The 57,671-nt window shown below is 44.6% G+C and carries 44 protein-coding genes, 1 tRNA gene and 1 riboswitch (2 of these 46 only partly in view); of the genes, 25 read left to right on the top strand and 20 right to left on the bottom strand.

What is annotated here, in order from left to right; genetic code table 11:
- The 7 genes from rsxC to AC3CH3_RS10480 all read right to left on the bottom strand — a co-directional run.
- Positions 1 to 2,255, bottom strand: partial view of an electron transport complex subunit RsxC gene (gene rsxC, locus AC3CH3_RS10510; protein ID WP_488537111.1) — the 5' portion only. 394 nt of this gene lie to the left of the window's left edge; 2,255 of the gene's 2,649 nt are visible here — the first part of the coding sequence; its start codon is at positions 2,253 to 2,255; its stop codon lies off the left edge, out of view.
- Positions 2,256 to 2,262: 7 nt separating this feature from the next.
- A complete protein-coding gene (rsxB, locus tag AC3CH3_RS10505) occupies positions 2,263 to 2,856 on the bottom strand; it encodes an electron transport complex subunit RsxB (protein ID WP_017103577.1) in 594 nt (197 codons plus the stop codon).
- Between the two features lie 2 nt (positions 2,857 to 2,858).
- Positions 2,859 to 3,437 (bottom strand): electron transport complex subunit RsxA, encoded by a 579-nt coding sequence (gene rsxA / locus AC3CH3_RS10500; RefSeq protein ID WP_004734039.1) that lies wholly within the window; start codon positions 3,435 to 3,437, stop codon positions 2,859 to 2,861.
- Positions 3,438 to 3,706: 269 nt separating this feature from the next.
- On the bottom strand, positions 3,707 to 4,711 hold the full coding sequence (locus AC3CH3_RS10495) for a substrate-binding domain-containing protein (RefSeq protein WP_488537110.1): 1,005 nt from the start codon (positions 4,709 to 4,711) through the stop codon (positions 3,707 to 3,709).
- A gap of 314 nt (positions 4,712 to 5,025) precedes the next feature.
- Complete coding sequence (locus tag AC3CH3_RS10490; RefSeq protein ID WP_488537109.1) at positions 5,026 to 8,127, bottom strand: beta-galactosidase; 3,102 nt, start codon at positions 8,125 to 8,127, stop codon at positions 5,026 to 5,028.
- Positions 8,128 to 8,277: 150 nt separating this feature from the next.
- The gene (locus AC3CH3_RS10485) at positions 8,278 to 9,180 is read right to left on the bottom strand and encodes a MalM family protein (RefSeq protein WP_019820911.1); all 903 of its coding nucleotides are present in this window, start codon (positions 9,178 to 9,180) and stop codon (positions 8,278 to 8,280) included.
- A 107-nt stretch (positions 9,181 to 9,287) separates the two neighbouring features.
- Positions 9,288 to 10,532 (bottom strand): carbohydrate porin, encoded by a 1,245-nt coding sequence (locus tag AC3CH3_RS10480; RefSeq protein WP_019820912.1) that lies wholly within the window; start codon positions 10,530 to 10,532, stop codon positions 9,288 to 9,290.
- 846 nt (positions 10,533 to 11,378) lie between these two features.
- Between AC3CH3_RS10480 and AC3CH3_RS10475 the strand changes: the two genes are divergently transcribed.
- A complete protein-coding gene (locus tag AC3CH3_RS10475; RefSeq protein WP_488537108.1) occupies positions 11,379 to 13,496 on the top strand; it encodes an alpha-galactosidase in 2,118 nt (705 codons plus the stop codon).
- A 475-nt stretch (positions 13,497 to 13,971) separates the two neighbouring features.
- Complete coding sequence (gene melB / locus AC3CH3_RS10470; protein WP_102321132.1) at positions 13,972 to 15,345, top strand: melibiose:sodium transporter MelB; 1,374 nt, start codon at positions 13,972 to 13,974, stop codon at positions 15,343 to 15,345.
- A 289-nt stretch (positions 15,346 to 15,634) separates the two neighbouring features.
- Here melB and AC3CH3_RS10465 read toward each other — a convergent pair.
- Positions 15,635 to 15,710: transfer RNA gene (locus tag AC3CH3_RS10465), tRNA-Asn, on the bottom strand.
- Positions 15,711 to 16,219: 509 nt separating this feature from the next.
- Between AC3CH3_RS10465 and uvrB the strand changes: the two genes are divergently transcribed.
- The 3 genes from uvrB (at position 16,220) to luxU (ending at position 20,310) form a co-directional block, all read left to right on the top strand.
- The gene (gene uvrB, locus AC3CH3_RS10460) at positions 16,220 to 18,250 is read left to right on the top strand and encodes an excinuclease ABC subunit UvrB (RefSeq protein WP_017062180.1); all 2,031 of its coding nucleotides are present in this window, start codon (positions 16,220 to 16,222) and stop codon (positions 18,248 to 18,250) included.
- A gap of 302 nt (positions 18,251 to 18,552) precedes the next feature.
- The gene (luxO, locus tag AC3CH3_RS10455; protein ID WP_004734031.1) at positions 18,553 to 19,941 is read left to right on the top strand and encodes a quorum-sensing sigma-54 dependent transcriptional regulator LuxO; all 1,389 of its coding nucleotides are present in this window, start codon (positions 18,553 to 18,555) and stop codon (positions 19,939 to 19,941) included.
- Between the two features lie 24 nt (positions 19,942 to 19,965).
- Entirely contained in the window at positions 19,966 to 20,310 is a 345-nt protein-coding gene (luxU, locus tag AC3CH3_RS10450) for a quorum-sensing phosphorelay protein LuxU (protein WP_488537107.1), read from the top strand.
- A gap of 75 nt (positions 20,311 to 20,385) precedes the next feature.
- Here the strand turns inward: luxU and AC3CH3_RS10445 are convergent, their stop codons facing one another.
- Positions 20,386 to 21,273, bottom strand: a complete 888-nt coding sequence (locus AC3CH3_RS10445) for a YvcK family protein (protein WP_048611585.1) — start codon at positions 21,271 to 21,273, stop codon at positions 20,386 to 20,388.
- Between the two features lie 194 nt (positions 21,274 to 21,467).
- Positions 21,468 to 21,620: riboswitch (molybdenum cofactor riboswitch) on the top strand.
- Between AC3CH3_RS10445 and moaA the strand changes: the two genes are divergently transcribed.
- The 11 genes from moaA to AC3CH3_RS10390 all read left to right on the top strand — a co-directional run bounded on the left by moaA (position 21,609) and on the right by AC3CH3_RS10390 (position 31,745).
- Positions 21,609 to 22,598, top strand: coding sequence for a GTP 3',8-cyclase MoaA (gene moaA, locus AC3CH3_RS10440; protein WP_009848642.1), 990 nt, complete (start codon positions 21,609 to 21,611; stop codon positions 22,596 to 22,598). Its footprint overlaps the riboswitch before it by 12 nt.
- Positions 22,599 to 22,684: 86 nt before the next feature.
- Positions 22,685 to 23,197: a molybdenum cofactor biosynthesis protein B gene (gene moaB / locus AC3CH3_RS10435; RefSeq protein WP_010437177.1), complete on the top strand. Its 513-nt coding sequence runs from the start codon at positions 22,685 to 22,687 to the stop codon at positions 23,195 to 23,197.
- 12 nt (positions 23,198 to 23,209) lie between these two features.
- Complete coding sequence (gene moaC, locus AC3CH3_RS10430) at positions 23,210 to 23,689, top strand: cyclic pyranopterin monophosphate synthase MoaC (protein WP_004734026.1); 480 nt, start codon at positions 23,210 to 23,212, stop codon at positions 23,687 to 23,689.
- Entirely contained in the window at positions 23,686 to 23,931 is a 246-nt protein-coding gene (gene moaD, locus AC3CH3_RS10425) for a molybdopterin synthase sulfur carrier subunit (protein WP_019823606.1), read from the top strand. Before moaC ends, moaD begins: the two co-directional genes overlap by 4 nt.
- Positions 23,932 to 23,933: 2 nt before the next feature.
- On the top strand, positions 23,934 to 24,389 hold the full coding sequence (moaE, locus tag AC3CH3_RS10420; RefSeq protein ID WP_488537106.1) for a molybdopterin synthase catalytic subunit MoaE: 456 nt from the start codon (positions 23,934 to 23,936) through the stop codon (positions 24,387 to 24,389).
- 632 nt (positions 24,390 to 25,021) lie between these two features.
- A complete protein-coding gene (locus AC3CH3_RS10415; RefSeq protein ID WP_055319722.1) occupies positions 25,022 to 26,653 on the top strand; it encodes an ABC transporter substrate-binding protein in 1,632 nt (543 codons plus the stop codon).
- A 114-nt stretch (positions 26,654 to 26,767) separates the two neighbouring features.
- Positions 26,768 to 27,688: an oligopeptide ABC transporter permease OppB gene (gene oppB / locus AC3CH3_RS10410; protein WP_171366589.1), complete on the top strand. Its 921-nt coding sequence runs from the start codon at positions 26,768 to 26,770 to the stop codon at positions 27,686 to 27,688.
- 12 nt (positions 27,689 to 27,700) lie between these two features.
- Positions 27,701 to 28,603 (top strand): oligopeptide ABC transporter permease OppC, encoded by a 903-nt coding sequence (gene oppC / locus AC3CH3_RS10405; protein WP_048662067.1) that lies wholly within the window; start codon positions 27,701 to 27,703, stop codon positions 28,601 to 28,603.
- A 42-nt stretch (positions 28,604 to 28,645) separates the two neighbouring features.
- A complete protein-coding gene (gene oppD / locus AC3CH3_RS10400; RefSeq protein WP_012603544.1) occupies positions 28,646 to 29,617 on the top strand; it encodes an ABC transporter ATP-binding protein in 972 nt (323 codons plus the stop codon).
- Positions 29,614 to 30,600 (top strand): murein tripeptide/oligopeptide ABC transporter ATP binding protein OppF, encoded by a 987-nt coding sequence (gene oppF / locus AC3CH3_RS10395; RefSeq protein WP_009848634.1) that lies wholly within the window; start codon positions 29,614 to 29,616, stop codon positions 30,598 to 30,600. Before oppD ends, oppF begins: the two co-directional genes overlap by 4 nt.
- A 206-nt stretch (positions 30,601 to 30,806) precedes the next feature.
- A complete protein-coding gene (locus AC3CH3_RS10390; RefSeq protein WP_488537105.1) occupies positions 30,807 to 31,745 on the top strand; it encodes a glutathione S-transferase family protein in 939 nt (312 codons plus the stop codon).
- A gap of 83 nt (positions 31,746 to 31,828) precedes the next feature.
- On the opposite strand, the gene pta is transcribed toward AC3CH3_RS10390, so the two are convergent.
- Together pta and AC3CH3_RS10380 are read right to left on the bottom strand one after the other, a co-directional pair.
- A complete protein-coding gene (gene pta / locus AC3CH3_RS10385; protein ID WP_488537104.1) occupies positions 31,829 to 33,994 on the bottom strand; it encodes a phosphate acetyltransferase in 2,166 nt (721 codons plus the stop codon).
- A 147-nt stretch (positions 33,995 to 34,141) separates the two neighbouring features.
- On the bottom strand, positions 34,142 to 35,338 hold the full coding sequence (locus AC3CH3_RS10380; protein ID WP_010437209.1) for an acetate kinase: 1,197 nt from the start codon (positions 35,336 to 35,338) through the stop codon (positions 34,142 to 34,144).
- 341 nt (positions 35,339 to 35,679) lie between these two features.
- On the opposite strand from AC3CH3_RS10380, the gene yfbV reads away from it, so the two are divergent.
- The 3 genes from yfbV to AC3CH3_RS10365 all read left to right on the top strand — a co-directional run bounded on the left by yfbV (position 35,680) and on the right by AC3CH3_RS10365 (position 39,119).
- Positions 35,680 to 36,132 (top strand): terminus macrodomain insulation protein YfbV, encoded by a 453-nt coding sequence (yfbV, locus tag AC3CH3_RS10375; protein ID WP_488537103.1) that lies wholly within the window; start codon positions 35,680 to 35,682, stop codon positions 36,130 to 36,132.
- A gap of 302 nt (positions 36,133 to 36,434) precedes the next feature.
- The gene (locus AC3CH3_RS10370; protein WP_488537102.1) at positions 36,435 to 37,400 is read left to right on the top strand and encodes an ABC transporter substrate-binding protein; all 966 of its coding nucleotides are present in this window, start codon (positions 36,435 to 36,437) and stop codon (positions 37,398 to 37,400) included.
- A gap of 252 nt (positions 37,401 to 37,652) precedes the next feature.
- Positions 37,653 to 39,119, top strand: a complete 1,467-nt coding sequence (locus AC3CH3_RS10365) for a GGDEF domain-containing protein (RefSeq protein ID WP_488537101.1) — start codon at positions 37,653 to 37,655, stop codon at positions 39,117 to 39,119.
- Positions 39,120 to 39,245: 126 nt separating this feature from the next.
- Here the strand turns inward: AC3CH3_RS10365 and dusC are convergent, their stop codons facing one another.
- A complete protein-coding gene (gene dusC / locus AC3CH3_RS10360; RefSeq protein WP_017069187.1) occupies positions 39,246 to 40,202 on the bottom strand; it encodes a tRNA dihydrouridine(16) synthase DusC in 957 nt (318 codons plus the stop codon).
- Between the two features lie 71 nt (positions 40,203 to 40,273).
- Entirely contained in the window at positions 40,274 to 40,825 is a 552-nt protein-coding gene (locus tag AC3CH3_RS10355) for a prepilin-type N-terminal cleavage/methylation domain-containing protein (protein ID WP_488537100.1), read from the bottom strand.
- A gap of 211 nt (positions 40,826 to 41,036) precedes the next feature.
- Between AC3CH3_RS10355 and AC3CH3_RS10350 the strand changes: the two genes are divergently transcribed.
- Positions 41,037 to 41,657: an SEC-C metal-binding domain-containing protein gene (locus AC3CH3_RS10350; protein WP_019823577.1), complete on the top strand. Its 621-nt coding sequence runs from the start codon at positions 41,037 to 41,039 to the stop codon at positions 41,655 to 41,657.
- A 127-nt stretch (positions 41,658 to 41,784) separates the two neighbouring features.
- On the opposite strand, the gene dsbB is transcribed toward AC3CH3_RS10350, so the two are convergent.
- Both dsbB and nhaB read right to left on the bottom strand, forming a co-directional pair.
- Entirely contained in the window at positions 41,785 to 42,294 is a 510-nt protein-coding gene (gene dsbB / locus AC3CH3_RS10345; protein WP_026084412.1) for a disulfide bond formation protein DsbB, read from the bottom strand.
- Between the two features lie 146 nt (positions 42,295 to 42,440).
- Positions 42,441 to 44,033: a Na(+)/H(+) antiporter NhaB gene (gene nhaB / locus AC3CH3_RS10340; protein ID WP_019823574.1), complete on the bottom strand. Its 1,593-nt coding sequence runs from the start codon at positions 44,031 to 44,033 to the stop codon at positions 42,441 to 42,443.
- Between the two features lie 640 nt (positions 44,034 to 44,673).
- Here nhaB and fadR point away from each other — a divergent pair.
- On the top strand, positions 44,674 to 45,513 hold the full coding sequence (gene fadR, locus AC3CH3_RS10335; RefSeq protein WP_019823572.1) for a fatty acid metabolism transcriptional regulator FadR: 840 nt from the start codon (positions 44,674 to 44,676) through the stop codon (positions 45,511 to 45,513).
- A gap of 115 nt (positions 45,514 to 45,628) precedes the next feature.
- On the opposite strand, the gene AC3CH3_RS10330 is transcribed toward fadR, so the two are convergent.
- The gene (locus AC3CH3_RS10330; RefSeq protein WP_010437231.1) at positions 45,629 to 46,108 is read right to left on the bottom strand and encodes a YehS family protein; all 480 of its coding nucleotides are present in this window, start codon (positions 46,106 to 46,108) and stop codon (positions 45,629 to 45,631) included.
- A 220-nt stretch (positions 46,109 to 46,328) separates the two neighbouring features.
- A complete protein-coding gene (gene metG / locus AC3CH3_RS10325) occupies positions 46,329 to 48,389 on the bottom strand; it encodes a methionine--tRNA ligase (protein ID WP_017062160.1) in 2,061 nt (686 codons plus the stop codon).
- Positions 48,390 to 48,546: 157 nt separating this feature from the next.
- Here metG and apbC point away from each other — a divergent pair, with 157 nt between their 5' ends.
- From apbC to AC3CH3_RS10310, 3 genes are all read left to right on the top strand, one after another.
- Positions 48,547 to 49,623 (top strand): iron-sulfur cluster carrier protein ApbC, encoded by a 1,077-nt coding sequence (gene apbC, locus AC3CH3_RS10320; protein ID WP_016787172.1) that lies wholly within the window; start codon positions 48,547 to 48,549, stop codon positions 49,621 to 49,623.
- Positions 49,624 to 49,880: 257 nt separating this feature from the next.
- The gene (gene udk / locus AC3CH3_RS10315) at positions 49,881 to 50,522 is read left to right on the top strand and encodes a uridine kinase (protein WP_004734002.1); all 642 of its coding nucleotides are present in this window, start codon (positions 49,881 to 49,883) and stop codon (positions 50,520 to 50,522) included.
- A 106-nt stretch (positions 50,523 to 50,628) separates the two neighbouring features.
- Entirely contained in the window at positions 50,629 to 52,755 is a 2,127-nt protein-coding gene (locus AC3CH3_RS10310; protein WP_102363460.1) for an AsmA family protein, read from the top strand.
- 220 nt (positions 52,756 to 52,975) lie between these two features.
- Here the strand turns inward: AC3CH3_RS10310 and cobO are convergent, their stop codons facing one another.
- Positions 52,976 to 53,581 carry a cob(I)yrinic acid a,c-diamide adenosyltransferase gene (gene cobO, locus AC3CH3_RS10305; protein ID WP_048610567.1) on the bottom strand — a complete coding sequence of 202 codons (606 nt, stop codon included), beginning with the start codon at positions 53,579 to 53,581 and terminating at the stop codon, positions 52,976 to 52,978.
- Positions 53,582 to 53,665: 84 nt separating this feature from the next.
- On the opposite strand from cobO, the gene AC3CH3_RS10300 reads away from it, so the two are divergent.
- Positions 53,666 to 54,115, top strand: a complete 450-nt coding sequence (locus AC3CH3_RS10300) for a low molecular weight protein-tyrosine-phosphatase (protein WP_488537099.1) — start codon at positions 53,666 to 53,668, stop codon at positions 54,113 to 54,115.
- A gap of 113 nt (positions 54,116 to 54,228) precedes the next feature.
- Here AC3CH3_RS10300 and AC3CH3_RS10295 read toward each other — a convergent pair whose 3' ends face one another.
- Together AC3CH3_RS10295 and rne are read right to left on the bottom strand one after the other, a co-directional pair.
- Positions 54,229 to 55,776, bottom strand: a complete 1,548-nt coding sequence (locus tag AC3CH3_RS10295; RefSeq protein ID WP_019823563.1) for a SulP family inorganic anion transporter — start codon at positions 55,774 to 55,776, stop codon at positions 54,229 to 54,231.
- Between the two features lie 258 nt (positions 55,777 to 56,034).
- Positions 56,035 to 57,671, bottom strand: the 3' portion of a protein-coding gene (gene rne, locus AC3CH3_RS10290) for a ribonuclease E (RefSeq protein WP_488537098.1). Its footprint extends 1,519 nt past the window's final position; 1,637 of the gene's 3,156 nt are visible here — the last part of the coding sequence; the start codon falls outside the window, past its right edge — the gene reads right to left on this strand; the stop codon is at positions 56,035 to 56,037.

Below are 57,671 nucleotides of genomic sequence, written 5' to 3'. Positions count from 1 at the left end.
GTACTTTCAGCTGGACTATCAATCACAGATTCTGCTTGTTGAGCCTTCTTGGCTTTTGCGCGAGCGATTGCTGCAGCGACAGCATCTTTCTTGGCATCGCCAGTACTTTCAGCCGGAGCGTCAGAAGCCGATTCAGCTTGTTGAGCTTTCTTCGCTTTAGCACGAGCAATGGCCGCAGCAACAGCATCTTTCTTGGCATCACCAGTACTTTCAGTTGGTGCATCAGAAGCTGACTCTGCTTGCTGTGCTTTTTTCGCTTTAGCACGGGCAATGGCTGCAGCGACAGCGTCTTTCTTAGCGTCGCTTGATTTTTCAATCGGAGCTTCAGAAGCCGATTCCACTTGCTGGGCTTTCTTCGCTTTAGCGCGAGCTATAGCAGCAGCGACAGCATCTTTCTTGGCATCGCCAGTACTTTCAGCCGGAGCGTCAGAAGCTGACTCCGCTTGTTGAGCTTTCTTCGCTTTAGCGCGAGCAATAGCCGCAGCGACAGCATTTTTCTTGCCATCACCTGAGCTTTCTGCTGGAGTCTCGGTTGCTGCTTGTTGTGCCTTGCGCTCTCGAGCTTGTCGTTTACGTTCTTCACGCAGTTTCGACATTTCAGAATTGTCTGGTTCAGCGCTATCCGCTTTCTGAGCCGCAGCTTGTTTTGCTTTTGCCTTGGCAATCGCAGCCGCAACCGCAGGTTTCACCGCTGGTTCCGCATTAGGAGCTTGGTCTGCCGCGGCTTTTTGCGCTTTAACGCGAGCAATCGCAGCTGCAATCGCATCATCACCATCCGCAGATTTCATATCTTTACGACGGTTGTCAGCTGCTTTCTTGAAGCGGTTTTCACGTTCTGCTTTGTCACGCTCCATACGAGCGTTTTTCTCTTCGAAACGAATCTTGGCGCGCTCTGCGGCTGTCGCTTCGTCTTTTCTTGTTTTGATTTCGGCTTTCGCTTGGCGATAGTACTGAACAAGAGGAATTTCACTTGGGCAGACAAACGCACAAGCACCACATTCAATACAGTCTTTAATATTTAGCTCTTCGCACTTATCTAACTCGTTGGCTTTTGCATGCCATTGCAGTTGTTGAGGAAGAAGTGATGCGGGGCAAGCTTCAGCACATGCACTGCATCGAATACATTCCATCTCGTAAGTGCTTGGTGAAATCTCACGACGCGTTGGCGCTAAAATACAGTTCGACGTTTTAGTGATTGGCACATTGGCATGCGGCAAGGTAAAGCCCATCATCGGGCCGCCCAAAATCAAACGTGGCAGTTTTTTATCCGCTTTGTAGCCAAATTCCTCTAGTAACTCGTGTACTGGTGTACCTAATAGCGCCCAAACGTTACGAGGTTGCTTAAAGGTTTTACCGGTTAATGTCACAACGCGGTTAACCACAGGTTCGCCGTCAATTACCGCTCGCTTAATCGAGTAAAGAGAGCCGACGTTCTGAACCAAAACACCAATGTCTGCAGGGATGCCGCCAGCTGGAACCTCTTTGTTGGTGAGGATCTTGATAAGTTGCTTCTCACCACCAGAAGGGTATTTGGTTGGGATAACGCGAATGACGATATCTTTGTCTTTCGCAGCAATCTCCAGTGCTTTTATCGCATCTGGTTTGTTGTCTTCAATGCCGATAACCGTCAGCTTTGGTTGAAGGATGTGTTCAACCACTTCGATGCCTTTCAATACTTCTTCGGCATGCTCTTGCAGCAACTTGTCATCTGAGGTGATGTAAGGTTCACATTCCGCAGCGTTGATGATCAAAATATCAGTGCGACCTAGACCTGATTGAAGCTTCTTAGCCGCAGGGAAGCCTGCGCCTCCCATGCCTGAAATACCAGCTTGGCGAATCACATCAAGCAGTTCATCGGATGTCTTTGTAGAAAAATCTTCAACTGGATTTTTTTCAATCCAAGTGTCTAAGCCATCAGGTTTAATAACCACGCACATTTCGCTCAAGCCTGAAGGATGAGCGGTGGTTCGTGGTTCGATAGCGGTAATCACACCCGATGTTGGTGCGTGTACAGGTAACGTAAAACCTGTATCTAAGGCAGTAAGTTGCTGACCTTTTAGCACAGTGTCGCCAGCAGTAACCAATAGGTTACCCGGCTTACCGATGTGCTGTTTCACAGGAAGAACGATTTCTTCTGGAAGCCTTGCATGAACGATATCAGTAGTATTCGACTGTTTCTTGTTTTCAGCAGGGTGCACACCGCCTGGGAAGTTCCAAATAGAGCCCGTACGAATTTGTTCAATTAAAGAGATCATACTAACCCTATGCTTTAGGCTCTGACGCGGTCGCATCAGTTGCTTGGTTAGTGATATCAGTAACAGGAATGATGTTCATCTGCCATTTCCAATTTTCAGTCGTTGTTGCCACTGGAATCATTTCGATACAGTCAGTAGGGCACGGTGCGACACATAGATCACAACCTGTGCATTCATCTTTGATTACTGTGTGAAGTGCCTTGGTGCCACCAACAATGGCGTCGACAGGGCAGGCTTGAATACACTTGGTACAGCCAATACACATATCTTCATGAATGAAGGCAACGGTTTTTACTTTGTTATCTAAGTCATGAGCGGAGTCTTCAACTTCTACGCCCATCAAGTCTGCTAGCTTCTCAATGGTTGCTTGGCCACCGGGAGGACACTTGTTGATCTTGTCTCCGTTAGCGATCGCCTCTGCGTATGGGCGACAACCAGGGTAGCCACATTGGCCACATTGAGTTTGCGGTAAAATGGTATCGATTTGATCAACGATAGGATCAGCTTCTACTTTAAATCGGATAGAAGCAAAGCCCAAAATAGCGCCAAAAATAGCGGCTAAAACGGCTAGAGCAATGATCGCAATTAGAATGGTACTCATGCTTATTTCACCAACCCAGTAAAGCCCATAAATGCCAGAGACATTAGGCCTGCTGTGATCATCGCAATTGATGCGCCTTTGAATGGCATTGGCACATCAGCAACTGCAATACGCTCACGCATCGCAGCAAATAAGATCAGAACAAGAGAGAAACCCACCGCAGCGCCGAAACCATAGATGATCGACTGAATGAAGTTGTGGTTTTCATTGATGTTCAAAAGTGCCACACCTAATACCGCGCAGTTGGTGGTGATAAGAGGTAGGAAGATACCCAATAGGCGATAAAGAGTCGGGCTGGTTTTGTGAACGACCATTTCCGTAAATTGAACAACTACTGCGATAACCAAGATGAAGCTCATGGTACGCAGGTATTCAATACCCAGAGGAGTAAGGATGTAGGTTTCTACTAGGTATGCAGATACCGACGCTAACGTCAGAACGAAAGTCGTCGCGAGGCCCATGCCAATCGCAGTCTCCAGTTTCTTGGAGACTCCCATGAAAGGACATAGCCCTAAAAACTTCACTAGCACAAAGTTATTAACCAGCACTGTGCCAACCAACAACAAAAGGTATTCGGTCATAATGGATTAATTCTTGAGATTCCGATCCCGATATTATCCTGCTTTGCTCACCTAATAACAACCAAGGATCACTAGGGATTTAGACACTTGGTGAAAAAATCAACGAGTAAACGTTTGATTAAGATAGATCCGGTTAAGTATAGGTGGGTATTTGATGGGAATGAAAAATAAGATTAACCGAATGATAACTCATCAAATCAATCCTATTTTCTTTGTTGTAAAAAGTGTCGAGGAACGAAATGACTTAGTTTTTATTACCCTGAGCTTTCTCAATTAATGTTTCGAACAGAGGCTCTGCGCACCAAAATTGGCATAAATAGCTTATGTTCCGGGTGCTCTTTTGGCTCGTCACTTGCGAGTTGCAGAGAGAGCTTAACCGCTTGATTAGCCATGACTTGAATTGGGTAGCGAATGGTGGTCAATCTAGGGTAAATAAAGCGAGCAATGTGGCCGTCATCAAAACCAATAACTGACATATCTTCTGGAATACGAACGCCATTTTCTTGTAATAACGCCAAACAGCCTGCGGCCATGTAGTCGTTGTACGTGGCAATGGCAGTGATATCTGTGTTTTTTGCCATTAAGTTAACCATGGCTTGCTCACCGCCTAGTTCGTCAGGTTCACCATATTCGATGTGCTCATCGTTCGATTCAATACCGTGATCTTTTAATGCATCCAAATAGCCACCTAAGCGGTCGTGAGCATCTTCAATATCGTGACTCGAGCAGATGTAACCAATGTGTTTGTGGCCGTTTTTAATCAAATACTCGGTCGCGATGTAGGAGCCGCGGCGGTTGTCGAGAGCAATACAACGGTGTTCGATATCGGGAACAATTCGGTTGATGAGAACCAAGCCGGGTACTTCATTCGCTAGCTTAACCAATTCTTCGTCGCTAATGCCTTTGCTATGAACGACGAGTGATTCGCAGCGGCTGTTGATCAGCAGGTTAATCGCATTACGCTCTTTGGTGGCGTCATGGTAGCCACTGCCAATCAGTAACTGCTTTTCTTGCTCACTTGCCACGGTATCAATGGCTTTGATCATCGAACCGAAGAACGGGGCAGAAACATCATTAACCAGTACACCAATCGCGTTTGAAGATTTGCTGACCAATGCACGAGCGTTGGCATTTGGGCGATAGCCGAGTTTTTCCATAGCGGCTTTTACCGCCGCAATTGCGGTTTCACTGGTGTGAGGTGCATTGTTGATTACTCGAGAGGTGGTCGCGATTGATACGCCTGCTTCCTTCGCAACATCTTTAATGGTAGCCATTCCGCTCTCTTATTCTGAATATAATGCTGTGTGCTGGTGGTTGGACATTTAACAACGGATAGTTAGCCAATTCAAATACTAAACATCAAATATGACGAGGTTTGATGGTTTATTTTTAGTTGGCTGATTAGTTTGAAAATAAAAAGCCAAGCTCTAGATTTGAGCTTGGCTTTTGAGTCACATTGGCGTGTGGACTGTTGTCGTTTGAACTGCTGTCGTGTGAGCTGTTGTCGCGTGAAGTAAGGTAATCACAGGTAACCCAAAGTAATAGGGAACCAAGTGGCTTTAGAGTAAACCATTTGGTCCGAATCTACTTACGATGCGCTTGTTAGCGTAACCTGATAACGATATTGATTGTCGGTGAGTTGAAACTCTTGGTGAACACTTGGACTCCAAGAATCATCACCACCAACGCCCATATGTTGGTGATCAACGCGTACATAGATTTTCTCTTCACGAATCAGGTCATTGGTATGCTTAGCATCCGTTAATTGTTGCTGGCTGTACTGACTCACACTGAATGAAAAATCGCCTTCGATCCCGATATTTCCCACATTCAAGTTTTTGGTTCCGCAACGTAACCCGCTATCGGTTGGGAATATATACGGCGTGTGCATCTGATTCAGTGTTTGTTTGTGTAAACCGAATCGAGCAGCAGCCAAACGGTCTGGATAGTTTTCAAAAGGACCTAATCCCTGCCACGAAACTGGAGTTTCATTGGCTGTTTCGATGGGTAAAGGCAGCTCCATTTCAAGGCCAATGCGCGGCATCGGTGGTAAGTGATCGGCTAAGTTGACATCAACCGCGATAATCATTTCGCCTAGGTTATTTAAGGTGTATTGCCATTTTGTAATCGCTTGGATTTGGCCATTAAATTGGTAGGCGAATACTGACGTCACTTGTACTGAGTCTACGAGTGCTTGCACGGCACAACTTGTACACTGGTGTTCCCATTGACCAATGCCTGCAAGTTCCCAGCGACAAGCCCATGCATTTGGATCGATGTTGTCTATCTCACTGATACCAATATCGTTATCAAGTGGTGCGCGATAGAAGTTATCGACAGGTGCCTTGATAACTTGCGGTTGTCCATCAACGATCCAGTGGGTCAACAATCCACTCTCTGTATCCCATTGCCATTGATGTGTTTCATCTAGGCTAGACACGATGACTTTATTGTCTTGCTGATGTAACTGAGGAGCCAAAGCATTTGCCGTGCTAGGGAATTGCAAGCCAGCATGGTTACGTAAAGCAAACTGCTCCATTGCACACACATGGCCTTCTTCTGCCCACTTGGTTGAATGAGTCAGGGTAATATCGGTATTGAGATGATATTCGACTTGTGCTTTTGGCGTGAAAGCAAGGTCAATGACCAGCTCTTGTTTACTATCTTCAGCAACGGATAATACTTGTTGCCCCGATTGAATCACGATGCCATTTTCGAGCAATTGCCAGCGTAAGATTTCATTGTCAGTCGCTCGGAACAGGTTCTCATTGGTTACCGTTAGGCGGCATTGATCTTCAGTTTGCTCTGCTAACGTCACAGTGATCATTCTCTGGCAGTATTTCGCCTCTTCCAAGGTCGGGTGTACGCTGCGATCTGGGAATATCAAACCGTTGATACAGAACTGACGGTCGTTGATGATGTCGCCAAAGTCTCCACCGTAGGCCCAGAAGTGTTCACCGTTTTCATCCCACTGACTTAATCCTTGGTCAACCCAATCCCAAATGAAACCGCCTTGTAGGCGAGGGTATTCTCGGAATGCATTCCAGTAATCATTAAAGCTACCTAAACTGTTACCCATTGCGTGTGCGTATTCACAAAGAATAAGCGGGCGTTGCTCGTTAGGCAGAGAAACCCATTTCTTGATAGACCATTTTGGAACGGCATCGTCTTCGATAGTGCTGTTAACGCGTGCGTACATTGGCGCAATGATATCGGTCGCTGTGGTATTTGAACCACCGCCTTCATACTGTACCGGGCGAGAAGGGTCGTACTGTTTCGACCAAGCATACATCGCATTGTGGCTGCTGCCGTGCCCTGACTCGTTGCCCAAAGACCAGATGATGATAGAAGGGTGGTTCTTATCACGCATGACCATTTGCGTATAGCGACTCATATAAGCGTGTGCCCATTGCGGATCCGCAGACAAGCGGTTCATAGGCTGCATGCCATGGGTCTCGATGTTCGCTTCATCACACACGTATAAACCGTATTCGTCACACAGCTCGTACCATCGTGGGTGGTTAGGGTAGTGAGCGGTGCGCACAGCATTGAAGTTGTACTGCTTCATTAGACAGATATCGCGGATCATGTCTTCTTCTGTCATCACATGCCCCAACTCTGGGTGATGCTCATGACGGTTGACGCCGCGAATCAATAGCGGTTTGCCGTTTAGCTTTAGCTGACCGTCTGTCATTTCGACTTTACGGAATCCAACTTGATAAGCTTCACTTTCTATGTGGTTACCTTGCCTATCAAGCAATGACACGACAATTCGGTAAAGGTTAGGAACTTCTGCGCTCCATTTCTTCGGATCTCGAACATGAAGAGTTTGGAATACCACATCGTCGTAGGTGCCACGCTCGTCAATTCGTCGATTATGAGGGCGATCGATAAGCGGCTCAGTTACTGCGTTTTCACCGTCAAACAGTTGAACCTGAACTTGGTAAGTGTCTGGTGCCGTAATTTTGGTGACAATAGACAGTGAACCATCGCGATAGCATGCGTCTAAATTAGGCGTAACGAACACATCTTCAATGCACTGCTTTGGTTTGGCAAGTAAGGTCACATCACGGAAAATACCGCTTAGCCACCACATGTCTTGGTCTTCTAAATAGCTACCATCACACCAACGTATCACCATGACAGACAGTGTATTGTCGCCAACAGTTAGATACTGAGTTAAGTCGAACTCGGCAGGTAAGCGGCTATCTTGGCTGTACCCAACCCAATTGCCATTACACCAAAGATGAAAAGCGGAATTGACGCCATCAAAGATAATACGTTGGGTGTTCTTTAGGTCATTTTTAGTCAACGTAATTTGAGTGCGGTAACAACCTGTTGGGTTTTCTGCCGGTACAAACGGTGGGTTCACTTCAAATGGGTATTTTACGTTGGCGTAGATAGGTTTATCGTAGCCTTGCATTTGCCAGTTTGATGGTACGGTAATCTCGTCCCATTGTGAGTCATTGAAACTTGTTTCGATAAATTCACCGTCAACTTGTTCAGGTGCATCAAAGTATTTGAACTTCCATTGTCCATTAAGAGATTTGCGTTGTGACTCGATGCCGTCTCGAGCGTGCTTAAGGTTGCGGTAGCTTGATAATGGGCTGTGCGCATTAAGGCAGTGGATATTCACAGACTGTGGGTTTTCCCAATCGCGTCTTTGGATGATGTTTGAAAATGCCTTCATGGTATTCCTACTCTTAAAGTGTTCAATATTGGTAATAATTCTATTAAGTCATCGGTTTTTTTAAGCTGTGATGACCGTTATCAAATCGTTGGTTTTGCGTATTGTTCTGCGTATTGCTCTGTTGGCCTATTGAGCTATTGAGCTATTGAGCTATTCAGCGAGCTGTTTTAATAAATAATCTTTTGCTTCGGGCATACCCTGTTCGGCCGCTTGATTAGCAATAAATGCGGCTTGTTTGATGTCATTGTTGTTTAGGGCTTGGTCAATGTCCTTTTGGATATTCAGCCATTGCGCCTTTTGATTGGTTTCAACTGTCTGAGTTGATGGTTGAGAAACTTGCGTTGAACCTATGGTTTCGGGCTCATTGTTGGATGAAACGCCAAGCTCAGCCAATAGTGTCAAAACCGCACTGTTTGTTGATTTGCTTGCCGTAACATCAATGACACCTACGCTGCTCAACGTCGCAGTCAGCGGCAGTTGCTTATTGCCAATAATCTGCTGAGATTCTGAATACAGATCTTCAGGATGAATTCGATTGATGGCGCTATCTAACTTAGTGCTATCGGCGCTGACCACCATAAATTGCGCGTTGTCTCGTTGAGGTTCGAGTGCAATTGATGCTTCAATTCTTTCTAACCCTTGCATCGCTGTCGGGTAGTAAGTGAAGTCGTTAGTACTGTATTGACCAAGCAGTCGCCATTGTTTGTCAAAGACATAGATAGACGGTGCGAATAACGCATCATTTTTAATGTATGAACGAATGAGTAAGGACAGCGATTCTGTCGTGTCACTGATTTGGTACGCGATGGTCGGAAAGCGTTGGCTATCCGCTTGTGTATTGTCATTTAACAATGAAGAGGAAAGGGTCGGTAAATGACCGTCCATAATCACTTGTTGGTGGAAAGGAACAGACAATTGCGTCATGGGCAGCGCACTTAGCTGAGAACAGCATGCGCTGTCATTGAAATCAGTCTTAAGTTCCTTTTCAGGTATTCCGCTGCATGCGCTAACGGTGAGTGCCGCGACAATGATTACCAATGATTTTAATTTCATCTGATTGCTACCTTAGTAAAGGGGAAAACATCGGCTTTCCCCGTTAAATTGCTATTCCAGTGTTGAGCGTCAATTCGTTGATTGAACAGACGCTCGGCTGTGGTGGTTTACCACCAAGTTTCTACGTTGAAACCAAAGGTAATCTCGTCAACAGTCTCGGCGTTGATGCTTGTTGCCGTTCCATAAGTCTCGTTACCACGATCCCATTCGTTGTTGGATTCAGAGTAAGTCGCGAAGATACGGATAGATGGGCGAGCCCATACGCCTTTGCCAGCTTGGAACATTTGAGCGACAGTCACTTTGTACATATCATTGATGCCTGAGCCGTTTTGTGCTTCTACCGTTTCGTAACCGACTTCAAGTGCTGTCGAAATATAATCTGTCCAAGCATATTGAGGACGAGCACCCACACTGAACCATTTCTCACCATCGTTGTTATCTAGGTTGTTATCTTGATAAGCGATGGAGTACATGACTTGAACATCTTCACTGATATTTAAGTCACCGTGATTAAATAGACGCCAGCTGTAGCCATCATGTTCGACGCCAGTGCTGTACTTTTTGTTTGAACCACCTTCAGCACTCATTAATCCGCCAGCTAAGGCATCAGTACCGTATTGGAAGGCCAAGGTGTTTGAACCGTAGTTCCAAGCTTGACGGTAAAGAGCAGAGAGCATTGCGCCAGAAGTAGTAATGTCTTTATCGTCGTAGCTCGAGTTTTGCGTGGTCACGTAGTTCAAACCAAGAGTAAGATCCGCTGTGTCACTCAATTCAATCCCGCTTAAGCGAGCATCAATATTGTGAAGACTACGCCCATCGTCACTTGAAGAATTTGGCGCCATCCAGGCCAAATGTGCATCCGCAAACCCTAGATCCCAATCTTCAATACCTAAACCCGTACTGGATGTATCCCAGTACTTAACATCAATCATGTGGACTTCATGGCGACGATAAAAACGTTCTCCGGCCCATACTTTCGCGTTAGGTTGTCCTTCGATAAGGCCATGGCCTGCTGACCAAAGCTGAATCGTACTTACGTCTCCCCAGCTATCACCACTACCTAGATAAATCGTGGTATCAAAATAAGCGTCATTGTCACGCCATACATCGGCTTTCACACCCGCTTCCCACCAGTTCAGTTCATTACCTAAACGGTAGTTACCGTAACCTTGGCCTGCTCGAATAACGTCGTTTCGTTCTCCTTTGCCATCGTTATGTTGGTCATTGTCGGTGTAGATGTTGCCCCATTTCGCATAACCAAAATACGTTACGTTTTCCACTGCAGCGAAGCTGATTAATGGGGTGAGGGCCAGAGTGAATCCTAATGCTTTAACTAGCATTTTTTGTTTCATGAAGTGTCTCCATTATTTTTTATTTATGGATATTTTTATGTTTGAGTCCTAACTCGAGCGAGAGTGTAAATAAACAATGGAAACGTTTTCATGATGAGGTTGGCATTTTTACGCTATTGATGGGTTTGTGATTATTTTGTGTGATTTTGATCTGATTATTGAGCTTGTAGTGGCGGTTTTATAGAGGTTCCTGTGGGTTTTTAATGGAACCGTTTTCTATTTCAGAGGTGTTGAAGGGGTTGGTTGTGCGTTAGAACTGAAGTTGCTCGTTGTGTTCGAACATAGGTAATCGTGATGTAAGGCTAGAGATAGCAAGGGATTAGGGGGGGGTGAGGGGAAAAGCAGCCCAGTCAATGATAACTGGGCGTGTGAGACAAGGAAGCAAGTATCAAATTCAATGCCGAAGCCAGGCTACAGGCACTGCGTTCTATACCGTCAAGCTGGAATGTAAAAGTTAGGACCCAGGGAGACACTTCGTAGTTGTACTCTAAAGGTTAAGAATACGAGTGTGGTGTGGTGAGTTCAAGAGGAAATGTGTGTGAGCCAATTTTCTAATTACAGAGCTACCATAAAGTAATGAATTTTAGGGATTTAATTGTTGTTAAACTCCTTTTATTTTAACGTTATAGCGCTTTATTTGATGTGGAATATCCCTATTCATTGGGATCAGGAGTATATGCGTTGAGATGGTGGTTAGCATAAATCTTTGAATTAGGGGGCATTATTTTAATCTATTAATCTCAAAATATTTAATGGAAACGTTTTCATGATTTTGGGTTTGATCACAGAAACTCTCAGCTCAATAATTATGATACGGGGTAATTAAACGCGTTAAGGTTAAATAAAATGACGAATAAATCCCTAATAGAAATTACGGGTAAAGACTCGCAACTGATCGTTGAACTTGGTGATTTCGCCGAAATTCTGCATTGGGGAGTACCAGTTCGTGGCGATCTAACGAACTTTCGTGTTTCTCTTCAAAGGCCAGTTCCTTACGGTCGCCTTGATAATGATGTCGCTATGTCGCTGAGCCCAGAGCTCGGACGCGGTGTTTTCAGCAGTCCGGCATTAGAAGGGCACCGAGACGGATTGGACTGGGCGCCTGTTTTCTGTATTACGGATATTCAACAAACACCATCTAGCCTAATCATTGAGAGTGAAGATGCGCGTGCAGGCTTACGTTTAACAACTGAGTTATGCCTCGATAAACATGACGTTGTGAAATCTCGTCACACCTTAACCAACGTTAAAGCCGGCCTTTATCAGGTGAACCGTCTCGCTAATACTTTGCCATTACCAGCAAGAGCTAATGAGTTGATGACGTACTACGGCCGCTGGGTACATGAGTTCCAAACGGTGCGCCAGCCCTTACAACAAGGGGGCTATCAACAAGAAAATCGTCGCGGACGAACGTCTCATGAACATTATCCAGCGATGGTTGTCGGTACCGCTAACTTCAATGAAATGGCAGGTGATGTGTGGGGCGTTCACTTCGCTTGGAGTGGTAACCACAGATTGCGCGCTGATGTAAAAGCAGACGGTCGTCGCTACGTGCAAGCGGAAGTTATTTATCTACCGGGCGAGATTGCATTGGATGAAGGTGAAAGCTTAACGACACCTTGGTTGTATGCCAGTTTCAGTTCGGAAGGCTTAAATGGAATGAGCCATCAGTTCCACTCCCATGTGCGTGGTTCGATCTTGCCGGAGTCTTTCGCACAAAAGCCTCGACCTATCCATCTTAATACATGGGAAGGCATCTATTTTGATCATGATCCTGATTACATTATGTCGATGGCTAGCCAAGCCGCGAATATGGGAGTAGAGCGTTTTATCATTGACGATGGCTGGTTCAAAGGGCGCTGCGGAGACAAGGCTGCGCTAGGGGATTGGTTCTTAGATGAAGAAAAATACCCAAATGGTTTAGATCCGATAGTTGAGCACGTTAATCAGTTGGGTATGGAGTTTGGATTGTGGTTCGAACCTGAGATGATCAATAAGGATTCTGACTTATACCGAGCCCATCCAGACTGGTTGCTTGCGGTTGACGGCTATGACCAACCAACGGGTCGCAATCAATATGTTATCGATCTTCAGAATCAACAAGCATTCGACTTTTTGTTTGAGCGTCTTGACCACTTCTTAAGTAAGTACAACATTGCTTACATTAAGTGGGATATGAACCGAGAAGTTGTACAACCTGCGCATCTAGGCAGGGCTGCGGCCCATCAACAAACCGCTCGTTATTATGAGTTGGTCGACAAAGTCCGAGAGAAACACCCTATGGTTGATATTGAATCGTGTGCGGCTGGTGGTGGTCGTATCGATTTTGAGGTTCTTAAGCGTACGCAACGTTTTTGGGCTTCAGATAATAACGATGCCTTAGAAAGACAAACGATTCAGCGCGGGATGAGTTACTTCTTCCCTCCTGAGGTAATGGGAAGTCATATTGGTGCGAGCCACTGCCACAGCACTCGTCGTCGTCATAGTATTGAGTTTCGTGGCCTAACAGCACTGTTTGGTCATATGGGGATTGAACTAGACCCTGTGAAAGAAGTTCAAGAAGAGAAACAGGGCTTTGAACACTACATTAAGCTACATAAGATGCTGCGGCCGTTACTGCATAGCGGGAGAACTTGGCGAGTTCCAACGGATGATAGTGCCCATAAGATCCATGCGGTCGTTTCCGAAGATGTGTCAGAAGCGGTGGTGATGATTGCACAGCTGGCGATGCCAACCAATTCGTTGAGTGGTCATTTGCGCATACCTGGGCTAGATCCACAAAGCCTATACAAGGTCTCCGTGATTGATAAACCGTCAAATTACGATGATATTGTAAATTATCAACCGCCATGGACAGAGTCTGGCTGTGAATTATCAGGTGCTTGGTGTGCCGAGGTGGGGCTGACGATGCCAATACTTGACGCAGAAACAGCGATGCTGATTAAATTTGAACGTATCGAGTAAGTTTTAGCATAGACCTTATATTTGACGAACCGCGTAGGTGAAATTACGCGGTTTTTTATTGCCTTCAATAAGCCGTCATGAAGTATCTAATCAATTTGATGTGCCCTTATAGATTGGAGAACTGTAGGTATTCCCAGCGTGATACTGCACTTATGTAATCGTTCTCATGCGTTACTTCACACTACGAACTGTTTTGAGCACTTTAATTAGCGATATTCTCTATCAATTCGAGGGTTTTATTGTTCGATCTCTCACTTTAGATATTTGACTGAAAACGTTTCCATTGAGTGGTTATTGATCACAGTATCTGTGCGTTGGAATGGTTACATTAGCGTCGGACTTGATACTTGAGTGTTTTAAGAAGCGACCACAGAGTGGCTCTAAAACAGAACTTGAGTGGATAAATTATTATAAATAAAAGGTAAGCGTTTCAGCGTCTGTTAGGAGATGAAGTTACGCGCCTGAAGGAAATACTATGTCTGATCAAATTACTCTACAAACCAAATTATCGTATGGACTTGGGGCTTTAGGTAAAGACTTTGCCTGTGCTCCAATCTACATCTTTTTAATGTTTTACTTCACTGATGTTGCTGGGCTGTCAGCGGCATTTGTGGGTACTATCTTTTTGGCCGCGCGCATTGTCGACGCGGTGACCGACCCAATGATGGGTGTTATCGTTGATAACACGCGCTCTAAGTTTGGTAAATTCCGTCCTTGGATAGTGATTGGAACTCTGTTAAATGCTGTAGTGCTTGTTGGCCTTTTTAGTACGCATATGTTTGAAGGCACTACGTTATACATTTATGCAGCGGCTGCTTATATTCTGTGGGGCCTTACCTATACTATTATGGATATTCCATACTGGTCTTTGATTCCTGCACTATCGAGCTCTCGTCAAGAACGTGAAAAGCTGGTTGTTTGGCCACGATTGTTTGCTAGCTTGGCGTGGTTTATTACGGGTACTTACGGGTTACACATTGTCGGTAAACTGGGTGATGGCGACCAAGGACAAGGTTTCTTCAACGTTGCTATGTTGATTGCTGTGCTGTTCGTGATGAGTGCATTCTTGATTGCTCGCAACGTAAAAGAAAAATCTGCACCAGCAAATGCGAAACCAGCTGAGCGTTTCAGCTTTAAAGATGTAATGGTTATCATTGGTAAGAATGACCAACTAAAAGCACTTATTGGTACCGTATTGTCGTTCCAAATAGCAAACTTGCTGGTGGGTGGTTTTGCGATTTACTACTTCTCTTACGCTTTAGGCAACGCTGACTTGTTCCCCGTTTATATGATGGTGGCAGGTATCGCTGAAGTTGCAGGCGTATTCTTGTTCCCTCGTATTGCATCAGTGTTACCACGCAAGCACCTATGGGTTATCGCTTGTGGCTTCCCAGTGCTGTCTTGTATCACTCTACTTATCATGGGCTTTATCGCTCCAGGGAACGCGATTCTAATCGGTATCGCAGGTGCTGCAATCAAGTTTGGTGTGGGTATCGCTAATGCATTGCAAACTGTAATGCTTGCCGATGTTGTTGATTACGGTGAACACAAAACAGGTCGTCGCAGTGAGAGTGTTATCTTCTCTGTTCAAACGATGCTTGTTAAGTTTGCAGGCGCGGCTGGTGGTTTTATTGTTGGTATGGGCTTGTCTGTGGTGGGTTATGTACCAAACGTGGAACAGTCTGACAGCACTATCATGGGGCTGCAGTTTATGATGGTAGGTTTACCCGCGATTCTAATGACGGTAAGTGCTCTTGTTTACAAGCGCTACTACCACCTGCATGAAGGATTTGATCAAGACCAAGCCGGTAAAGAGACTCAGACTCATGTTGTTACAGCAGAAGCATAACCGCTAAAACGACGTCTCATCTAGAATAACGCTCAGTTTAGTCATTAAGCCCAAACGCCTCCTTGTGAGGCGTTTTTTATGGATGTTAGCTAATCAAAGCTGTGCCTGTAGAGCTTTTGTTTCGACTAAAACGCAAAAAGCCGCATCGAGTGATGCGGCTTCTTTAAATTTGGCCCCCTTGTCGAGACTTGAACGCGGGCGGCTAGGTTTGTGACATTAACTTGGAACAAGTTAGTCGCAGTTATATACGAAAAAAGCCCAATCTTTCGATTGAGCTTTTTTCTGAATTTGGCTCCCCTTGCAAGACTTGAACTTGCGACATACGGATTAACAGTCCGCCGTTCTACCAACTGAACTAAAGGGGAATTGCTTGTTAGCGACGCGAATTCTAATAATTGTCCGGATTTCTGTCAATAAAAAATATCAGAAAAAAGTAAGATAAAAAACTTTACTTTCTTGAACGCCTTATAGGATTTAGCTTTGCTTTAGTTATCCACCAAAATTGTGGATAAGTTTGTGTGTGAAACTTTAACAACAATAATTGGGATAAATCGAAAAATGTAAAAATCTTATCTAACGTAATGTATTTAAAAGATTTATAGCAAAAAATCGCAATTGTATAACTTTTGTAGATTATAAAGCGAACAGTAAAACAAGCGGTATTTTTAGGTTTTTTGGGGAAAAGTGGTGGATTAAAATTCGAGTAATTTAGCTGGGGAAACTTTGCAGGGGCACGGATAATACCAAGTTCTAAAAATAAAAGCTATAACTGATCTCTGATCTTAAGATGCATTTCTCTAGATAATTGTTGCAACGACACTCCTCCTAGAGTGACAATGACCTGATTAAAAAAACAGTATTGAAATGGCGACCTATGAGTAAACTCTTTGACTTGGTATCGGACTACAGCCCGTCCGGTGACCAGCCGACAGCGATAACCAAATTACTAGACGGATTAGATTCTGGTTTGGCACATCAAACTCTACTAGGGGTAACGGGCTCAGGTAAAACCTTTACACTTGCCAACGTCATTTCCCAATCTCAAAGACCAGCGATTCTGTTAGCGCCTAACAAGACACTGGCGGCTCAACTTTACGGTGAGATGAAATCTTTCTTTCCAAACAATGCCGTTGAGTATTTCGTTTCTTACTACGATTACTACCAACCTGAAGCCTACGTTCCAACCACGGACACGTTCATCGAGAAAGATGCGTCTGTGAACGCTCATATCGAACAAATGAGGCTTTCGGCAACCAAAGCCTTATTAGAACGAAAAGACGCCATCATTGTGGCTTCTGTGTCGGCTATCTACGGTCTGGGTGATCCTAAGTCTTATTTGAAGATGATGCTTCATTTGAGTCGTGGCGAGGTGATGGATCAGCGTGATATTTTGCGCCGCTTGGCTGAGCTGCAATATTCAAGAAACGATGTCGCCTTTGAACGTGGTCAGTTCCGTGTTCGTGGTGAGGTGATTGATATCTTTCCCGCTGAATCTGACCAAGATGCGGTTCGAATTGAAATGTTCGATGACGAAGTGGACTGCATTAGTATTTTTGATCCTCTGACTGGTGCGGTGAAACAAAGAGACTTACCGCGTTTTACAGTTTATCCAAAAACTCACTATGTAACGCCAAGAGAAAAAATCCTTGAGGCGATTGAGAATATCAAGGACGAACTGCGCGATCGTGCTCAATACTTAAAAGACAACAATAAGCTTTTGGAAGAGCAGCGTATCTCTCAAAGAACTCAGTTTGATATTGAGATGATGACTGAGCTTGGCTTCTGTTCCGGTATCGAAAACTATTCACGATACTTGAGCGGCCGTGCGGAAGGGGAAGCGCCGCCAACGTTATTTGACTACCTGCCTGATGATGGTTTGCTGATCATCGATGAGTCACACGTGACTGTGCCGCAAATTGGTGCGATGTATAAAGGTGACCGTTCTCGTAAAGAAACCTTGGTCGAGTTTGGTTTTAGACTGCCTTCTGCATTGGATAACCGCCCAATGAAGTTTGAAGAATTTGAGTCTATAGCCCCACAAACGATTTTTGTGTCGGCAACACCAGGTAATTACGAGATTGAAAAATCAGATGGCGAGATTGCTGATCAAGTGGTACGTCCTACTGGTCTGTTAGACCCAATCATCGAAGTAAGACCTGTCGCGACGCAGGTGGATGACTTGCTGTCTGAAATCAGAATCCGTTCAGTGAAAGAAGAGCGTGTTTTGGTTACCACGTTGACCAAGAGAATGGCAGAAGACTTAACCGAGTACCTAAGTGAGCACGGCGTTAAAGTGCGTTACTTGCACTCGGATATCGATACCGTTGAGCGTGTAGAGATCATCCGAGACCTACGTTTGGGCGAGTTCGACGTGTTAGTGGGCATTAACTTACTTCGTGAAGGTTTGGATATGCCTGAAGTGTCGCTGGTGGCGATTCTTGATGCAGACAAAGAGGGCTTCTTACGTTCTGAGCGTTCTCTGATCCAAACCATTGGTCGTGCTGCTCGTAACTTGGAAGGTCGAGCAATCCTTTATGGTGATTCGATTACTAAGTCGATGAGAAAAGCGATTGATGAAACCGATCGTCGTCGTGAGAAACAGCAAGCCTACAACGAAGAGCAAGGTATCACGCCGCAAGCGTTGAAACGCAATATTAAAGACATTATGGAACTGGGTGATCTAACCAAGTCGAAGCAGCAGCGCCAATCGAAGCAAGTTCCTTTATCTAAGGTAGCTGAGCCTTCTGAAAGTTATGCCGTACTTACGCCGCAACAGCTTGATAAAGAGATCAGTAAGCTAGAAGCTGCGATGTATCAGCATGCTCAGAATCTGGAATTTGAATTGGCGGCACAGAAGCGTGATGAAATTGAGCAGCTAAGAAAGCAGTTTATTACCAACAGCTAATCTCACTTTTCGCTCGAGAAGTGATCCCTCTCAGCACAAGAATTGAGAGTGTTTCAGACAAAAAAACAGCCAGTAGTAAATGTTCTACTGGCTTACGTTTGTGAACACTCGGTCCACTAACAACGTCAGTTGGCTAGGTGACCCGAAGGTCATTTATACCGTTGCATCGTTCGTGCCAGATAGATAAAACATTGATTGTTTGAAGTAAGTAAAAAAACACACTACAAATATTGTGGCTAATTTGCATAATGCAAAGCGGAATGCGACTATAATAAGAAATGCAAATTATAAATGGCTAGGATATGCAATCAAAAACGCTAGATAACAAATCGAAGTATTTGTTGATGGTAGAGGATACCGCTTCGGTAGCAGCTTTATATCGCTCGTATCTTACACCGCTCGAAATTGATATCAACATTGTTGGCACTGGCCGCGATGCAATCGAGAGTTTGAATCATCGAATCCCAGACCTTATTTTATTAGATCTACGTCTGCCTGATATGACGGGTATGGACGTGCTATTTGCTGTAAAACAAAAGTACCCTGAAGTTCCGGTTATCTTCATGACGGCTCACGGCTCTATCGATACCGCCGTAGAAGCGATGCGTCATGGTTCTCAAGATTTCCTTATTAAACCGTGTGAAGCCGACCGACTCCGTATTACGGTGAACAACGCGATCCGCAAAGCCACCAAGCTTAAAAATAGCTCGGAACACCCGGGAAACCAAAATTACCAAGGCTTTATCGGCAGTAGCCAAACCATGCAGCAGGTTTACCGAACGATTGATTCTGCTGCATCGAGTAAGGCAAGCATTTTCATTACTGGTGAAAGTGGTACCGGTAAAGAGGTATGTGCAGAAGCCATTCATGCGGCGAGTAAGCGTGGCGATAAGCCTTTCATCGCGATTAACTGTGCCGCTATCCCTAAAGATCTGATTGAAAGTGAATTGTTTGGTCACGTTAAAGGTGCCTTTACCGGTGCGGCGACCGATCGCCAAGGTGCTGCTGAGCTTGCTGATGGTGGAACACTGTTTCTTGATGAACTGTGCGAAATGGACTTAGAGCTGCAAACCAAGTTGCTGCGCTTTATCCAAACCGGTACTTTCCAAAAAGTCGGCTCTTCGAAGATGAAGAGTGTCGACGTTCGTTTTGTGTGTGCGACCAACCGTGACCCTTGGAAAGAAGTACAAGAAGGTCGCTTTAGAGAAGATTTATACTATCGTTTATACGTGATTCCACTGCACTTGCCGCCATTGCGCGAGCGTGGTGAAGATGTCATCGAGATTGCGTATTCTCTGCTAGGCTATATGTCGGTCGAGGAGGGGAAGGCGTTTGTACGTTTTGCTCAGGAAGTACTTGATCGCTTTAATCAATATGAGTGGCCGGGTAATGTTCGTCAGCTACAAAACGTGTTGCGAAACGTGGTGGTATTGAATAACGGCAAAGAGATTACTCTCAACATGCTTCCACCACCGTTGAACCAACCGATTGAAAACAGTCTGCGATTGAAAGAGAAGCAGAATGAAGACATCACGGTAAAAGATATTTTCCCATTGTGGATCACTGAGAAAACGGCTATCGAGCAGGCCATTAAAGCGTGTGATGGCAACATCCCTCGTGCGGCAGGTTTCTTAGATGTCAGTCCATCGACGATATACCGTAAGTTGCAAACGTGGAATGCGAAGCAGTAATCAACAAACAATAAGAAAATAATAATGACGAAAGTATTAAATCAGCAAAAAGTTGATGAGCTTGCCGGCGAAATAGGCCAAGAGAATGTTCCGGTTTTACTGGAAATCTTTTTAGGTGAGTTGAAAGGCTACTACGAACACCTCGAGATAAATAAAGAGTCGGATACCTCTAAGTACTTGGCTGATATCAGTCATGCACTTAAGAGCAGCGCAGCAAGCTTTGGTGCGGATTCTTTGTGTAGTTTTGCGATTAGCTTAGACGCAAAAGTGAAGCAAGCGTTGCCTGTAACCGAGATTGATTTTCAAGATATGCAAGACCTCCTGTTATCGACGTACACTGAATATCAGCAGTTGATGGCGGACCTCTAAAACGGCGAGTTATTACAGACAACAAAAAAGGAGCATGATGCTCCTTTTTTGTTGTCTGTCGCTTGAACCTATGGCTTAAGCCAACTGAGCTTCAATGGCTTGTTGAAGCTTGACACGGTCGTGTCGCCAATCTCGGTTTGCTGATGCAAGATCTGTGGTCACACAATTCCATTGCCCTTCTAATTCAGGGTGTGGTTCATTGCCCAACACTATGTCTATCTTTCTTGCCTTACAGGTACGTTCACACCACTCCAATTGCTCTTGAAGCGTCATTTTCCCTGCAGGGCCGTGCTCTGGTGAAAGGTTTTCAACGAAGATAACTTTTGCCTTGGTGTTTTCAGCTATGGCTTTCCCAATCTCTGGAAGGAGAAGAGGAGGCATCACACTGGTTAAAAAGCTTCCAGGGCCAAGGACAATGCAGTCTGCTTGCTCAACGGCAGCAACGGCTTCTTTGGTTGCTGGCACTTCTGGAGACAAGTCCATCATGCGCAGCTTTTCCGTCATGTCATCAACGTTGGTTTCGCCGGTTACCCAGCGGCCGTCCATTGATAGAGCGGTGAGGTCTGAAGGATGCTCTGTCATTGGGACGATATTGACATCGACCTTGAGCATATTTCGAATCAGGTTAATCGCTTCCAATGGGCGAACGGAAAGGTTGTCTAACGCCGTCAGCATTAGGTTACCTAAGTTATGACCGTCTAGCTCACCTTGGCCGCGAAAGCGGTATTCGAACATCATCGAACTGATTGAAGGTTCTGTAATTAATTGGTTGATACAGTTACGTGTATCTCCCCATGCGATGCCACCTTGGCAATCTCGAATACGTCCGGTGGAACCGCCGTTATCTGTCGTTGCAACAATGCCAGTTGCGTTGTTACCAAAGTCTTTTAATGCAGCTAACATGCGACCTAAGCCATGGCCACCGCCGATTGCTACGACTTTCTTTGAAGAGTAAATATTCATTTATTGTTCTTGTTAGGTTATTACCAACTATAATTTAGGTTAAATGCTTCTCGCTATATACTCAACAAGAGTTATTTTGAGCGTTTGATACGTTTTTTTTGCCGATGTGACCCGTTTTTTACCATCAGAGCTAGATTCACGTACAAATATTAAGTATTTTATTACTCAGCTACTGCGCGTGTGAATATAACGCTCAGTTGCCATAACTCCGAGCTCTCGCATGCTAAGTCGCACAGTGGTATTTGCTGTACCGATACGCATCAAGAGCCAGTGACATGTTGTCACAAGGGCTTAATTGGAAATGATTATGCCTCCCGTGTTTGGAAAGGTGTTCCGTGGCGCAACAATTCGAAGATAGATTCCATCGCAAGTTTTATTACTTGCGCTTGTCGGTTACAGACGTCTGTAACTTTAAATGTACTTACTGCTTGCCAGATGGTTATAAACCGTCAGGGCAAAAAAACTCGTCTTTTTTAAGTGTTCCCGAGATCAAACGCGTTGTTAAAGCGTTTGCAGATTGTGGCACCTCAAAGATCCGCATTACAGGCGGAGAGCCGAGTCTGCGTAAAGACTTTCCTGAAATCATACATACCGTTGCTTCTACTCCAGGCATCGAAAAAGTGGCCACCACAACGAATGGCTACCGCATGGAGAAACAAGTAGGACAATGGCGTGATGCTGGTTTAACCCATATAAACGTGAGCGTTGATAGTTTAGATTCGCGCATGTTCCATCAGATCACTGGTGAGAATAAGTTTACTGAGGTTATGCGAGGCATTGATAAAGCGTTTGAGGTTGGCTTTGAACAAGTCAAAGTCAACGTCGTATTAATGAAAGACCTTAACAGTCAGGAATTACCAGCCTTCCTTAATTGGATCAAAGACAAACCCATTCAATTACGTTTTATCGAGCTGATGAAAACCGGCGAGATGGACGAGTTGTTCGATAAACATCATGTGTCTGGCGTTGCGATTCGCAACCAGCTTATTGCTAATGGTTGGCTGCTAAAAGTCAAAGCCGTTAACGATGGTCCGGCGCAAGTGTTTGTCCACCCAGACTACAAGGGTGAAATCGGTTTGATCATGCCTTACGAGAAAGACTTTTGTGAGAGTTGTAACCGTCTGCGCGTTTCTGCGACCGGTAAACTTCACCTATGTCTGTTTGGCGACCATGGTGTTGAACTGAGAGATCTGATTCAAGAAGATCAACAAGAGCAAGAGCTCATTGATCGAATTCAGGCTCAGCTTCAAACCAAGTCCGTTAGCCACTTCTTACACGATGGCAACAGCGGCATGACTCCAAACTTGGCGTCAATCGGCGGTTAACCCGCTATATACCCTAAAGCATTTTATCTCTCAGCTTCTTTAGGCTGGGCGAATCAGTCTAATGAAAAATTTATATAGGTGAACAAATGGGTCACGCAGAAAGCAAATTTCAAGCAGCAAACATCGCAGTACTAACCGTTTCAGATACTCGTACAGAAGAAAATGACACGTCAGGTGGTTACCTAGCTGAGCATGCTAAAGAAGCAGGCCACAACGTGGTTGATAAGCAAATCGTTATCGATGACATGTACAAGATCCGTGCGATCGTATCTCAGTGGATTGCTGATGACAGCGTTCAAGCGATCATGATCACGGGCGGTACGGGTTTTACATCTCGTGACAGCACGCCTGAAGCACTTAAGCCACTGTTCGACAAAGAAGTAGAAGGCTTTGGTGAACTTTTCCGCCAAGTGTCTTACGAAGAGATTGGTACATCGACGATTCAATCTCGTGCGATTGCGGGTTTTGCTAACCACACAGTAATCTTTGCGATGCCAGGCTCTACAGGCGCTTGCCGTACAGGTTGGACTAAGATCATCAAGCAACAGATGGATGCTAGCCACCGCCCTTGTAACTTCATGCCACATCTTTCTGTATAAGGTGGTTTGAGTATGAGCCAATTTACACACATTAACGCGTCTGGCGAAGCAAACATGGTCGATGTATCGGCTAAAGCTGAGACAGTACGTGAAGCGAGAGCAGAAGCTTTCGTTCAAATGTCGGCAGAAACGCTAGAGTTGATTGTTTCTGGTAGCCACCATAAAGGTGATGTTTTCGCAACGGCACGCATTGCGGGTATCCAAGCGGCGAAGAAGACGTGGGATCTGATTCCACTGTGTCATCCTCTACTACTGACGAAAGTAGAAGTGCAACTTGAAGCGATCGAGTCTGAAAACAAGGTACGTATCGAGTCGGTATGTAAGCTTGCGGGTAAGACAGGCGTAGAAATGGAAGCGCTAACGGCTGCTTCTGTTGCTGCACTGACGATTTACGATATGTGTAAAGCTGTTCAGAAAGACATTGTTATCGAGAACGTACGTCTGTTAGAGAAGACAGGTGGTAAATCAGGACACTTTAAGGTGGAATCATGATTACTGTACTTTTCTTTGCTCAAACTCGTGAACTTGTCGGTGTTGATAGCCTAGAAGTCGACGCGCAATTCAGCACTATCGAAGCGATTCGCAGCCACCTTGTAACACAAGAAGGCAAATGGGATATCGCATTGGAAGAGGGCAAGCTTCTGGCTGCGCTTAACCAATCAATCGTACCTTTGACGACTGAAGTGAAAGACGGCGATGAAGTCGCTTTCTTCCCACCAGTGACAGGAGGCTAAGCATGGATCCAAGAGTATTAGTAACAGCAGAGGATTTCTCTGTAGGCGACGAATACGACTACTTGGCTCAAGGTACAGCTGCCGGAGCGATTGTGACGTTCGTTGGTAAAGTTCGCGACATGAACCTTGGCGACAACGTGATTGGTTTGTCTCTGGAGTACTATCCTGGCATGACAGAGAAATCACTGAGCGAGATCTGTGATCAAGCTGAAGCGCGCTGGCCTATTCAGAAGATGCGAGTGATTCACCGCGTGGGTGACCTAGATATCGGTGACCAGATTGTTTACGTTGGTGTCTCCAGTGCGCATCGTGGCGCTGCCTTCGAAGCCTGTGAGTTTGTGATGGACTTCCTAAAAACCAAAGCGCCGTTTTGGAAGAAGGAACGTACCACTGAAGAAACTCGTTGGGTTGACTCTCGAGATTCAGATGCGAAAGCTGCAGAGCGTTGGGAAAAATAACCACCCAAGGTTACTTACCTTCAGAACGAATATTAAAAGCCGACTATTAACGTCGGTTTTTTTGTGCGTGCTACAAAGCTATTTATAAATAAGCGGTGTATTAATAAATGGTTAATCATTCAAGTTGCATATAAATTCGGTGCGTGATTTTGTCTGTCTTGGTGCATTGCTAAATCTGTTTTGGTGCAGTGCTTTATGCTGTTTTGTATAAAGTGATAATCCTCACAAATAGTGGAGTCTATTTAGGGGATATGTGATGTGCAATTAGATTTCATGTGGCATTAATGTTAATTTGCCGTCTGTGTTCTAGCATAAGATGCTAAAAAAAAGTATCAATACAGATACATCAACACTAAAGGCTGTTTTTTAATTAATCCCTATGTGTAACTCACTATTCATTAGGTTTTTATTAGAGATTTACACTATTTCCTTAAGTAATTCGGAGAATTATCCGATTTTTTGCGACTTGTTTATGGCAAATTACTTCAATGGTTGATAGTGTGTGCCTCAATCTTTGTAAGGTTTTAGGTTTTTATGCTTAAATTTTGAGCTAAATAAATCTAAATCACTGCCGTTCAGTGAACCAAGCAAAGAAGTCATGGATGCAATACATAAAACTTGGAGTTTATTAAATGTACAAGAATAAAATCACTCAGGCCCTTCTTCTAGGTGCTGGTTTGGCAGTGGCTGCCTCTTCTACTCTTTCTATTGCTGCTGAAGTTCCAGCAGGTACAGAACTGGCAAAAGTTCAGGAACTTGTTCGTGGTAACGGTACTGAAGTTGCGACAATCGACCCACACAAATCTCAAGGTGTACCAGAATCTCACGTAATCCGTGATCTTCTTGAAGGTCTAGTGAACCAAGACGGCGAAGGTAATACTATCCCTGGTGTTGCTGAAAGCTGGGAAACGACAGACAACAAAACATTCACTTTCCACCTACGTAAAGACGCAAAATGGTCTAACGGCGATCCTGTAACAGCTGAAGATTTCGTATACAGCTGGAAACGTGCAGTCGATCCTGCGACGGCTTCTCCATACGCTTGGTACATGGAATATACCAAGATGGCGAATGCGAAGGACATCGTAGCGGGTAAGAAAGACAAGAGTGAGCTAGGCGTTAAAGCTGTAGATGCAAACACGCTTGTTGTTGAATTAGAAACAGCGGTACCATACTTCGTAATGATGATGGGCCACACAACAATGAAGCCAGTACACCAGGCGACTGTTGAAAAATACGGTGACCAGTGGACTAAGCCAGAGCACTTTGTTGGCAATGGTGCATTCTCTGTTGATAAATGGGTTGTTAACGAGCGTCTAGTACTTAAGCGTAACGACCAATACTGGAACAACGATAAGACGGTTCTAAATAAAGTAACCTTCCTACCAATCGAAAACCAAGTAGCGGAAATGAACCGCTTCCTATCTGGCGAAATCGATTTCACAAACGAACTTCCAACTGAGCACTTCAAGCGTCTTCAAAAAGAGTACGCGGAAGATGTATCTGTAGCGGGTAACCTATGTACTTACTACTACATCTTCAACACGAAGAAAGCACCATTTGATGATGTTCGTGTTCGTCAGGCAATCTCTTACGCGATCGACCGTGATATCGTAACAGGTGCTATCCTAGCGCAAGGTCAAAAACCTGCGTACTTCCTAACGCCTGAAATCACAGCTGGTTTCGATCCTGAGCTACCTGCTTACGGTAAGATGTCTCAGAAAGAGCGCAACGCAGAAGCGGAACGTCTTCTTGAAGAAGCGGGTTACGGTAAAGACAACCCACTTAAATTCAACCTACTTTACAACACTTCAGAGAACCACAAGAAGATTGCTGTAGCGCTAGGTTCTATGTGGAAGAAAACACTGGGTCTTTCTGTAACACTTGAGAACCAAGAGTGGAAAACGTACCTATCTTCTAAAGATTCTGGTGACTTCGAAGTAGCACGTGCTGGTTGGTGTGGTGACTACAACGAAGCGTCTTCGTTCCTAACGCTAATGAAGAGTAACAACACTACCGGTGGTGTTCACTACGACAGCGCGGCTTACGATCAAATCATCGATAAAGCACTTAACTCAACTTCAGAAGAAGAGCGTAAAGCACTTTACCTAGAAGCTGAGGCGCTAATGGCAAAAGACATGCCAATCGCTCCTATCTACCAATACGTTAAATCTCGTCTACTTAACCCGCATGTTGGTGGTTTCCCAATCAACAACGCGGAAGATAAGATCTTCTCGAAAGACCTATACATCAAAGCTCAATAATAAGCTTCGATTCTAAAAAGTTAATATAACTATAACGATACAGACACTACATGCGCAGGGCGCGCATGTAGCGTCTTTCTAATTTTAATTGTCACAGACTGAAAGAGTGAGTTTATGCTTAAATTCATTATGAAAAGGATATTTGAAGCGATTCCAACCATGTTGGTGTTGATCACTATATCTTTCTTTCTCATGCGTTTCGCACCGGGTAACCCGTTTTCAAGCGAACGTCCATTACCGCCAGAAGTTATGGCTAACATCGAAGCTAAATACGGCTTAGATAAACCAGTATTTGAACAATACACCACGTATTTGACAAATATCTTACAAGGTGACTTCGGTCCCTCGTTTAAATACCAAGATTACACAGTAAATGAGCTGATCGCGGTTGCACTTCCAGTATCTGCGAAGGTAGGTTTTGTTGCCTTTATCTTCACACTATTGATGGGGGTCACCGTCGGGACGATTGCTGCCTTGAAGCACAATACCTGGATCGACTACACCATAATGTCGACCGCCATGCTCGGGGTGGTGATGCCATCCTTCGTGTTGGCACCGGCGCTTATTTACCTTTTCTCCCTGCACTGGAATATATTCCCAGCAGGTGGTTGGCATGGCGGTACATTCATGTATATCGTGCTGCCTGTTATCGCGATGTCTCTTCTTTATGTAGCAACCTTTGCTCGTATTACTCGCGGTAGCATGATTGAAACGCTAAACAGTAACTTTATCCGAACTGCACGTGCAAAAGGCCTAAGCTACCGTTACATCATTCTAAAACATGCACTTAAGCCAGCAATGCTGCCTGTTGTTTCTTACATGGGCCCTGCGTTCGTAGGTATCATCACAGGTTCAGTTGTTGTTGAAACCATCTTCGGCCTACCAGGTATCGGTAAGCTGTTTGTTAACGCCGCGTTTAACCGTGACTACTCGCTAGTAATGGGTGTAACCATCTTGATTGGTTTCCTATTCATCTTGTTCAACGCAATCGTTGATATTTTGCTAGCGCTGATTGATCCGAAAATTCGCTACTAACAGGGACTGGTTATGTTGAAGAAAAAAGAAAATTTAGAAGCGATCGAAAAGTTCTCTGAGAGTTTAGAGATTGAAGGTCGTAGTTTGTGGCAGGATGCACGCATTCGTTTCATGCGTAACAAAGCTGCAATGGTCAGCCTGTTCATCCTTACTATTATGGTACTGGCGGTTATCTTCTTACCGATGCTAGCTCAGTACACTTATGATGATACTGACTGGTACGCAATGCACGTAGGTCCAAACGCGGATCACTGGTTTGGTACAGATAGCTTAGGCCGTGACTTGTACGTTCGTACGCTTATCGGTGGTCGTATCTCATTGATGGTTGGTGTGATGGGTGCCTTCGTAGCAGTACTGATTGGTACGCTTTACGGTGCCGCTTCTGGCTTCATCGGTGGTCGTACTGACCGAGTGATGATGCGTATCCTAGAGATCTTGTACGCGGTTCCATTCATGTTCCTAGTTATCGTTCTAGTAACATTCTTTGGTCGTAACATCATCCTAATCTTCGTTGCTATTGGTGCGATTGCTTGGCTAGATATGGCGCGTATTGTACGTGGTCAAACGCTGAGCTTACGTAGTAAAGAGTTCATTGAAGCAGCACACGTATGTGGTGTGAGCAAATGGAAGATCATTACACGTCACATCGTACCAAACGTACTGGGTATCGTAGCGGTTTACTCTACGCTGCTTATTCCAAGCATGATCCTTACAGAATCATTCTTATCTTTCCTTGGTCTTGGTGTTCAAGAGCCTATGACAAGCTGGGGCGCATTGCTTCAAGAAGGTTCGCAAACAATGGAAGTTGCAATCTGGCAACTGACATTCCCTGCGGCATTCATGGTAGTTACGCTGTTCTGCTTTAACTACGTAGGTGATGGTCTGCGCGACGCGCTTGATCCAAAAGACAGATAACGAAATAGCAATTAAAAGCTATAAAAGATTAAGGAAGCAATAATGAGCTTATTAGATGTCAAAGATCTGCGCGTCGAATTTACCACGCAAGATGGTATCGTAACCGCAGTAAACGACCTGAACTTCTCACTCAATCAAGGCGAAACGCTGGGTATTGTTGGTGAGTCGGGTTCGGGTAAATCTCAAACGGTATTTGCACTGATGGGACTGCTGGCTAAGAACGGCATCATCTCAGGCAGTGCAAAGTTTGAAGGCAATGAAATCCTCAACCTGCCTGAAAAAGCACTGAACAAGGTTCGTGCTGAACAGATCGCGATGATCTTCCAAGATCCAATGACCTCACTGAACCCTTACATGAAAGTAAGTGATCAGTTGATGGAAGTGCTTATGCTGCATAAAGGCATGGGTAAAGCAGAAGCGTTTGAAGAATCAGTACGCATGCTTGAAGCGGTGAAAATCCCTGAAGCACGCAAGCGTATCACTATGTACCCGCACGAGTTTTCGGGCGGTATGCGTCAGCGTGTGATGATCGCAATGGCACTGCTGTGTCGTCCTAAATTGCTTATCGCTGATGAACCAACAACGGCACTGGATGTAACCATTCAAGCGCAAATCATGGAATTGCTGAACGAACTTAAAGATGAGTTCAATACGGCAATCATCATGATCACCCACGATTTGGGTGTGGTTGCTGGCTCATGTGACAAAGTACTTGTGATGTACGCGGGTCGTACAATGGAATACGGCACGGTTGATGAAATCTTCTACGAGCCAAGCCATCCATATGCGGAAGGCCTGCTTAAAGCGATTCCTCGTTTGGATACCGAAGGTGAAATTCTACCGACGATTCCAGGTAACCCACCTAACTTACTTCGCCTACCAACAGGTTGTCCTTACCAAGACCGTTGTCACCGTGTAATGGACCGTTGTAAGCAAGAAGCACCGATTTTGCAGCCATTTGCTAAAGACCGTCAGCGTGCTTGTTTTTCTGATTGGGAGACTTGGACAAAATGAGTAAAGAATTACTATTAGATATTAAAGACCTGAAAGTTCACTTTAGCATTGCAGCTAAGTCTGCTTGGCCTTGGGCAAAACCATCAAACCTTAAAGCGGTTGATGGTGTGGATGTTCACCTTTACGAAGGAGAGACCCTGGGTGTAGTGGGTGAGTCTGGTTGTGGTAAGTCGACTTTTGCCCGTGCGATTATCGGCTTGGTTGAAGCGACTGAAGGGCAAGTGATGTGGTTAGGTCAAGACCTAACTAAGATGCAGGAAGTGAAGCGTCGTGAGACTCGTAAAGAGATTCAGATGATCTTCCAAGACCCGCTAGCATCGCTTAACCCACGTATGTCAGTAGGCGATATCATTGCTGAGCCTCTAGAGACTTTCTTCCCTGAACTTTCTAAACAAGAAGTAAAGGACAGAGTTAAAGAGATGATGGCAAAGGTTGGTCTACTACCAAACGTAATCAACCGTTACCCACATGAATTCTCTGGTGGTCAGTGTCAGCGTATTGGTATTGCACGTGCGCTTATCTTGAAACCTAAGATGATCATCTGTGATGAACCTGTTTCTGCACTGGATGTATCTATCCAAGCTCAAGTAGTTAACCTTCTGAAAGAGCTACAGAAAGAACTTGGTTTGTCTTTGGTATTCATCGCGCACGACTTGTCAGTGGTTAAACACATCTCTGACCGTGTCTTGGTGATGTACCTAGGTAACGCGGTAGAGCTTGGTGAATCAGATGCCTTATTCTCTGACCCTAAGCACCCGTACACCAAAGCGTTGATGTCTGCAGTTCCGATTCCAGACCCTCGTCTAGAGCGCAACAAAACGATTCAGATGTTGGAAGGCGATTTACCTTCACCAATCAATCCACCATCAGGTTGTGTATTCCGTACGCGTTGCCCACAAGCAACAGAGGCGTGTGCGCAAACTAAGCCAACGATTCAAGGCGATGACGTTCACGCAGTATCTTGCTTGCACGTACAAGTCTAGAGCCTATTTAAAACGGTTCAGCCTGTGACAGGCTTAAGCGCGACTCGTTATTAGAGTCGCGCTTTTTTTATCTCAGGTTTAAGTGTATTGATTGCCGCTCAACAAGCTTCATCAAAATATTCGAACAACTAAGCCAACTTCTTCTAGTTTTGAAAAAGTTGGCTTTTTTTATACTAAAGAAAAGTTAGCATCACAGAGGTTTGGATATGGGCAAGTTAGTTGAAGGTGTTTGGCACGATGTGTGGTACGACACTAAAGAAAGCGGTGGTAAGTTCGTTCGTGAAGATGCGGGCTTTCGCAACTGGGTTGAAAATAAAGCCGGAGCGCAATTTGAGCCAGAAAGTGGTCGTTACCACTTATACGTTTCGTTAGCTTGTCCGTGGGCGCATCGCACGCTGATTTTCCGTGAACTGAAAGACCTAACCGATCACATTGATGTGACGGTGGTTTGCCCTGATATGATGAGTGAAGGTTGGCAAATGGGCTTGCCTGAGCCTCTATTCGGTCACTCTCGCATGCACCAAATCTACACCCAAGCCAAACCGGACTATTCAGGTCGAGTCACGGTTCCTGTTTTATGGGATAAGAAAACCAACACCATCGTGAGCAACGAGTCGTCTGAAATCATCCGCATGTTTAACTCAGAATTTAATGAGTTAACAGGCAACACCGATGATTACTACCCATGGGAGCTAGCGAGCAAGATTGATGATTGGAACGACTACATCTATCCGAACATCAATAACGGCGTTTATCGTACCGGCTTTGCGACCACACAAGAGGCTTATGAAGAAGCGTATGACGCGTTATTTGAAGCGTTAGACAAAGTGGATGCCCATCTTGGCGAACACCGTTATCTGGCGGGTAACGAGATTACAGAAGCGGATTGGCGGTTGTTTACGACCTTAGTTCGATTCGATGCAGTGTATGTGGGTCACTTCAAGTGTAACAAGCAACGAATAGCGGACTACGCAAATATTCAGGGCTACCTAAAAGAGCTGTACCAGATCGAAGGCATCAAAGAGACGACCGATTTTTACCATATCAAGCGCCACTACTATTACAGCCATACGGGCATCAACCCAACCCAGGTTGTCCCTAAAGGACCCGCGCTAGATTTAGAATCGCCACATGGCCGAGGCTAGGCTCATCAGTTAATTCTCTTACTCCAGACATAAAAAAAACCCTAGATAAATATCTAGGGTTTTTGCTTTCTACTAAAGAAAAATTAGTTAATTACTTTTTCTTCAGCTTGAGCGGCTTGGTCTGCTTGGATAGCCGTTAGAGCTACTGTGTAAACGATGTCGTCTACTAGAGCGCCACGAGACAAGTCATTTACTGGCTTGCGCATACCTTGAAGCATTGGACCGATAGATACTAGATCTGCTGAACGTTGTACCGCTTTGTAAGTCGTGTTACCAGTGTTTAGGTCTGGGAATACGAATACAGTCGCTTTACCTGCTACTGGAGAGTTTGGTGCTTTAGAAGCAGCAACGTTTTCCATGATAGCCGCGTCGTACTGTAGAGGGCCGTCGATCACTAGATCTGGACGTTTCTCTTGAGCAATCTTAGTTGCTTCACGTACTTTATCTACGTCTGCACCCTTACCAGATTCACCAGTAGAGTAAGAGATCATAGCAACGCGTGGGTCGATACCGAATGCCGCCGCAGAATCTGCAGATTGGATAGCAATTTCAGCAAGCTGTTCAGCCGTTGGATCTGGGTTGATCGCACAGTCACCGTATACAAGAACTTGATCAGGCAGAAGCATGAAGAAGATTGAAGATACGATAGAAGCATCAGGAGCAGTCTTGATGATCTGGAACGGAGGAACGATAGTGTTCGCCGTAGTGTGAACAGCACCAGAAACTAGGCCGTCAACTTCACCCGCTTCAAGCATCATAGTGCCTAGGAATACTGAATCTTCTAGCTTCTCACGAGCAACAACTTCAGTCATACCTTTAGCGCCACGAAGTTCTACTAGACGAGCTACGTAGTTTTCGCGAACAGATGCAGAATCGATGATCTCAACGCCAGCGCCTAGCTCAACACCTTGTTGTGCAGCAACGCGACGGATTTCGTCTGGGTTACCAAGAAGCACACAAGTTGCGATACCGCGTTCAGCACAGATAGAAGCTGCTTTAACAGTACGTGGCTCATCACCTTCAGGAAGAACGATGCGCTTAGCCGCTTTACGAGCGAATTCAGTTAGCTGGTAACGGAATGCTGGTGGGCTTAGACGACGGATGCCTTGAGTGCCTTCAGATAGAGAATCAATCCAAGGGCCATCGATGTGGCTTGCAACGTGATCGTTAACGAACTCGATACGCTCTTTATCGTCTGCAGGAACTTCTAGGTTGAAGCTCTGTAGGTTTAGAGATGTCTGCCAAGTGTTACCTTGAGCCTTGAAGATCGGTAGACCTGAAGCGAATGCTGGTGCACATAGGTTAGCAATGCTTTCTGGGATGTCGTAACCGCCAGTAAGCAGGATTGCGCCAATCTCAACACCGTTTTTCGCAGCAAGAGCCGCAGCAACGATAACGTCAGGACGGTCTGCAGAAGTTACTAGCAGTGAACCTGGCTTAAAGTGCTCAATCATGTGCGGTAGAGAACGTGCACAGAAAGTGATGCTCTTAATACGACGAGTCGCGATTTCACCTTCGTTGATGATTTCAGCGTTAAGGTGCTTAGCCATATCAACCGCACGAGTCGCGATTAGGTCGATGCTCCATGGCACACAGCCAAGAACACGGATAGGGCTAGAGTTGAAGATTTGCATTACTTCAAGGTTCGCTTGCTGAGCTGTATCTGCATCGTCGAAGATTTCAGATAGGTCAGGGCGAGTACGGCCAGCTTCATCAACAGGAGCGTTAAGCTTGTTGATGATTACGCCTTTGATATTCTTGTTCTTAGTACCGCCGAAGTTAGAACATGCTACTTCGATACGCTCTTTAAGTTGCGTAGGGTTGTCAGTACCAGGAGTCGCAACGAATACGATCTCCGCGCCAAGTGTCTTCGCGATTTCCGCGTTTACTTGGTTAGCAAATGGGTGCTTACGAGTAGGTACTAGACCTTCGATTAGCGTTACTTCTGCGTCTTTGTTGATCTTGTTGTATTGTTCAACAACAGACTCAAGAAGTACGTCCATTTTTTCGCTACCGATCAAAGCTTCAGCTTTAGTCATTGCGATTGGCTCACCAATCTTAATGTCGCTGTTTACGCTGATAATAGTAGACGTTAGATCGGGTTGATCACCACCGCTGCGAGGTTGAGCGATTGGCTTGTAGAAAGAAACACTTACGCCCTTACGCTCCATAGCGCGAAGAACACCCATGCTAACACTAGTAAGACCAACACCAGCGCTTGTAGGGATAAGCATAATAGTACGTGACATTGACGAACACCTTTGACTATTGGAAATAAAAAAAGCTCAACTGCTATTCCCACCGATATTTAAATTGGGGTAGGAATAGAAGTTGAGCCCCATTTTCTTGATATGAAAAACTGACTAGCTTCGAGTGAAGCTAGTCAGGTAAATCAATTAAAGACCTGCTAGTTTCGCAGTGTCTTCAGCAATTACTAGCTCTTCGTTAGTAGAGATAACCATTGCTGGGATACGGCTGTTAGCTGTAGTGATAGTACCTTCGCCGCCGAAACGAGCTTTAAGGTTAGCTTCACCGTCAACTTCGATGCCGAAGATACCTAGGCGGTTAAGAACCATTTCACGGATTGGGCCAGAGTTCTCGCCGATGCCGCCAGTGAAAGTGATTGCGTCTAGACGACCTTCTAGAGTTGCAGTGTAACCAGCAACATACTTAGCTAGACGGTGACAGAACACGTCCATTGCACGAGTTGCTTCTTCTTTCTCACCGTAGTTGTCTTCAACGAAACGACAGTCAGAAGTCACTTCAGTTAGACCAGCAAGACCAGACTCTTTAGTTAGCATGTTGTTGATTTCTTCAACAGAGTAACCAAGAGCGTCGTGTAGGTGGAAGATGATCGCAGGATCTAGGTCACCACAACGAGTACCCATTACAAGACCTTCAAGAGGAGTAAGACCCATAGAAGTATCTACAGATTGACCGTTCTTGATAGCACATACAGAAGCGCCGTTACCTAGGTGACAGTTGATGATGTTAACTTCTTCAACTGGCTTGTTTAGTAGGCCTGCAACTTCACGAGTGATGAATAGGTGAGAAGTACCGTGCATGCCGTAACGACGGATGCCGTGCTCTTTGTACAGGTTGTACGGTAGAGCGTATAGGTAAGACTCAGAAGGCATTGTTTGGTGGAACGCAGTGTCGAATACAGCAACGTTTTTAAGGCCTGGGAAGTTCTGTTGAGCCGCTTCGATACCGATAAGGTGAGCTGGGTTGTGAAGAGGTGCGAAAGTCGCAGCGTCTTGAATACCCTTAAGTACTTCATCAGTGATAAGTGCAGAAGAAGTGAACTGCTCGCCACCGTGTACGATACGGTGACCGATAGCGCCAAGGTTAGCTTTAAGCTCAGGCTTAGAAGCAAGAATAGTTTCTACCATGAAAGATAGTGCTTCTACGTGAGCTGCGCCCGCGCCTAGTTGTGCTTCGTGCTTGCCATCAAGTTTCCACTTCATACGAGCTTCTGGAAGACCTAGACACTCAGCAAGACCAGTTAGGTGCTCTGCACCTGTTTCTGCATCAACAACAGCGAATTTAAGAGAAGAACTACCACAGTTTAAAACTAAAACTAGCTTAGACATTAATGACTACCTGTTTATTTTTCTGATCGAAATCAGTTAAGGATGAAAATTAATCTCAAGAATAGTCGAAGCACATAGGCTTGCGTACTAACCTTGGTCAAAAAAACGTTAATTTCCGTATAAAGTGAAAGCGCTCTTTATCAAAAAGAGGCTTGTGCATTCCTTGCAGAAGTCTTCTCAAAGTTGCTTAAATTGTAAATAAGGGCAACAATGAGATTGAGGTCTGCAAATAATAGCGATATTGTGCAAATATAACAAAAAAATTTGAAAGAATATTATTTTTCGTCAAATTTTTGTGTTTTTAGTTGATGATTTCAACTTTTTTTTAATGGGAGACTCATATGAGCAATAGAGTTGGTTTAGCTACTAGTTTAAAAGATGGCCAAAAGTACATGGATCTCTGGCCCGTCCGAAAAGAGTTAAACGCGATCTTCCCAGAACAACGCATTATTAAAGCGACCCGTTTTGGCGTGAAAGTGATGCCTGCGATTGCCGCTATCAGTGTTCTTACACAAATGGTCTTTAATAATTACCAAGCGATGCCACAGGCTGTGGTTATGGCTTTGTTTGCGATCAGCTTGCCGCTTCAAGGTATGTGGTGGTTGGGCAATCGCTCAAATACACAACTTCCGCCGGCGCTAGTATCGTGGTACCGCGAACTGCATGAAAAGATCACTGAAACGGGTTTTGCGTTAGAGCCTATGAAGTCGCGCCCTCGCTATAAAGAATTGGCAATCATTTTAAATCGTGCCTTTCGTCAGTTAGATAAATCCTCAATGGAGCGTTGGTTCTAAAGAATCCCAGCTCTCCCTCTTGTCTGAGAACAACTATTCATCTTCTATAGCTTGTTCTCAGATTTGCTCCTCTCTTTGTTACCTCGCTTACTTTCCGTTTAGCTTACCTGTCCTTATTCACTTGGTTTCTTACCTTCCTCCGAAGTCAATATAACCTTTCTCACATAACTCGAGCCTTGTTGTATTTTTGTTAAATATCACTTCAAGTTATCAATGGTTACTGGTAATAATGTCAATAGTGATTTTGATGTTGTTCTCTTTGAGCGAGTAATGACGGGTAGAGCTTGATTCAGGGAGCAATAATGAGTTCTGTAAGAAAGGTATTGGCAGCGGTTTTAAGTTGCTTGATGTTGCTATGGACTGGCAATGTAATGGCAAACGTTGCCAAAGTGTCGGTTTCACAAGTTGTTGACCATCCCGATCTGAATGCGACACGTCTAGGGCTCCTTGAAGGATTGAAAGCCAAGGGTTATGACCCCGGTAAGAACTTAGAGTTTTCTTATGAAATGGCGAATGGTAACCCGGCTCAGGCAGCCAAGATTGCCAGAGAGCTCGTCAGTGAAAATCCCCATGTATTGGTAGGCATCGCAACACCGACCTCACAAGCCTTAGTATCGGCGACTCGCTCGATACCGATTGTGTTCACCGCGGTTACCGATCCTATCGGCGCTAGGCTGGTTAAACAGCTAGAAAAGCCGGGCCGCAATGTCACGGGTCTTTCTGATCTCTCTCCAATCGTTCAACATGTCTCTTTGATCAAAGAGCTTCTTCCTAAGGCAAGTTCAATCGGTGTGGTTTATAACCCTGCGGAAGCGAATGCCGTTGCGTTAGTTGGGTTATTGAGAAAGGCAACTCGAGATTTCGGTTATACACTTCACACCGAAAAAGCGCTGACTGTTGACGATGTCGAAGCAAAAGCAGAATCCATTGCTAAGAAGTCTGATGTTATCTATGCCTTGACCGATAACACGGTTGCAAGCGGCATGGAGGGGTTGATAGACGCTGCAAACCAAGCTGGTACACCTGTGGTTGCAGGAGCAACGTCTTATGTCGGGAAGGGAGCGATTGCTGGTTTAGGTCTAGATTATTATGATGTTGGGATTCAGACCGCGGATTATGTCGCAGCCATTCTGGAAGGACAGAAGCCCGGGAAGTTGAGTGTCAAAACTGCGCAGAGTTCTCAGCTGGTGGTTAACCTAGATGCTGCACGTGAGCTTGGCGTGACAGTACCTCAGTCTGTGATTGAGCGTGCGGTCATTAGCCGGTGAATTGAGTTTGGTGTTAGGTGAGCTAATAGGCCATAAGTCATATTATTAACAGCATTGAAATGGGCTCAGATAACGGAACTAACCTTCTCTATATGTTGGTGCTTCTCTATTTTATTCATTTGTAAGCGGTTATTTGACCGTTAGGTGTGTCGTTAATATCAATTTACATTATTTTACGTCGAGCGAATTGCCGATTAATGTAATAATATTAATGGGGTAAATGAAAATAGCTGAGCGCTAAGAGCACATTATATGAAAGTAAATAGGCACTTTAGCCTTACCTTTGTCTTCGGCTTTCCTGCAGTGATCGCCGCGATGCTACTCGGCTTAATCGGAAAGAACCATTTTGATTCGGTGGAAAAAGACATCGAGAGCGAATTTCATCGTATCGAAGAGGTATTCAAAAGAACCACAAAAGTGGTCACCGCTCTAGACTACAGTTTTTCCAACTACTACAAATCCGGGAACCCTCTATTTCTCGATCACAATAAGCAAGTCGTAGATGGCCTTTGCCAAATTTGGCCTATTGACATACTGCTACTTGCGGATGGAAAAACCTCTGATATTCCTTCGGTCGATATCGACTATATGCTGATTGGTGAAGCCTCCCTATGTACCGAAACCAGTGAGACTTATAAAAGTGCATCAGAAAAGATTGCGCTTGCACCGATTCTTTCGTTCCTCTCTCAACTTGATGAATACCACGACAGTGTGCACTTCATTGATACGCGCGGCTATGTGATCTCTTCGCCAGAAGATTTTGCCAAAGGGTTGAGTAAAGAGCTGTTGTCGACCATAAAGAGTCGCCCTTACTGGCAGAAAACCGCCAACAACCCTGACAAACTCACGCTCTCTGGCCCTGGCTATCGTTTTGATTCCCTTGACCGCATGATCAGTATGACCATCCCTGTGTTCCATAAAGGCGTTCACCAAGGGATGCTGTCGGTGGATATTAATGCTGGTAGGTTGCTTGAGAACTCTAATGAGCATCTAGCGGGTCGGATAGATATTATAGATACTACTCGTACTATGCCGAATGATAGTGCGGCCTTCTACCATGAGATTAATCTGGATGGTGTAGCGTCTCACCATGCGATGTATTACGAGTTAGATATCGCGAAAGAAGTTGAGCACTTTTTCGTGTATGAGAAAGACAGTCTTATTGTTGCCATCATTGTGTACCTCTTCTCAGTAACTATCTTTTTCTACGTCAATTCCAATATTGAACGCGGTTACTTTAAAGATCTCGCAGCCAAAGACCCTATGACAGGGTTATTGAATCGCCGTGGTTTAGAAGCGTTCTGGCGCAGCGTAGAGCACGATCAACTGTTTGCCTTAACCGTCTTCGATATCGATGACTTTAAGTCAATTAACGACACCTACGGCCACGATAAGGGGGATGATGTGATTCGTTATATGTCGCGTCAGATCAGTAACAGTATTCGAAGCAGTGACGTTGCAGCACGGTTTGGCGGTGAAGAGTTTGTCGTTTATATGAAAGGCGAAGATCGTGAAACTTTGATGAGAACATTAGAGCGAGTGAAGAATGCGATTTGTTCCACTTCAGCCGACATTATTCCAAATGGATTTACGGTATCTGGCGGTGTCTGCATTGTTGAAACTGAGCAAAGTAAACTTAACTTCGATGAGATATTTAAGTACGCCGATGAAAAGCTATACGTGGCTAAGACGACGGGTAAAGACCGTCTTGAATTTTAACCACGTTATTGAATCGATGCTTTGTATGAAAATGAAAGAGGGGAGAGCGAACGTGTCTACCAAGCAAAGCTTATTTGCACCGGTAAACACGTTTGTAGCGTTGGGTATTTAACCCTAAACATAATCTTAAACAGGTTGGCGGCGTTCTTCTTGATAACGCTGGAGGCGTTCTACAATCGGCGGCGCCTTCTTGAAAGTACGAATTTCTTTAAACAGTTCGTTTGCTTCAGGGTAGCCTTTACTTAGATAAACAAACCACTGCTTCACTCTATTGGGGTAGTACATGCCTTTGTCCCCTTTAATTTGAAACTCTGAATAGCGCAGCAAAAGTTCAATGACTTTATCCCACGGCATTTTCTGGTGGTTGTGCTTAACGACGTTGCCAAGGTTTGGAATATTGAAAGCACCACGGCAGACCATCAATGAATCGACGCCTGTTGCTTCTATGCAATCTTGACCATCTTGATAGTTCCAGATTTCCCCATTAGCAATCAACGGTAGAGACGTTTTTTCTCTGATTTGATTGATGAAATCCCACTTGATTTCGCTGGCTTTATAGCCGCCAACTTTGGTTCTTGCATGTACGGTGAGTTCGTCAGCTTTGGCTTGCTCGATAGCGTCGACAATTTCAAAGCACTCTTCCGGGTGCTCCCAACCTAATCGGATTTTTGCGGACACGGGAATGTGTGCAGGTACCGCTTCTCGACAGGCGTTCACCACTTGATAGATGAGCTCTGGTTCTTTTAGCAGTGAAGCCCCACCATTACTTTTGTTGACCGCTTTTGCTGGGCAACCAAAATTAAGGTCAATGCCTTTAGCGCCTAAGCTAGCAGCTTGAAAAGCATTCTCGGCCATCCAATTTGGGTGTTGACCTAAAAGTTGGAGATGGATTGGCACACCAGCCATAGTCTGAGAGCCTTGATGCAGTTCAGGGCAAATACGGTGGAACACATGCGGGGGAAGAAGTTGATCCACGACGCGCACAAACTCTGTCACACAGAGATCGTAATCATTGATCTCTGTGAGAATTTCACGCATTAGGTGGTCTAGAACGCCCTCCATCGGGCCAAGTATTACTCGCATGCTGATCTACCGAAACATCTCTGTCCTGAAATTAAGAGGCGTGATTGTACGAGGTGTTCGTTAGATTGTCACTAAGGAGCGGTATTTGCCATTGCTCGATCAACTCTTACTTCTCCCGTGATTGGCGAATAATAGAGAATCGGTAGTCTTTCAGAAATAGTAAAGCTTGGAGTGTAATAATAAAAACACTCATTCTGGCCGTTATACCAACTTACAATGGCTTCGTCGGAAGGCAGAATAAAGCCAGTATCATTTTGAGAGCGAGCAACTAAATCGGAATTAATCAAAGAGTTCCAAAGTGCAACGCATTGGTCACCATTGACTTGTGGCGGATTTGTTGGTTGTTCTCGAACCGAAATAGGAAAGCCAGTAAGTGATGGGTACACATCGCCTTCGCCGTAATCTACCACTTGATCAAAATTTGGCTCTCCATCGACAAGCCATTGAGAATGGTACATATCAATGCTGTTTCTAAACGCAGCAAATGCGCCTTGTGCTAATGCTTCATGAGCGTCCCGTTGAACACCAAGAAACCTAGGTGCAGCGGTCACTGCCAATATTCCTAGAATAACAATCACAACGACAAGTTCGAGTAATGTAAAACCTTGGGATTTTGATTTCATGTTGACCACGCCTAAATGTAACTAAATGTTTATGGAAGCGTTTTACACCCAAGGTTCTGATTATCAAAGCGAAATAAGTGAAATATCGCCAATATTTGAATGGCAATGGTTTGCGTATCGTTATCGGTTAGAAAACAGAGGGAAGTGGTTGGCGACAACTTAGCAGGGATAACGTTATAATATCGAAAATGCCCCAATATCCAGAGCTTTCATGACATATCAATTATTAAGCCTACCAGAATCTATTTCAGACATTACGCCGCAGTTTATCGAAGGTGCAATCCTTGCGTCTAACTTAGCGACAAAGCCACTCGATCCTGAAGAATGGATTGCTATCGTAGCTCCTGAAGCGGGCAAAGAGCTTGTAACATTAGTGACAGAACAGATTAACCGACAGCACAACCTAATTCAGCGAAGTGAATACTTACTGACTGATGTGTTTGCAGAAGGTGACTTCAATGAGCAGTTCGCAGATTTTGCGGAAGGTTTTATGATGGTTTGGCCGACAGTGGAAGAGCAGTGGCAAAGCATTACGGTTGCGGACGGTACTCTGCGCATGCTGCAAGCTCTGTTGACGACATTAATGTTAGCGATTGATGAAGAGCAAACTCAACAACAAATGGTTGCGGCTGGGCTTCAAAACCCACCATCGCTTGCCGATTTAGTGGGTCAGGTCGATCTGATGATCTCAGAAGTGGCAATGGCTGCTGATGAGGCGATGCTAGGTAATAAATCGCAGAGCGTGAATCCATTTAAAGATATCGGCCGCAACGATGCTTGCCCATGTGAAAGTGGTAAAAAGTTCAAGCAGTGCTGTGGTAAAAACAGCTAATCGCAGTTTGTTGATGAACATTACTTGAGTCAGTAGCAGACTCTCTTTATGTGTTCAAAAGCTTAAGTCATAAAAAAGTCGACCTCATGGTCGACTTTTTTGTTGTCTCAATTTTAGCGGCTTACTGTTAGTCGTTTTTCGACTTCACAAATTGAGAAATAACCACAATACCGAAAGCAACCAAGTTACCTGCAAAGATAATGACTAGCCACTGAGGCATAGAAAGATCGAAGAACTGCCACACAACCTTACTGCAATCACCGTAAGCTTCAAACATCCAAGGTGCCCATTGGTTTAAAGGTGCCCAGCTAGGGAAGGTCACGAATAAGTCACAGGTTGCGAAAGGAGACGGATTGAACTGGTAATCGACGTGCTCTAAAGCAAGCATCAAACCTTTGTATGCGCCAAATCCCCAACCAGCAAGGCCTAACCAACGTGATATTGGGTTATTCGGGGCAATAGCACCAATCATGGCAGCAACACCGATAGCGAGCATAGCAACGCGCTCATAGATACACATCACGCAAGGACCAAGCATCATCACGTGTTGGAAGAAGAGAGCGCACGCTTCAAAAAAGACAATAAAAGCCAGCAGTAAAAGCCAAGATAAACGTCCCTTAGAGAAGTCTTTGATCATTGCTAAAAAGTTCACGAATTAAATCCTGTCTATAAAATAAAAAAGCCCTGATTACTCAGAGCTTTTTATCTTGGATAAGTTTCCTAATCAACTAATATTTTTGATTAGCTAGTTATACTTAATGTGGTTTGCGACACAGTGTTAGCTTAATGACCGCCAGAGATAACTGGAGCAACAGTTTCACCAGTGCGCTGAATGATCCAACCTGCATCATAGAACCAGGCTGTCATCGGTTCTACGAAGAACACGATACCAGCAAGGCCAACCAGTGCTAACACGATGGTGTATGGCAGAGCCATGATAACCATGCGGCCGTAAGACAATCGAATTAACGGAGCAAGTGCTGAGGTTAATAGGAATAGGAATGCAGCCTGGCCGTTTGGCGTAGCAACAGAAGGTAAGTTAGTACCAGTGTTGATAGCAACAGCAAGTAGGTCGAACTGATCACGAGTGATGATGCCTTCAACCAGTGCAGTTTTCACTTCGTTAATGTAAACCGTACCGACGAACACGTTATCTGAAACCATCGATAAAATACCGTTGGCAATATAGAAGAGTGCGAGCTGTGCGCCTTTATCTTCAACGTGAAGTACTGCATCGATCACTGGCTTAAATAGAGCTTGGTCGATGATTACCGCAACGACAGCGAAAAAGACGGCAAGAAGTGCAGTAAATGGTAGCGCTTCTTCAAAGGCTTTACCCATCGAGTGCTCTTCAATTACACCAGTAAATGCCGTTGCCAATATGATCACTGAAAGGCCAATCAAACCCACTTCAGCGACGTGAAGCGCAAGGCCAACAATCAGCCAAACTGCGATTGCACTCTGAACCCATAATTTTGCTACGTCTTGCTTGGTGCGGTTTGCACGTTCTTTGTTGTCGAACTCAACTAAGATTTGGCGAACATTCATTGGTAGCTCAGCACCGTAACCAAACACTTTGAATTTCTCGACAAGTGCACAAGTTAAAATACCGCAGAAGAAAACAGGCAGTGTTACCGGCAGCATACGGATGATAAATTCACCGAACTCCCAGCCCGCTTGTTTAGCAATTACCAAGTTCTGTGGTTCACCTACCATGGTCATTACACCACCCAGTGCTGTACCCACACCTGCGTGCATAAGCAGTGAACGTAGGAAAGCACGGTAGTTTTCTAGGTCATCACGAGTTAGCTCTGAGATCTCTTCATCATGAGTATGATCGTGCGCAGACGTTGTGCCCTTGCCTGATGCAACCTTGTGGTAGATAGAGTAGAAGCCGACCGCAACGCTAATAACTACGGCGATTACTGTTAGTGCATCTAGGAATGCTGATAAGAAAGCGGCAGCAACACAGAAGGCAACAGAGAGTAAAATTTTAGATTGGATGCCAAGCAAGATCTTCGTGAAAATGAACAAAAGCAGTTCTTTCATGAAGTAGATGCCAGCAACCATGAATACGAGCAAGAGTAATACAGGAAGGTTTGCTTGCAGCTCGTGATAAACCATTTCTGGTTTGGTCATGCCAATGGCGACTGCTTGAATAGCTAATAGACCACCCGGTTGAAGTGGGTAGCATTTGAGAGCCATAGCTAGAGTGAAAATAAACTCAACCACCAATAGCCAGCCCGCAACAAATGGGTCAACTAGGAAGAAAACAAACGGGTTGATGATTAAAAAGGAAATGATGGCAAGTTTATACCAATCAGGAGCTTTACCAAGGAAGTTCTTGATAAAAGCGTTTCCGAGAGACATCGGCATGTTAATACTCTTTTATGTTGATTATGAATAGACAAGCAATACAACATTTTGAGAATCGAGCTATAGAAATTGTTAAAAACTATAACTAACAGTGACTTAGAAAAACTACATTCCATGTAATGTTCTGTGGTCTTGCCAAGTCACTCCCTTAGAAACTCAAGCACTGCTTATTTTTGAGCGCAACTCTACTCTTAGATAACATTTAGTCAACAGGAAAAGCCCTGTAGCACTAAAAATACCTCTTTTTTGTTGAGAAACGCGATCAAAGTAGCGCAAGCATACCACTTAAAATGTGATAAAAACCGACTAGAATCAATATTTCAGCGAAATGATTGAAATTTACAGAATAAAGACGGTTTATATATGATTATTACAACTTAATGTTGCAATTTAATGGCTTTAAAATTATGACCAATCTCATTGATTTTAAAGAAAATTTGTTGTGTTAATGATTTGTTGAAATAGTGATTTATAGTCGCTTGCTTTCTAAACCTAAGGTGCAAACGTGTGCTGAACTTTAGAGTTTTAACTCTACTTGTGTTTTGAGTGAGTAAAATTTTTGAGGGTGTTTCCGCTAGGTGTTAACTAGTGGTATGATGAGTAAATTAGAACAGAATAATTAAATTGGATTGAAGTGTAGATGGTCATTAAGGCGAAGAGCCCGGCAGGATTTGCAGAAAAGTATATCATTGAAAGTATTTGGAATGGCCGTTTCCCTCCAGGTTCTATCTTGCCAGCAGAGCGTGAGCTTTCTGAGCTAATTGGCGTTACACGTACTACGCTTCGTGAAGTACTTCAACGTCTTGCTCGTGATGGTTGGTTGACAATCCAACACGGCAAACCAACCAAAGTTAATCAGTTTATGGAGACATCAGGTCTTCATATCCTTGATACGCTAATGACGTTGGACGTTGATAACGCAAGCAAGATGGTAGAAGACTTACTTGCTGCCCGTACTAATATCAGCCCGATCTTTATGCGTTATGCATTCAAAGCAAACAAAGAAGCTTCAGAGCGTACTATTAGTAACGTGATTGAATCTTGTGAAGCGCTACTTGCGGCACCTACATGGGATGAGTTCTTAGAATCATCGCCATACGCAGACAAGATTAAGCAAGCTGTAAAAGAAGATTCTGAGAAAGATGAAGCGAAACGTCAAACGATCTTAATCGCGAAGACTTTCAACTTCTACGATTACATGCTTTTCCAACGTTTAGCATTCCATTCAGGCAACCAAATTTACGGCCTGATCTTCAACGGTGTACGTAAACTGTATGACCGTATTGGTAGCTACTACTTCTCTAACCCAGAAGCACGACGTTTAGCGATGGACTTCTATAAAGAGTTGTTCGTTATCTGTGAGAGCGGCCAACGTGAAAACTTGCCATTGGTGATCCGTAATTACGGTATCGCAAGTGCGCAGGTTTGGAACGAAATGAAAACAACGTTGCCAACGAACTTCACTGAAGACGATAGCTAATCTTTTGGGCTAACTAAATAGCGTTAAACAAAGAACAAAAAAGCGGCGAGATAATACAATTATCTCGCCGCTTTTTATTTATTAAGAATCTGGCTAGTTTATCAGTAGGTTGTTTTTAACCGGCAAACTCTTCTGAGTCAGGGCGGTTAGTAAACTGAACGCCATTTAGGAAGTCGCAAAGCAGTTGGTCTTCACACACTTTGTAGTTTTTGTTTTCTGGCTTGCGGAAGTAAGCGCCGATTTCGTACTTGCTCAAGCTAATGCCAACCACTTCTAGCACGTCCAAAACATCTTCTGCTTTCATGTTTAATGCGATACGAAGCTTCATGAAGATCATGTTGTTCGTCAGTGCAACTTCAGGTTTAGGTTGCTCGCCTTCTTTTTTGCCACGCTTAAGGTTGATGAAACCATTTAGGAATACCGCTAACTCTTTATCTTTCATCTTAGAGCATGACTTGTCGTTGTCGTCTTTTAGCCAGTTTATCACTTGGTCATGAGCAACGGTCACATCAGCTTGTTCGATAGCTTTGATGATTTGTGCATTTTTAAGGTTTAGTGCGTGTTGAATACGACGCAAGATTTCGTTGTTAGTCACTGGGAATTCCTAAAAAGGGTTTTAGAGTAAAGAGGTGCTGGTTTCGCCTATTTTTGTCGACGAACCAATTTCTACTCTACATAGCATAGTTGACGGCGACTCTAACAGAGAACGCTAATTTTCGGTAGATATAAAAAATCCCCAATGCTGATTCACTCTTTCAAGTCAAAATGCATTAGGGATTTAGTGATGAGTGTTTGTTATCTGACAGGAGCCAGAATTACATTACACGCATACCAGGTTGAGCACCTTCGTGTGGCTCAAGGATCCATAGGTCGCTGCCGCCAGGGCCCGCTGCTAGGATCATGCCTTCAGACATACCAAACTTCATCTTACGAGGTTTTAGGTTGGCTACCATTACAGTTAGCTTGCCTTCTAGCTCTTCAGGTTTGTATGCTGATTTGATACCAGAGAATACTTGGCGAGTCTCACCACCGATGTCCAGTTGGAACTTCAGTAGTTTGTTCGCTTTTGGTACTTCTTCACAAGAGATGATACGAGCAATACGCATGTCTACTGCAGCAAAGGCATCGAACTCAATCTCGTCTGCGATTGGCTCTTTGTCTAGCTCAGTTTGGCTTGCTTGTTCTTTTTCAGCTTCTGCTTTTTCTTTCGCTGCTGCTTCAGCGGCTGCATCTTCTTTAGAAGACTCAACCATTGCTTCCACTTTCTTAGGGTCAATACGGTTGAATAGCGCTTTGAACTTAGTGATCTCGTGATCAGTTAGCGGAGTAGCAATCGCTTCCCACGTTAGCTCTTCGTTTAGGAAAGCTTCAGTGCGAGCTGCAAGCTCTGGCATCACTGGTTTCAGGTAAGCCATCAGCACGCGGAATAGGTTAATACCTACAGAAGAAACTTGTTGAAGCTCAGCTTCTTTGCCTTCTTCTTTTGCAAGAACCCAAGGTGCTTTTTCGTCGATGTACTGGTTAGCTTTATCCGCTAGTGCAGTGATTTCACGGATAGCACGGCTGAATTCACGAGTTTCGTATAGCTCACCGATACGCTCAGCAGCAGCAACGAATTCGTTGTATAGCTCAGGCTCTGCAAATTCAGCAGCTAGCTTGCCTTCAAAACGCTTAGTAATGAAGCCTGCGTTACGAGAAGCTAGGTTAACAATCTTGTTTACTACGTCAGCGTTTACACGTTGAGTGAAGTCTTCAAGGTTAAGATCTAAGTCATCGATGCGGCTGTTTAGTTTCGCAGCGTAGTAGTAACGTAGACACTCAGGGTCTAGGTGGTTTAGGTACGTGCTTGCTTTGATGAATGTGCCTTTCGACTTAGACATCTTCGCACCGTTCACTGTTACGTAGCCGTGTACAAATACGTTGTTTGGCTTACGGAAACCTGCGCCGTCTAGCATTGCTGGCCAGAATAGGCTGTGGAAGTAAACAATGTCTTTACCGATGAAGTGGTAAAGCTCAGTTGTGCTGTCTTTCTTCCAGTATTCATCGAAGTTTAGATCGTCACGTTTGTCACATAGGTTCTTGAAAGAAGCCATGTAGCCAACAGGTGCGTCTAGCCATACGTAGAAGAACTTGTCTTTTTCGCCTGGGATTTCAAAGCCGAAGTAAGGTGCATCACGTGAGATATCCCACTGTTGCAGACCAGACTCAAACCATTCCTGCATTTTGTTTGCAGTTTCATTCTGTAGAGAGCCAGAGCGAGTCCACTCTTTAAGCATGCTTTCGAACTGAGGTAGGTCGAAGAAGAAGTGCTCAGAGTCTTTCATTACTGGAGTTGCGCCAGAAACCGCTGATTTAGGGTTAATCAGTTCAGTTGGGCTATATGTCTCACCACAGTTATCACAGTTATCACCATACTGGTCTTCTGATTTACACTTAGGGCAAGTACCTTTTACGAAGCGGTCTGGTAGAAACATCTCTTTCTCAGGGTCGAAAAGCTGAGAAATAGTACGGCTAGAAATGAAGCCGTTCTTTTTAAGTTCTAGGTAGATGTGAGAAGCCAGTTCACGGTTCTCTTCGCTGTGTGTGCTGTGGTAGTTATCAAAGCTGATATCAAAGCCAGCGAAGTCTTTTTGGTGCTCTTCACTAACAGCAGCGATCATCTCTTCTGGTGTGATACCCATCTGTTGAGCTTTAAGCATAATTGGCGTGCCGTGAGCATCGTCAGCACAGATGAAGTTTACAGTGTTGCCACGTAGACGCTGGTATCGAACCCAGATATCAGCTTGGATATGCTCAAGCATATGACCAAGGTGAATAGAGCCGTTAGCGTACGGAAGCGCACAAGTTACCAAAAGTTGTCTTGGATCAGTTGCCATACTTAATAATTCGCTTTTTTGATAGGTATAAATTTTGAGAGGTAATACTACTTTATAACGTGTGATACGCCAAGGTATCAGACAAAGGATTCCCCTAGTTTTTTAGGGGTTCAGTCTTTATCTCGTGGGTGATAGCATAAATAAAAAAGGAGCCTCAATGCGTAACTTTACTTCTAAGCAAGATTTCTGTTCATGGTTGAATGAGTTCGAATCACCAATCCTCATTCCTGAGTGGGCGCAACACCAAAATATTGTATCGGTTGATCCGCGTGGATCATTTGTTATTACTTTACCTTTTGCTGCGAATCAACTGGCTGCTGATCTTAAATACTGGATTAACGCTCAGATCGAACAGCAACTTGTCAGCGCTTTTCAATTCGAAGTGAATGTGAAGCCATCAGCGCTTGAAACTACCGTCGCTACACCATTGAAAGGCGTTAAGAACATTATCGCGGTAACGTCTGCCAAGGGGGGAGTGGGTAAATCAACAACTTCGGTAAACCTTGCGCTCGCGTTATCTAAGTCAGGTTCAAAAGTCGGTTTGCTGGATGCAGATATCTATGGCCCGTCAGTGCCTATGATGCTTGGCCAATTAGACGCAAGACCACAAGTACAGAATAATAAATGGATGATGCCAATTGAGGCGCATGGCATTTTTACACATTCTATTGGGTATCTTGTGTCGAAAGACGATGCGGCAATCTGGCGTGGCCCTATGGCAGCTAAAGCTTTAGGCCAACTTGTTAACGAAACCGTATGGCCAGAGTTGGATTACCTTGTTATCGATATGCCACCGGGCACGGGTGATATTCAGCTAACGTTGTCGCAGCAGATCCCAGTAACGGGCGCGGTAGTCGTGACGACTCCTCAAGATTTGGCTTTAGCCGATGCACGTAAAGGTGTAGCGATGTTCGATAAAGTGAACGTACCTGTGGCGGGTCTCGTCGAAAACATGAGCTACCATATTTGTAGTCATTGTGGTGAGAAAGAGCATATCTTTGGCGCTGGTGGCGCAGAGGCTATGTCTGAAGAATTTTTCCTCGATATTTTGGCGCAAATTCCACTGCATATTGATGTACGAGAAGACATTGATGCTGGCTGCCCAACGGTAATACGTCGCCCAGACAGCGAACATACTCGTCATTATCTAGAGCTTGCTGAAAATGTTGCTGCGAAGATGTTTTGGACGGGAAAAGCGAGACCGGAAGCAATTAACTTCTCTATGGTTGAATAAAGTTGGCCACTCTCAATGTCTTGTAAATAATGGTTGGTAAGATAAATGGCTTTTTGGGTTTAGGAAATAGCCATTGGGGTTGTGCAAATAGTTGTAGGTAAGTTATTTGAAAGCAAACGATTGTATTCATTAAATGCATTGATATCATCAATTTGACTGCAATTAGCTAAAATGGCGACTAGAATCTATGTTGTTTAGCCCCTATAATCAGGCGGTTTATCTCTTCCCACCACCAAACCATATCGGGTGCAAAATTAATGTCTGATAATAATCAATGTGTCATCGTAGGTATCGCTGGCGCTTCAGCTTCAGGAAAAAGTCTGATTGCTAGTACAATTTATAATGAATTGCGCGAAAAAGTAGGCGACCATCAAATTGGTGTTATCACGGAAGATTGCTATTACAGCGACCAAAGCCACTTGAGTATGGAAGAGCGTGTTAAAACTAACTACGATCACCCAAATGCACTAGATCATGATCTTTTATGTGAACATCTACAGCAGCTAATGAGTGGTAATGCAGTAGAAGTTCCGGAATACAGTTACACAGAGCATACACGCACTTCTGAAACGACTACACTTACCCCTAAGAAAGTGATCATTTTAGAAGGTATTCTGCTTCTAACTGACCCGCGTCTCCGTAAACTAATGCACGCAAGTGTGTTTATGGATACGCCATTAGACATCTGTCTACTACGTCGTGTTAAACGTGATGTAGAAGAGCGTGGTCGTACAATGGACACGGTACTTAAGCAATATCAAGAAACAGTGCGCCCAATGTTTATGCAGTTTATCGAGCCTTCAAAACAACACGCAGACATCATCGTTCCTCGTGGTGGTAAAAACCGTATTGCGATTGATGTGCTAAAAGCGCACATTGCGAAGTTGTTGAAGTCTTAATCGAATAAAATTTTGCCTAAGTGACTCACTTAGCTTTATTTTTTAACGAATCAGTGGCACTTTTATAGTGCCACTTTCTTTTGGAATCTAAGCAAGGAATATGCGGATGAAGAAACTACTCATTTTCATAGCTGTACCAGTGTTTGTTGTTATTGCAGCAATTCTGGCACTAGTGCTGTTAGTGAATCCCAACCAATTTAAGCCATTAATTGTCGAACAAGCCCAAAAACACACCGGCCTAGAGCTCGTGATCGAGGGTGATATCAGCTGGCAATTCTTCCCATCTATTGGCTTTGCTCTTGGTCAAACTGAATTACGTAACCCTGAAGGATTTACCCAACCAAACCTATTCAAGGTTGATAACGTTGGTGTTGATGTGTCGGTTACTCCGCTATTTAGCAACCAACTAGAAATCGGCAACGTGACTCTGGATGGTGCAGAATTCTATTTAGAAACCCTTAAAGATGGTCGTAAGAACATCGATGCGTTAACGCAGGCATCAGCGTCTCAAGAGCCTGAGTCTGTTGCAGATACCCGTTCTGAATCCGCGCCAGCGACCGAAGAACAAGGTACGACAGAAGTATCAGGTTGGACGATAAACCTTGCGGGCGTTACTGTCTCAAACGCATTGTTTGAAATGGACGACAAGCAAGCCGGCTCATTCACTAAGTTATACGATGTGTCTTTAAACTTGTCTGAATTTGCGGTTGATACGTGGACCACTGCGACCTTTGCTGCCTCTGGTGAAAACAATCAGCAGAAGTTCTCTGCAGAAGGTAGTGCTGAGTTTAAATTAGCGGAAGGTTTTGCAAGTTACGCACTTCGCAATATTGACCTAAACGCTAAGTTCAATGATCCTGCGACGTCGATTGAATCTGCAAAAATTGGTTTGAACACGTTTGAGTTCGATAAGGTAAACCAACTTACTTATGCTGTAGTTGGTAACGCCGCAGGCCTTGACCTTGATCTTAAAGGTGGTGGTGAACTAACGGTAGATAGTGCGATTTCAAAAGTCACATTGAATAAGCTGACGTTAGATTCAACACTCAAAGGCGATGCGCTTCCACAATCACCAATGAAAGTGGATATGTTGTCTGACCTAAGCTTTGATCTTAATAAGAGCCACTTGAGCTTTGTGCTAGAGAAGTTGCAAGCAAATGCTATCGAGCTAGACGGTAAAGCAGACGTCACCTTATCTGAAATACCAAAGGTTCGTTTCTCTCTCCATAGTCCAAATATCGATTTAGATGAGTTCTTAGGTTTGGGTAAGACAACAGAAACAGCGAGCACAGCGCCTTCTGATTCTGCTGGTGGCTCAACGTCAAATTCTGATAGTTCAGCTCCTACTAAAGAAGTAGAACCTGATCTTTCGGCTCTGAAAACGTTAGACGTGAAAGGTGACATCACGATTGATAAGTTCAAAGCGAACAACGCGAAGATGCAGAATGTTAAAACAGCATTTTCTGTTAATCGTGGTATCGCGGATCTAACCTCATTTACATCGAATCTCTACGATGGGTCTATCTCTGCAACAGCTAGATTAGATGCACGTAATACACCGGCGACTTACACCGCTAAGAAGAAAATCAAAGGTGTGAAAGTTCAGCCGTTACTGGTTGATGTCGCTGAAAACGATATGCTAGAAGGTACTGGTAATATCGATGTTGACGTCAAAGGTAAAAGCTTGACACCAACAGGAATTAAACAGAACTTAGTCGGTACGATTGCGATTAATTTCGAAGATGGTGCGGTTAACGGTATTAATGTCGCTCAGCTGATTCGAGAAAACTACGCCAAGATCAAGGGTGAGAAGGTCGAAAAAGTTGATGGCGCACAGAAGACTGATTTCAGTGCAATGAAAGCGACACTCAAAGTGGATAAAGGCTGGGTTTCAACGAATGACTTGTCAGCTCAATCACCGCTTTTAAGAGTGACGGGCCAAGGTAAGGCAAACTTCATCAATGAGACAGTCGATTTCCTTGTGAGAACATCGATAGTTGGGTCTTTAGAAGGTCAGGGTGGTAAGAGTATCGATGACCTGAAAGATGTCACTATCCCAATCAAGGTCACTGGCCAGTGGGCAGAACCGAAATTTGCGCTTGTTTTTGATGATGTGTTGAAGCAAAAAGCGCAGAAAGAGATTGACCGTGGTGTGAATAAGCTAACGGATAAGATCAAAGACGAAAAAACCAAAGAAGCGGTTGATGGTTTATTGAAAGGCTTCTTTAACTAAACGTTTCTAACTCGTATATAAAAGAAGCGCCATTCCTGTTTTAGGAGTGGCGCTTTTGTTTGGGTACTTATAATACTTTAGAGAGATTCCCTATGACACTCGTTCCCTGCTCTAGGGAATGACGACAGGTGCTCGTCCATTATTTAGGGGAGTAACACTGAATCTTCGTCATCCTCGAGAGGGAGAATGACCGGGTCGGGGGATCTCTGGTTGAGTCCGATTACCAATCCACGCCTTGAAGCGCTTTTACACCAGATTCGAAAGCGTGTTTAACGTTACGAACTTCAGACACGGTATCGGCCATGTCCGTTAAAGTGCGGTGCGCTCCACGGCCAGTAATGATCACGGACTGCATTTTCGGACGGTTGTTTAGAGCTTCTACCACTTCATCCAGCTCAATGTAACCGTAACTCACCATGTAAGTCAGCTCATCAAACAGAATCACATCAATCGACTCATCGGCTAGCATACGCTGACACTCTTTCCACACGCGCTGTGCGGCTTCTATATCTTGAGCTTTGTTTTGAGTTTCCCAAGTAAAGCCGGTGCCCATTACTTGGAACTCTACGTCGAGCTTTTGGAGAACGTTCTTTTCACCGTTGTCCCAAGTCCCTTTAACAAACTGAGCGACGGCACATTTCTTACCATGACCGACTGCACGTGTAATCGTACCAAAACCGGATGTTGATTTACCTTTACCGTTACCCGTGATGACCAACAATAGGCCTTTTACTTCTTGTGCTGCAGCGACACGAGCATCGACTTGTTCTTTTACTTTTTGTTGTCTTGCTTTGTGGCGTTGCTCTTTGTTGTCTTCAGTCGACATAACAAATCCTTTTAAGTTGTGATTAGGCCTATCATAGCCTAACTTAACGATAGCAAAAACCATCGGAAGAACAGGTGATTAGGGATGAAAAAGATACTCGTAGTTTGTATGGGGAATATTTGCCGTTCGCCAACAGGTGAAGCGGTGCTAAGGAAGAAAGCCCAACAGTTGGATATTGACGTTGTGGTCGACTCTGCGGGGACGATTGGTTTTCATCAAGGCAACCCGCCAGACTCGCGTTCGAAATCTGCAGGAGAGAAGCGAGGTTACAGCTTTAAGGGGATTACTTCTCGTAAAGTGGTTGATAATGACTTCGAAGAATTTGACTTAATACTCGCGGCAGATAGGGCCAATTTGGACGACTTAATGAGTCTGTGTCCAACGCACTTACAATATAAACTTGCACTGTTCTTGAGTTTTGGAGAGTCGCAGTACGAAGAAATTCCTGACCCATATTACGGAGAGGACAACGGATTTGAGTTGGTACTGGACTTAATCGAAGAGTCTAGCGAAGCGATATTGCGTTCAATGTAGTGTGGAAGGAATGTTCGTCGTTTTGTGATCAGCGTAAGGGCAGACCGATAGGTATAAAAAAGCCGACATTGAATGTCGGCCTTTCTAAATCTAACTTAAAGTTACAGCTAAGATTACTTAGACATTACTTTGTAGATTGGGTCTTCTGCAACGTTCGCTTCAACTAAGCTACCCGCTTTGTGCAGCATAGCAACACAGTCTTGGCTTAGGTGGCGAAGGTGAAGTGTTTTACCTAGCGCCGCGTAACGGTCAGCAATCGTGTCGATCGCTTCAATAGCAGAGTGGTCAGTCACGCGTGAGTTTGCGAAATCAACGATTACATCTTGTGGATCGTTGTATGCGTCAAACAACTCTAGGAAGTTAGCCGTTGAACCAAAGAAGATTGGGCCGTTAACTTTGTACTCTTTTGAGCCTTCAGCGTTTACAGACGTGTCTGCGTAGATGTGTTTAGCATGTTGCCAAGCGAACATTAGCGCTGAAGCTACAACACCAACACCTACTGCTACAGCAAGGTCAGTCAGTACGGTTACCACGGTAACAAGAACGATAACGAAGAAGTCTTGCTTAGGAACGCGACGCGCAAGCTTGAAGGTTGCCCATTCAAATGTGCCGATAACAACCATGAACATTACGCCCACAAGTGCTGCTAGAGGAATCATTTCAATCAGTGCAGAACCGAACAGGATGAACATCAGTAGTGCAACTGCGGCTACGATACCTGAAAGACGACCACGACCACCTGAGTTTACGTTGATCATCGATTGACCGATCATCGCACAACCACCCATCGCGCCGAATACAGAACACGTTACGTTAGCCATACCTTGACCAACACACTCACGGTTAGATTGACCACGAGTGTTTGTCATTTCGTCTAGTACTGTCAGTGTCAGCAGAGATTCAATCAGGCCGATAGCCGCAAGGATAATTGCGTAAGGCAGGATGATCTGTAGTGTCTCTAAAGAAAACGGAACAGCAGGAATTGAGAATGTTGGAAGAGAGCCCGCTAGCGTAGCAGCTTCGTCCCCAGACATTGTACGCAGGAAGTCGACAACAGTGCGAGTTTCAAGATCAAGACCCACAACCAAAGCCGTTACTGTAACAATAGCAACTAATGAAGATGGTACTGCTGTTGTTAGTTTAGGTAGGAAGTGGATGATAGCCATTGTAAGGGCTACTAGACCTAGCATTAGTGTCATTTGACCGCTTGGTAACCAAGTCAACGCACCTGTTACGTCTGGCGCTTTAAATTGACCAAGTTGAGCTAGGAAGATAACAATTGCCAAACCGTTCACGAAACCAATCATTACTGGGTGTGGAACGATACGGATAAATTTACCTAGTTTAAATACACCCGCTGCAATTTGCAGAAGGCCAGCCAGCATAACGGCTGCGAATAGGTATTGAACACCATGGGTTGCCACTAGGCTCACCATTACAACGGCCATTGCGCCAGTTGCACCAGAAATCATACCTGGACGGCCGCCAAAGACAGAAGTGATTAAACCTACGATGAATGCTGCGTAAAGACCAACCATTGGGTCAACGCCAGCAACAAAGGCGAATGCTACAGCTTCAGGTACCAGAGCTAGGGCTACTGTAAGACCTGAAAGCACGTCATTCTTTACAGAGTGCTTTGAAAATTGTGGGAATTCGAACATGTTTGCTCAGCTATGCTTAAGATGGATTTACCGACACGGGTGTATTGCGTAGCCAAACAGTGATGGAAAAGAGCGGCAATAGCGAAGTGTCGAAAAGATAAGTGCGCGAATGCTACCCAAAAATGTGATTAAGTTCAAGGTTGAACCTAACTTTGAGTAATATATCTGTTAATTTTTATTCGATTAGTAGATATGAAAAAGGCTGCTTTAATAAGCAGCCTTTGATTCTATTTACTTGCGATTATCTATCAGTAATCGCTAGTAGTTTGGCTTAGTCATCGCCGCGCCAGCTTTGTTCGACGCTGCCTGACTGCCTGCACCTTTCGATACAAAACGTTCAGTGCGGAACGGAGCTGCAATCACTTCAATCTCTTTGATCTCTTGAGGACCAGGAGCTTTAGTCATTGGTGAGCCAGCTTGCTTCTTAGCAACTGCTGCCTTTGGTGCCGCTTTAGGAGCTTCTGTTTTTACAACAGGTGCTTCTTCAACTTTTGCACTTTCAGCTTTAGGCGCTTCAGCTTCAACAACTGGTGTTGCTTCTGCTTGCACAGCTTCTGCTACAACAGGCGCTTCAACTTTCGTCGCGTCTGCAATCACTGGAGTTTCAACTTTCGCAGTTTCAACGACCACTGGTGCTTCTTCAACGACTGCAGGAGTCTCAGCTACTTGAGCTTCAACAGCAGCATCTTCACGACGGATGATAACTTTACCCATTGCAAGCTCTGGACATGCGAAGCCGCCAGCCATCACTACATTGCTTTGTGGTGCCGTCTCTAGAGCAACATTCTGCTCTTGAACAGATGTTTGAGCTTCAGCTGCTACTTGAACTTCAGCCACTTCAGGTTTTGCCTGCTTGTGGTGAGGTTTTGGAATGAAGCGAGGCATCACTTTACCCATAGCCATCTCTGGAGAAGCTACACCACCTTTACGTAGGCGGAATGGGTTAGGGCGACGATCACGACCGCGACGACGACGTTGACCACTTGCACGTAGGTGACGTGGAGAACGACGGTTACGACGTTGTTTCGGCTCTTCCTGTTCAGTTTGCTCTGCATTCGCTTGAGTTGCTTCTACTTGTTCCGCAACTTTTTGCTCTTGAGCTACTGACTGTTCTTTTGAAACAGATAGTTCTTTAGCAGCAACCTGCTCTTTTGAAGCGTTATCTTCAGCTTGAGCTTGTTGGTCTTTAACACGAACTTGCTTGTTCAGTTTACGACGCTGACGACGCTCTTTAATCTTAGCTGCTTTCGCTTCAGGTTTAGCCTTAGGCGCTTCCGGTTTACCAGCTTGTGCTTCTGCTGCTAGCTGTAGACCTTCTTCTGCTAATTTAGATGGTGCTTGCTCTTCGCGTTGCTTCTGCTCATCACGTGGCTTGTTGCGACGGTCTTGCTTAGGCTTGCGAGGCTGACGAGTTTGCTGTGGAGCTGCTTCTTTTTGCTCTTCAGGCTTCTCATCACGAGCTGGCTTACGACGGCGTTTGTTGTCACGGTTTTCGTTACGATTGTCACCACGTTCACCACGTTCACCACGGTCGTTACGCTGTTCGCCACGCTCACCACGTTGGTTACGACGACGGTTATCGTTACGATCACGGCGTTGACGGTTGCCGTTGTTGCGATTGTTTTTAGGTTTCTCTTCTTCTTTCTTCTCTTCTTTTTTCTCTTCTTGAGTTGAAGAGCCAAATAAGAAGCTACCGATAGCTTTGAAGAAACGACCAATTAGGCCTGGTTCTTGAGTCGCTGCTGGTTCAGCTTTCTTCTCTTCTACAGCTTTAGGTGCTGGAGCAGGAGTTGGTGCTGATTGAGCAGGAGCTGCGAAGCCTTTCAGAGCAGGTTCTTCGATCTTCTTAGGACGAATAGTCTGTTCAGCAGGCTCTTTGCTTTCCGCTTCTTTTA

It is taken from the genome of Vibrio sp. QJM3NY_35 (assembly GCF_057785915.1).
The sequence above is the reverse complement of the archived record's forward strand: the minus strand, read 5'-3'. Positions and strand labels throughout refer to the sequence as shown.

Excerpts from the sequence above, each read along its gene's own strand:
- AC3CH3_RS10295 (WP_019823563.1), bottom strand. The coding sequence starts at position 55,776 with ATGTTCGAATTCCCACAATTTTCAAAGCACTCTGTAAAGAATGACGTG.
- fadR (WP_019823572.1), top strand. The coding sequence starts at position 44,674 with ATGGTCATTAAGGCGAAGAGCCCGGCAGGATTTGCAGAAAAGTATATC.
- AC3CH3_RS10485 (WP_019820911.1), bottom strand. The coding sequence starts at position 9,180 with ATGAAATTAAAATCATTGGTAATCATTGTCGCGGCACTCACCGTTAGC.
- AC3CH3_RS10355 (WP_488537100.1), bottom strand. The coding sequence starts at position 40,825 with ATGAAATCAAAATCCCAAGGTTTTACATTACTCGAACTTGTCGTTGTG.
- rsxB (WP_017103577.1), bottom strand. The coding sequence starts at position 2,856 with ATGAGTACCATTCTAATTGCGATCATTGCTCTAGCCGTTTTAGCCGCT.
- AC3CH3_RS10490 (WP_488537109.1), bottom strand. The coding sequence starts at position 8,127 with ATGAAGGCATTTTCAAACATCATCCAAAGACGCGATTGGGAAAACCCA.
- moaB (WP_010437177.1), top strand. The coding sequence starts at position 22,685 with ATGGGTCACGCAGAAAGCAAATTTCAAGCAGCAAACATCGCAGTACTA.
- AC3CH3_RS10480 (WP_019820912.1), bottom strand. The coding sequence starts at position 10,532 with ATGAAACAAAAAATGCTAGTTAAAGCATTAGGATTCACTCTGGCCCTC.
- moaD (WP_019823606.1), top strand. The coding sequence starts at position 23,686 with ATGATTACTGTACTTTTCTTTGCTCAAACTCGTGAACTTGTCGGTGTT.
- apbC (WP_016787172.1), top strand. The coding sequence starts at position 48,547 with ATGCGTAACTTTACTTCTAAGCAAGATTTCTGTTCATGGTTGAATGAG.
- dusC (WP_017069187.1), bottom strand. The coding sequence starts at position 40,202 with ATGCGAGTAATACTTGGCCCGATGGAGGGCGTTCTAGACCACCTAATG.
- metG (WP_017062160.1), bottom strand. The coding sequence starts at position 48,389 with ATGGCAACTGATCCAAGACAACTTTTGGTAACTTGTGCGCTTCCGTAC.
- dsbB (WP_026084412.1), bottom strand. The coding sequence starts at position 42,294 with ATGATCAAAGACTTCTCTAAGGGACGTTTATCTTGGCTTTTACTGCTG.
- luxU (WP_488537107.1), top strand. The coding sequence starts at position 19,966 with ATGACGAAAGTATTAAATCAGCAAAAAGTTGATGAGCTTGCCGGCGAA.
- AC3CH3_RS10390 (WP_488537105.1), top strand. The coding sequence starts at position 30,807 with ATGGGCAAGTTAGTTGAAGGTGTTTGGCACGATGTGTGGTACGACACT.
- oppF (WP_009848634.1), top strand. The coding sequence starts at position 29,614 with ATGAGTAAAGAATTACTATTAGATATTAAAGACCTGAAAGTTCACTTT.
- AC3CH3_RS10475 (WP_488537108.1), top strand. The coding sequence starts at position 11,379 with ATGACGAATAAATCCCTAATAGAAATTACGGGTAAAGACTCGCAACTG.
- oppD (WP_012603544.1), top strand. The coding sequence starts at position 28,646 with ATGAGCTTATTAGATGTCAAAGATCTGCGCGTCGAATTTACCACGCAA.
- udk (WP_004734002.1), top strand. The coding sequence starts at position 49,881 with ATGTCTGATAATAATCAATGTGTCATCGTAGGTATCGCTGGCGCTTCA.
- melB (WP_102321132.1), top strand. The coding sequence starts at position 13,972 with ATGTCTGATCAAATTACTCTACAAACCAAATTATCGTATGGACTTGGG.
- AC3CH3_RS10350 (WP_019823577.1), top strand. The coding sequence starts at position 41,037 with ATGACATATCAATTATTAAGCCTACCAGAATCTATTTCAGACATTACG.
- luxO (WP_004734031.1), top strand. The coding sequence starts at position 18,553 with ATGCAATCAAAAACGCTAGATAACAAATCGAAGTATTTGTTGATGGTA.
- cobO (WP_048610567.1), bottom strand. The coding sequence starts at position 53,581 with ATGTCGACTGAAGACAACAAAGAGCAACGCCACAAAGCAAGACAACAA.
- AC3CH3_RS10415 (WP_055319722.1), top strand. The coding sequence starts at position 25,022 with ATGTACAAGAATAAAATCACTCAGGCCCTTCTTCTAGGTGCTGGTTTG.
- pta (WP_488537104.1), bottom strand. The coding sequence starts at position 33,994 with ATGTCACGTACTATTATGCTTATCCCTACAAGCGCTGGTGTTGGTCTT.
- oppB (WP_171366589.1), top strand. The coding sequence starts at position 26,768 with ATGCTTAAATTCATTATGAAAAGGATATTTGAAGCGATTCCAACCATG.
- nhaB (WP_019823574.1), bottom strand. The coding sequence starts at position 44,033 with ATGCCGATGTCTCTCGGAAACGCTTTTATCAAGAACTTCCTTGGTAAA.
- moaE (WP_488537106.1), top strand. The coding sequence starts at position 23,934 with ATGGATCCAAGAGTATTAGTAACAGCAGAGGATTTCTCTGTAGGCGAC.
- moaC (WP_004734026.1), top strand. The coding sequence starts at position 23,210 with ATGAGCCAATTTACACACATTAACGCGTCTGGCGAAGCAAACATGGTC.
- AC3CH3_RS10380 (WP_010437209.1), bottom strand. The coding sequence starts at position 35,338 with ATGTCTAAGCTAGTTTTAGTTTTAAACTGTGGTAGTTCTTCTCTTAAA.
- rsxA (WP_004734039.1), bottom strand. The coding sequence starts at position 3,437 with ATGACCGAATACCTTTTGTTGTTGGTTGGCACAGTGCTGGTTAATAAC.
- AC3CH3_RS10300 (WP_488537099.1), top strand. The coding sequence starts at position 53,666 with ATGAAAAAGATACTCGTAGTTTGTATGGGGAATATTTGCCGTTCGCCA.
- AC3CH3_RS10445 (WP_048611585.1), bottom strand. The coding sequence starts at position 21,273 with ATGAATATTTACTCTTCAAAGAAAGTCGTAGCAATCGGCGGTGGCCAT.
- AC3CH3_RS10365 (WP_488537101.1), top strand. The coding sequence starts at position 37,653 with ATGAAAGTAAATAGGCACTTTAGCCTTACCTTTGTCTTCGGCTTTCCT.
- AC3CH3_RS10495 (WP_488537110.1), bottom strand. The coding sequence starts at position 4,711 with ATGGCTACCATTAAAGATGTTGCGAAGGAAGCAGGCGTATCAATCGCG.
- AC3CH3_RS10310 (WP_102363460.1), top strand. The coding sequence starts at position 50,629 with ATGAAGAAACTACTCATTTTCATAGCTGTACCAGTGTTTGTTGTTATT.
- uvrB (WP_017062180.1), top strand. The coding sequence starts at position 16,220 with ATGAGTAAACTCTTTGACTTGGTATCGGACTACAGCCCGTCCGGTGAC.
- oppC (WP_048662067.1), top strand. The coding sequence starts at position 27,701 with ATGTTGAAGAAAAAAGAAAATTTAGAAGCGATCGAAAAGTTCTCTGAG.
- AC3CH3_RS10370 (WP_488537102.1), top strand. The coding sequence starts at position 36,435 with ATGAGTTCTGTAAGAAAGGTATTGGCAGCGGTTTTAAGTTGCTTGATG.
- yfbV (WP_488537103.1), top strand. The coding sequence starts at position 35,680 with ATGAGCAATAGAGTTGGTTTAGCTACTAGTTTAAAAGATGGCCAAAAG.